The 57,671-nt window shown below is 70.8% G+C and carries 52 protein-coding genes and 1 tRNA gene (1 of these 53 running past the window's edge); 26 read left to right on the forward strand and 27 right to left on the reverse strand.

The genetic code is table 11. The annotated features are described in order from the left end of the window. Window positions 1-81: 81 nt before the first annotated feature. The 3 genes from BL254_RS25795 to BL254_RS06765 form a co-directional block, all read right to left on the reverse strand. Entirely contained in the window at window positions 82-651 is a 570-nt protein-coding gene (locus BL254_RS25795) for a hypothetical protein (RefSeq protein ID WP_175648311.1), read from the reverse strand. 213 nt (window positions 652-864) lie between these two features. Further along, on the reverse strand, window positions 865-1,392 hold the full coding sequence (locus BL254_RS06760; RefSeq protein ID WP_076842833.1) for a flavoprotein: 528 nt from the start codon (window positions 1,390-1,392) through the stop codon (window positions 865-867). Further along, a complete protein-coding gene (locus BL254_RS06765; RefSeq protein WP_076842834.1) occupies window positions 1,392-2,765 on the reverse strand; it encodes a hypothetical protein in 1,374 nt (457 codons plus the stop codon). Before BL254_RS06765 ends, BL254_RS06760 begins: the two co-directional genes overlap by 1 nt. 308 nt (window positions 2,766-3,073) lie before the next feature. Here BL254_RS06765 and BL254_RS06770 point away from each other — a divergent pair, with 308 nt between their 5' ends. From BL254_RS06770 to BL254_RS06785, 4 genes are all read left to right on the forward strand, one after another. After that, window positions 3,074-3,283, forward strand: a complete 210-nt coding sequence (locus BL254_RS06770) for a hypothetical protein (RefSeq protein ID WP_047221450.1) — start codon at window positions 3,074-3,076, stop codon at window positions 3,281-3,283. Further along, window positions 3,280-3,963, forward strand: a complete 684-nt coding sequence (locus tag BL254_RS06775; protein ID WP_052914229.1) for a hypothetical protein — start codon at window positions 3,280-3,282, stop codon at window positions 3,961-3,963. The genes BL254_RS06770 and BL254_RS06775 overlap by 4 nt, the downstream gene beginning before the upstream one ends. A gap of 244 nt (window positions 3,964-4,207) precedes the next feature. Then, window positions 4,208-5,851, forward strand: a complete 1,644-nt coding sequence (locus BL254_RS06780) for a replication initiator (RefSeq protein ID WP_076842915.1) — start codon at window positions 4,208-4,210, stop codon at window positions 5,849-5,851. A 31-nt stretch (window positions 5,852-5,882) separates the two neighbouring features. Then, entirely contained in the window at window positions 5,883-6,077 is a 195-nt protein-coding gene (locus BL254_RS06785) for a helix-turn-helix domain-containing protein (protein WP_047221449.1), read from the forward strand. Window positions 6,078-6,083: 6 nt separating this feature from the next. Here BL254_RS06785 and BL254_RS06790 read toward each other — a convergent pair whose 3' ends face one another. Then, entirely contained in the window at window positions 6,084-6,263 is a 180-nt protein-coding gene (locus tag BL254_RS06790; protein ID WP_047221503.1) for an AlpA family transcriptional regulator, read from the reverse strand. A gap of 164 nt (window positions 6,264-6,427) precedes the next feature. On the opposite strand from BL254_RS06790, the gene BL254_RS06795 reads away from it, so the two are divergent. The 3 genes from BL254_RS06795 (at window position 6,428) to BL254_RS06805 (ending at window position 8,508) form a co-directional block, all read left to right on the forward strand. After that, a complete protein-coding gene (locus tag BL254_RS06795) occupies window positions 6,428-6,712 on the forward strand; it encodes a hypothetical protein (protein ID WP_047221448.1) in 285 nt (94 codons plus the stop codon). A 267-nt stretch (window positions 6,713-6,979) separates the two neighbouring features. Then, window positions 6,980-7,189, forward strand: coding sequence for a hypothetical protein (locus BL254_RS06800; RefSeq protein WP_047221502.1), 210 nt, complete (start codon window positions 6,980-6,982; stop codon window positions 7,187-7,189). Then, window positions 7,189-8,508 carry a site-specific integrase gene (locus BL254_RS06805; RefSeq protein ID WP_047221447.1) on the forward strand — a complete coding sequence of 440 codons (1,320 nt, stop codon included), beginning with the start codon at window positions 7,189-7,191 and terminating at the stop codon, window positions 8,506-8,508. The genes BL254_RS06800 and BL254_RS06805 overlap by 1 nt, the downstream gene beginning before the upstream one ends. 145 nt (window positions 8,509-8,653) lie before the next feature. Here the strand turns inward: BL254_RS06805 and BL254_RS06810 are convergent. Both BL254_RS06810 and BL254_RS06815 read right to left on the reverse strand, forming a co-directional pair. Then, window positions 8,654-8,727: transfer RNA gene (locus tag BL254_RS06810), tRNA-Ile, on the reverse strand. A 254-nt stretch (window positions 8,728-8,981) separates the two neighbouring features. After that, on the reverse strand, window positions 8,982-10,112 hold the full coding sequence (locus BL254_RS06815; protein ID WP_076842835.1) for an ADP-ribosylglycohydrolase family protein: 1,131 nt from the start codon (window positions 10,110-10,112) through the stop codon (window positions 8,982-8,984). Window positions 10,113-10,276: 164 nt separating this feature from the next. Here BL254_RS06815 and BL254_RS06820 point away from each other — a divergent pair, with 164 nt between their 5' ends. Beyond that, complete coding sequence (locus tag BL254_RS06820) at window positions 10,277-10,732, forward strand: helix-turn-helix domain-containing protein (RefSeq protein ID WP_175648316.1); 456 nt, start codon at window positions 10,277-10,279, stop codon at window positions 10,730-10,732. Between the two features lie 10 nt (window positions 10,733-10,742). Then, window positions 10,743-11,216: a VOC family protein gene (locus BL254_RS06825; RefSeq protein WP_076842836.1), complete on the forward strand. Its 474-nt coding sequence runs from the start codon at window positions 10,743-10,745 to the stop codon at window positions 11,214-11,216. Here BL254_RS06825 and BL254_RS06830 read toward each other — a convergent pair. The 5 genes from BL254_RS06830 to BL254_RS06850 form a co-directional block, all read right to left on the reverse strand. Next, on the reverse strand, window positions 11,164-12,618 hold the full coding sequence (locus BL254_RS06830) for an adenylosuccinate synthetase (RefSeq protein WP_047221443.1): 1,455 nt from the start codon (window positions 12,616-12,618) through the stop codon (window positions 11,164-11,166). The genes BL254_RS06825 and BL254_RS06830 overlap by 53 nt on opposite strands. Before the next feature lie 35 nt (window positions 12,619-12,653). Beyond that, window positions 12,654-13,646: a hypothetical protein gene (locus BL254_RS06835; RefSeq protein WP_047221442.1), complete on the reverse strand. Its 993-nt coding sequence runs from the start codon at window positions 13,644-13,646 to the stop codon at window positions 12,654-12,656. Between the two features lie 65 nt (window positions 13,647-13,711). After that, a complete protein-coding gene (locus tag BL254_RS06840; protein WP_076842837.1) occupies window positions 13,712-14,923 on the reverse strand; it encodes a serine/threonine-protein kinase in 1,212 nt (403 codons plus the stop codon). After that, complete coding sequence (locus BL254_RS06845; RefSeq protein ID WP_076842916.1) at window positions 14,920-15,834, reverse strand: NUDIX domain-containing protein; 915 nt, start codon at window positions 15,832-15,834, stop codon at window positions 14,920-14,922. Before BL254_RS06845 ends, BL254_RS06840 begins: the two co-directional genes overlap by 4 nt. A 426-nt stretch (window positions 15,835-16,260) precedes the next feature. Beyond that, window positions 16,261-17,187 carry an oxidoreductase gene (locus BL254_RS06850; protein WP_076842838.1) on the reverse strand — a complete coding sequence of 309 codons (927 nt, stop codon included), beginning with the start codon at window positions 17,185-17,187 and terminating at the stop codon, window positions 16,261-16,263. Window positions 17,188-17,848: 661 nt separating this feature from the next. On the opposite strand from BL254_RS06850, the gene BL254_RS06855 reads away from it, so the two are divergent. From BL254_RS06855 to BL254_RS06865, 3 genes are all read left to right on the forward strand, one after another. Next, on the forward strand, window positions 17,849-18,451 hold the full coding sequence (locus tag BL254_RS06855; RefSeq protein WP_052914227.1) for a PaaI family thioesterase: 603 nt from the start codon (window positions 17,849-17,851) through the stop codon (window positions 18,449-18,451). A gap of 112 nt (window positions 18,452-18,563) precedes the next feature. Further along, window positions 18,564-18,920: a helix-turn-helix transcriptional regulator gene (locus tag BL254_RS06860; RefSeq protein WP_235433241.1), complete on the forward strand. Its 357-nt coding sequence runs from the start codon at window positions 18,564-18,566 to the stop codon at window positions 18,918-18,920. 7 nt (window positions 18,921-18,927) lie between these two features. Continuing rightward, the gene (locus BL254_RS06865; RefSeq protein WP_076842839.1) at window positions 18,928-20,151 is read left to right on the forward strand and encodes a malic enzyme-like protein; all 1,224 of its coding nucleotides are present in this window, start codon (window positions 18,928-18,930) and stop codon (window positions 20,149-20,151) included. 19 nt (window positions 20,152-20,170) lie between these two features. On the opposite strand, the gene BL254_RS06870 is transcribed toward BL254_RS06865, so the two are convergent. From BL254_RS06870 to BL254_RS06880, 3 genes are all read right to left on the reverse strand, one after another. Continuing rightward, window positions 20,171-21,673: an MFS transporter gene (locus BL254_RS06870; RefSeq protein ID WP_076842840.1), complete on the reverse strand. Its 1,503-nt coding sequence runs from the start codon at window positions 21,671-21,673 to the stop codon at window positions 20,171-20,173. 160 nt (window positions 21,674-21,833) lie between these two features. Further along, window positions 21,834-22,322 (reverse strand): MarR family winged helix-turn-helix transcriptional regulator, encoded by a 489-nt coding sequence (locus BL254_RS06875; RefSeq protein WP_047221438.1) that lies wholly within the window; start codon window positions 22,320-22,322, stop codon window positions 21,834-21,836. Window positions 22,323-22,386: 64 nt separating this feature from the next. Further along, complete coding sequence (locus tag BL254_RS06880; RefSeq protein ID WP_076842841.1) at window positions 22,387-23,562, reverse strand: substrate-binding domain-containing protein; 1,176 nt, start codon at window positions 23,560-23,562, stop codon at window positions 22,387-22,389. Between the two features lie 246 nt (window positions 23,563-23,808). Between BL254_RS06880 and pstS the strand changes: the two genes are divergently transcribed. Further along, the gene (gene pstS, locus BL254_RS06885; RefSeq protein ID WP_175648312.1) at window positions 23,809-24,999 is read left to right on the forward strand and encodes a phosphate ABC transporter substrate-binding protein PstS; all 1,191 of its coding nucleotides are present in this window, start codon (window positions 23,809-23,811) and stop codon (window positions 24,997-24,999) included. Window positions 25,000-25,014: 15 nt separating this feature from the next. Here the strand turns inward: pstS and BL254_RS06890 are convergent, their stop codons facing one another. Both BL254_RS06890 and BL254_RS06895 read right to left on the reverse strand, forming a co-directional pair. Next, window positions 25,015-25,227: a hypothetical protein gene (locus BL254_RS06890; protein ID WP_371390134.1), complete on the reverse strand. Its 213-nt coding sequence runs from the start codon at window positions 25,225-25,227 to the stop codon at window positions 25,015-25,017. Between the two features lie 102 nt (window positions 25,228-25,329). Further along, window positions 25,330-27,816: a SpoIIE family protein phosphatase gene (locus tag BL254_RS06895; RefSeq protein WP_076842842.1), complete on the reverse strand. Its 2,487-nt coding sequence runs from the start codon at window positions 27,814-27,816 to the stop codon at window positions 25,330-25,332. 162 nt (window positions 27,817-27,978) lie between these two features. Between BL254_RS06895 and hrpA the strand changes: the two genes are divergently transcribed. The 8 genes from hrpA to BL254_RS27610 all read left to right on the forward strand — a co-directional run bounded on the left by hrpA (window position 27,979) and on the right by BL254_RS27610 (window position 37,746). Beyond that, window positions 27,979-32,052, forward strand: a complete 4,074-nt coding sequence (hrpA, locus tag BL254_RS06900; protein WP_076842843.1) for an ATP-dependent RNA helicase HrpA — start codon at window positions 27,979-27,981, stop codon at window positions 32,050-32,052. A gap of 93 nt (window positions 32,053-32,145) precedes the next feature. Further along, entirely contained in the window at window positions 32,146-33,192 is a 1,047-nt protein-coding gene (locus tag BL254_RS06905; protein WP_076842844.1) for an aldo/keto reductase, read from the forward strand. A gap of 196 nt (window positions 33,193-33,388) precedes the next feature. Beyond that, window positions 33,389-33,904, forward strand: coding sequence for a Uma2 family endonuclease (locus tag BL254_RS06910; RefSeq protein ID WP_076842845.1), 516 nt, complete (start codon window positions 33,389-33,391; stop codon window positions 33,902-33,904). A 144-nt stretch (window positions 33,905-34,048) separates the two neighbouring features. Continuing rightward, complete coding sequence (locus BL254_RS06915; protein ID WP_047221432.1) at window positions 34,049-34,996, forward strand: SPFH domain-containing protein; 948 nt, start codon at window positions 34,049-34,051, stop codon at window positions 34,994-34,996. Between the two features lie 7 nt (window positions 34,997-35,003). Further along, on the forward strand, window positions 35,004-35,312 hold the full coding sequence (locus tag BL254_RS06920; RefSeq protein ID WP_235433239.1) for a hypothetical protein: 309 nt from the start codon (window positions 35,004-35,006) through the stop codon (window positions 35,310-35,312). Then, a complete protein-coding gene (locus BL254_RS06925; RefSeq protein ID WP_047221431.1) occupies window positions 35,309-35,962 on the forward strand; it encodes a GPP34 family phosphoprotein in 654 nt (217 codons plus the stop codon). The genes BL254_RS06920 and BL254_RS06925 overlap by 4 nt, the downstream gene beginning before the upstream one ends. 194 nt (window positions 35,963-36,156) lie before the next feature. Further along, window positions 36,157-36,750 (forward strand): metallophosphoesterase family protein, encoded by a 594-nt coding sequence (locus BL254_RS06930; protein ID WP_076842846.1) that lies wholly within the window; start codon window positions 36,157-36,159, stop codon window positions 36,748-36,750. Window positions 36,751-37,332: 582 nt separating this feature from the next. Further along, on the forward strand, window positions 37,333-37,746 hold the full coding sequence (locus tag BL254_RS27610) for a hypothetical protein (RefSeq protein ID WP_052914224.1): 414 nt from the start codon (window positions 37,333-37,335) through the stop codon (window positions 37,744-37,746). Window position 37,747: 1 nt separating this feature from the next. Here the strand turns inward: BL254_RS27610 and BL254_RS06940 are convergent, their stop codons facing one another. The 4 genes from BL254_RS06940 to BL254_RS06955 all read right to left on the reverse strand — a co-directional run bounded on the left by BL254_RS06940 (window position 37,748) and on the right by BL254_RS06955 (window position 41,054). Next, window positions 37,748-38,404, reverse strand: a complete 657-nt coding sequence (locus BL254_RS06940; RefSeq protein WP_047221429.1) for a TIGR03085 family metal-binding protein — start codon at window positions 38,402-38,404, stop codon at window positions 37,748-37,750. 84 nt (window positions 38,405-38,488) lie between these two features. Further along, complete coding sequence (locus BL254_RS06945; RefSeq protein ID WP_047221428.1) at window positions 38,489-39,190, reverse strand: VIT1/CCC1 transporter family protein; 702 nt, start codon at window positions 39,188-39,190, stop codon at window positions 38,489-38,491. A gap of 89 nt (window positions 39,191-39,279) precedes the next feature. Beyond that, window positions 39,280-39,750, reverse strand: a complete 471-nt coding sequence (locus BL254_RS06950) for a VOC family protein (protein ID WP_013874716.1) — start codon at window positions 39,748-39,750, stop codon at window positions 39,280-39,282. A 194-nt stretch (window positions 39,751-39,944) separates the two neighbouring features. Then, window positions 39,945-41,054, reverse strand: coding sequence for an amidohydrolase family protein (locus BL254_RS06955; protein WP_076842918.1), 1,110 nt, complete (start codon window positions 41,052-41,054; stop codon window positions 39,945-39,947). A 103-nt stretch (window positions 41,055-41,157) separates the two neighbouring features. On the opposite strand from BL254_RS06955, the gene BL254_RS06960 reads away from it, so the two are divergent. After that, on the forward strand, window positions 41,158-41,946 hold the full coding sequence (locus BL254_RS06960; RefSeq protein WP_047221494.1) for a sulfite exporter TauE/SafE family protein: 789 nt from the start codon (window positions 41,158-41,160) through the stop codon (window positions 41,944-41,946). A 15-nt stretch (window positions 41,947-41,961) separates the two neighbouring features. On the opposite strand, the gene BL254_RS06965 is transcribed toward BL254_RS06960, so the two are convergent. Continuing rightward, window positions 41,962-42,741, reverse strand: a complete 780-nt coding sequence (locus tag BL254_RS06965; RefSeq protein WP_047221427.1) for an SDR family NAD(P)-dependent oxidoreductase — start codon at window positions 42,739-42,741, stop codon at window positions 41,962-41,964. A 74-nt stretch (window positions 42,742-42,815) separates the two neighbouring features. On the opposite strand from BL254_RS06965, the gene BL254_RS06970 reads away from it, so the two are divergent. Next, a complete protein-coding gene (locus BL254_RS06970) occupies window positions 42,816-43,253 on the forward strand; it encodes a J domain-containing protein (RefSeq protein ID WP_047221426.1) in 438 nt (145 codons plus the stop codon). Window positions 43,254-43,277: 24 nt separating this feature from the next. On the opposite strand, the gene BL254_RS06975 is transcribed toward BL254_RS06970, so the two are convergent. The 6 genes from BL254_RS06975 to BL254_RS07000 form a co-directional block, all read right to left on the reverse strand. Continuing rightward, complete coding sequence (locus BL254_RS06975) at window positions 43,278-44,267, reverse strand: ketopantoate reductase family protein (protein ID WP_076842847.1); 990 nt, start codon at window positions 44,265-44,267, stop codon at window positions 43,278-43,280. 185 nt (window positions 44,268-44,452) lie between these two features. Next, the gene (locus tag BL254_RS06980) at window positions 44,453-46,999 is read right to left on the reverse strand and encodes a bifunctional SulP family inorganic anion transporter/carbonic anhydrase (protein ID WP_305775647.1); all 2,547 of its coding nucleotides are present in this window, start codon (window positions 46,997-46,999) and stop codon (window positions 44,453-44,455) included. A gap of 363 nt (window positions 47,000-47,362) precedes the next feature. Continuing rightward, window positions 47,363-48,325: a 3,4-dioxygenase subunit beta gene (locus BL254_RS06985; RefSeq protein WP_254857873.1), complete on the reverse strand. Its 963-nt coding sequence runs from the start codon at window positions 48,323-48,325 to the stop codon at window positions 47,363-47,365. 260 nt (window positions 48,326-48,585) lie between these two features. Continuing rightward, window positions 48,586-51,270: an alanine--tRNA ligase gene (gene alaS / locus BL254_RS06990; RefSeq protein WP_076842849.1), complete on the reverse strand. Its 2,685-nt coding sequence runs from the start codon at window positions 51,268-51,270 to the stop codon at window positions 48,586-48,588. A 172-nt stretch (window positions 51,271-51,442) separates the two neighbouring features. Continuing rightward, complete coding sequence (locus BL254_RS06995; protein ID WP_076842850.1) at window positions 51,443-52,372, reverse strand: hypothetical protein; 930 nt, start codon at window positions 52,370-52,372, stop codon at window positions 51,443-51,445. 140 nt (window positions 52,373-52,512) lie between these two features. Beyond that, window positions 52,513-54,312, reverse strand: a complete 1,800-nt coding sequence (locus tag BL254_RS07000) for a polysaccharide biosynthesis tyrosine autokinase (protein ID WP_076842851.1) — start codon at window positions 54,310-54,312, stop codon at window positions 52,513-52,515. A gap of 118 nt (window positions 54,313-54,430) precedes the next feature. Between BL254_RS07000 and BL254_RS07005 the strand changes: the two genes are divergently transcribed. The 3 genes from BL254_RS07005 to BL254_RS07015 form a co-directional block, all read left to right on the forward strand. Beyond that, window positions 54,431-56,368, forward strand: coding sequence for a nucleoside-diphosphate sugar epimerase/dehydratase (locus tag BL254_RS07005; RefSeq protein ID WP_076842852.1), 1,938 nt, complete (start codon window positions 54,431-54,433; stop codon window positions 56,366-56,368). A gap of 85 nt (window positions 56,369-56,453) precedes the next feature. After that, window positions 56,454-57,209: a tyrosine-protein phosphatase gene (locus BL254_RS07010; protein WP_047221420.1), complete on the forward strand. Its 756-nt coding sequence runs from the start codon at window positions 56,454-56,456 to the stop codon at window positions 57,207-57,209. Window positions 57,210-57,228: 19 nt separating this feature from the next. Then, on the forward strand, window positions 57,229-57,671 hold the 5' portion of the coding sequence (locus tag BL254_RS07015) for a lytic transglycosylase domain-containing protein (RefSeq protein ID WP_086055199.1). It continues 241 nt past the right edge of the window; only the first 443 of its 684 coding nucleotides appear in the window; the start codon lies at window positions 57,229-57,231; its stop codon lies beyond the right edge, outside the window.

Raw genomic sequence — 57,671 nt, forward strand, 5'->3', positions numbered from 1 at the left:
ACGCACCGCCCGAGTGCATACGCCAAAAACCGCACTGAAACGATCAAGCAGATATTGATCTTGTCGGCGCCCGTTCTTATCTTAGCGGCATTGTGACCAGTAGAGGTGCTTCTTTACGATCTCCCGCACATCATCGATCGCCGGTGAGCCATCGACAACCCTCATGCGCGACACGAAGTTCCGTCGATGTGAAGAACTCAATGAAAGAAATTTAGACCTGGTAGATTCGGTGCCTTTGGCGCTGGATTTACGCGCGACATGTTCCAGGATGTTCAATGCGGCATCGATATCCAACGACTGCTCTCGAAGTGCGAAGACGGCGCTGCCGGGCTGAGTCTCCTGCGTTGTGACGAGCAGGAGGGCAGGACCGTCTGCATCCGCAGGATGGGATTCATCCATCCAAACCTGCAGTGTCCGCCAGAGATCATCCGCGTAGTCAGTTAGATGTTTTACTGCTGTCTGATGGTGTTTGATCTGCAATAGCTCCGTTGGCGATCCARCATCCTCCCACGCCACGTCGTCATACAATTCCAACGTGATAGAAGCGTCTGGTCGACTGGATCCCAGACGTAGCAACTCCTGGAGTGCCCACCATGTCTGGTGCTGGTAGCCCACCGCACTGGGGGCAGCGCTGTGCGATGCTGCGTTCACGACACATAGTCTGGCGCTTTGGAACGATCTTGTCGAGGGTCTGGCCACGTCGATATTGGCGAGGCGATCACCACTGATGAGAGCGGTGACGTGCGCTTGGCTCTAGGTCAGAGCAGGCGGTGTCGGAAGGCGCGAGACGCCGGCCACGCGACGCGCCGGCGAGCACGGCGCGCCAGCGCCGCGCGCAGCCGTCGCGCGGCGCGGTCCTTGATCCTAAACAGGTAGATTCGGCAAAGCAGCGAAGACCGGTACCCAGAGGAAAACGTCGGTCCTCTCCACCGGGCGGATGATGTTGGTCGGCAGAACAGTCACGCCGTACTCGTCGAGAAGCCGGATGCTGTGGTCGAACGCCGGATGCGCGGTCAGGGTCTCCTTGGCATAGGGGGCGACGACGACCGGCAGACGAAGCCCGATCGCCTCGTTGAGCACGCCCAAGGCGGCGTTGTCGCTGATCCCGGCCGCCCACTTGTTGACGGTGTTGAACGTGGCGGGCACGACCGCGACGGCATCAGCCGGTGCTGCTCGCGGCTCGTCCGGACGCCGGGGCCTGGCCAGCACCGGGTTCCCGCTCACCCGGGTCAGGGCATCGACGTCGAGCCAATCAGCGGCGGCCGGGGTGAGGATGACCCGCACCRACCATCCCAGGTTCTGGGCCTGGCGGACGAAGCCGTCGATCTGACGGGCGGGCGGTGCCGCGCACACCACCGTGTAGAGCACCGGCGAGCAGGCCTCGGTCGGCATCAGGCGGCGATACCAGCCCGGTCAGCCACCCCGCGCAGGACCGGGAACGTCGACCCGCAGGCCCGCCGCAGCATCGTGCCCACCACATCCCGGGCCTGGGCGTGGAACCGCAGGACCTGTGGCGCGAGACGTTCGATCTCCAACACGTGCACGGTGGCCGTGGCATCGTCCCGCAGCCGGGCGTGTGCGTCCGCGACGTCGACGTGGRCCTGTGCGCGTCGGCCCACCAACGACGACGGGAGCGCACTCGTGTCGATCCGGTTGCCGATCTCGACGGCGCCGGTCGGTGCGTCRCACGCCAGTGACACCCCCAGGGCGTGCAGCGCCACGTTCGTCGGCCCGAACCCGGACCACAACCGGTTACCGTCCCCGCCCAGCCGCTTCGCGTCCTCGGCCGCATAGGCGAGTCTCCGCCTGGCCTCGGCCCGGTCCCCTTGGTGTGCGGCGGTCATCGCCGCGAGCAGGAACAGCGCGCCCCGCGCGGACAGGACATCCGGGCTGTGGCCGTCACCCGTGCGGGTGAGCGTTTCGGCGGCTTGCAGGCTGATGCGTTCCGCGTCCTGCCATCGTCCGGTCTCGTGGAACACGCAGGCGATCTGCCGGTGGGCGGTGGCGGCGAGAGCGGGCGCGTGCGCGGTCAGGGCGGACTGTGCGGCCCGGTCCGCGCAGACCCAGGCAAGATCATGATCCTTTAGTTTGCTCGCGAGTTTCGCCGCCGCCAGGTAGGTGATCGACCGGGCGGTGTGCAGGTCTTCGGCGCGGGCGAACGCCGGAACGTCGACGGTCAGACCGTCGAGGTCGGTCACGGCACCGGGAAGCAGTGCCGCTGCCGCGTCGTACTCGGCTGCCTGGTAGCGGCGATGGGCCTCCCGGGCCRCACACGCCAGCTCCGTGACGCCCGTCGGAGTCGGCTCGTAGGCATGCCGCCATCCCGCCGGCGTGGTCACCGCGGCCCGCAGCCGATTGAGGATTTCCGGGTGTTCAGCGGAGGCGGTGGCAGCCCCGGCTGTCGTGCCGGGCACGGGTAGGGCTGCGGTGGCGCTGACGACCGCTGCCGCGCGGAGGAACTGTTGCCGGTCGACGTCCGTGCCTCCGTTCGCATTCCGTGCCGGGCGGTGGAAGCCGAGGTCCCGGTCGGTCTCAACCCGCAGGATCGCCCGCAACGCCTCCCGGTAACACCGCTGCGGCCAGCGGATGACCCCGCGTTCCAGCTTGCCGATGTAGTTCCCGTCCACCTCGGTGATACGACCATCCCGGTGGAACGTCCACCGGTTCACCCGCTCGGCCAGCTCCTGCCGCGACAGCGGCTCCCCCGGAATTTCGGCAGAACCGGTGCGCAGCCGGGCGGCGCGCAACTGCTCGTTCGGTGACACCGCAGACCGTCTCACAGCGTAAGCGTACAAGTGCGGACACGACCTGACGGGTCTTCGTACAGCGCGGGCGTGCGGACTTCCGATCCTCCCCCCGGTATCCCCCGAGTATCCCTCCGGGATCTCCCACGGTGAACGTCCCGACGGGGAGGCGAACGCGATGGACTTTCGGCAGCGGTTCCGGCCGGGCTGACAGCGGTCCCCCGGCGCGGTGCCGCACCTCGCTGGTTCCGGGCGGGTGCCTTCCCGGGCCACACACGGCCCGCCCGGAACCAGCCCTTCTTCTTCCCCGACCCGCGGAGGCGATACACGTGCACGACGAACAGGCGCTGTACGGGCTGGTCAGGTTCGACGGTGCGCACCAGCGGCAGGTCACGGGCATCGTGCTGGTCTTCGAAAGCGCCGCCGCGGCCGACCAGTTCGCCCGCACAGCGGGCATCGACGACTACGCGGTCGGCCCCGTGGAATTCCTCGCGACCACCACACCGGCCACCGTCCACCAGGCCGGAGCCAACCGGTGACCGCACAGAACCTCCCCCGGACCGCGGCGGCGCTGCGCGCCTACGCCCTCGCCGTCCTCGCCCGCGACGCCGCCTACGACCGCCACCCCCACGGCGACCCCGTCCTGCTCACCACCGACATGCGCCGCGGCCTGCACGCCGCCCTCACCACCACTCCCCCACCCCTGCACACCTCCGGACCAGCCACCACCCCCGGGGAACAGACCGCCTTCCACGCCGGTGTCCGGACCGCCCTGGACGCCGTCCACACCGCCATCGCCACCGCGCTCAGCCCCGACCAGCTCCGCAACCGCCAGCGCGTCCGCACCCGGCAGGCCTCCACCTCCCGGCCGGCCCGGACTTGYACCCCCACCCCACGGACCACCCCACCCGCCCTCGACCTACCCGGCGACGACACCCCGACCCCGCTGGGACTCGGCCCGCTCCTCGTCCTCGACGGCGACGGGACACTGCTCAGCCCCTTCGACCCGGACGCCTGGAACGCCTGCCACGCCTGGGCACACGCCCAGACCAGCCAGCCCGGCATCCGCCTGCCCGTCCAGATCGACGACCCCCGCAACCGCCAAACCTGGCAGATCACCCCCACCCGCTGCACCCACACCCTCTGGCTCCCCGACGATCACCCCAGCACCACCTACCCCTGCCCGCTGCTGCCCGACGCCCGGCCGGCGGACGGCTGAAGCACCCCGCCACCAGCCGCCGGCCGGTGGGGACGGTGTTTCGGCAACCACCCCCACCCACCGCAGGACAACCCGCAAACAATTCTGCGAAGATTCTTTTCCGTGAATGCTGGTAAGCAGTGGACACCAGCGGACGACTACGGACACCAACGGACGTCCATGGACATCATCACGACGATTCCGATGATCCGTACACGGGTATAGGAACGGGCATTCTGGACCGGTGACAGACGTTGTGCGGACGATGAACACCACCCGGGCGGAACGCATGCGTTTTCCGCTGGCCCGTCACGTCGTCGAAGCCGTTGCGGCGGAGAATGGAGTGTGCATTCGCCCGCTGGCGATACGCCGGGTTGATACCCACACCGAGGAAACAGCCGTGCTTCCCATGCCGTGCGGAGCCACCCTGGCATCGAAATGCCCGCCGTGCGCGGAACGGGCGCGGAAATTGCGGATGGCGCAGTGCAAGGCCGGCTGGCATCTCGACGATGAACCGTTGCCCGACCCGGACCCGCCTGGCGACGAGGCGAAAACCCTCGTCCAGCTACGGGCGGATCTCGAAGCCGTCCGCACCGACGCCGCCACCGGCCACGACGTGGATCAGGTCACCGAGGTGGACGATCTGATCTCACAGGTGGACGCGGCGTTGAACGATCTCGGCGTGCGCGGCAAGACCGCACCAGACACCCGGGACCGGCCCCGGCGGACCCGGTCGACCCGGCGGCGCCAGGACGCCCCCGACCTGCCCCGGCTGCCGGTCGACCGGCGCACAGTCGGGCGGACGTTCACCGCACCTGACGGGACGGTGTGGCGGCCGTCGATGTTCCTCACCCTTACCTGCGACTCCTACGGAAGGGTGACCTCCGACGGCACCCCAGTGGACCCGGACGGCTACGACTACCGGCGGGCGGCCCGCGACGCGATCCACTTCCCCAAGCTGCTCGACCGGTTCTGGCAGAACCTCCGCCGGGCGGTGGGCTACGACGTGCAGTATTTTGCCTGCCTGGAGCCGCAACGGCGTCTCGCCCCGCACCTGCACGCGGCCATGCGCGGCACGATCCCGCGGCTCCTGCTTCGCCAAGTGGCGGCGGCGACCTACCACCAGGTGTGGTGGCCCCCGTCCGACCGGCCGGTCTACAGCATCGATCGGCTGCCTGTCTGGGATGAGCAGGCCGGCGGCTACCACGACCCGGACTCGGGGGCTGCGCTACCGAGCTGGGATGAGGCGCTGGACGCGATCGGTGACGATGCCGAACCCGCGCACGTGGTCCGGTTCGGGGTGCAGGTCCGCGCGGACGGGGTGACCGCGAACAACGCCAACACCGGCCGGTTGATCGGCTACCTGACGAAGTATCTGACCAAGTCGTTGGACGCCTGCCACGCGGTGGACACCGACGCGCAGCGGGCGCATGTGGACCGGCTCGCCGACGCGCTGCGCTACGAACCGTGCTCGCCGGGCTGCGCGAACTGGCTGCTCTACGGGGTGCAGCCGAAGAATTCGCGGGCCGGGCTGGTGCCCGGACTTTGCAAGGGCAAGGTCCACCGGCGGGAAACCCTCGGCTTCGGCGGCCGGCGCGTGCTGGTCAGTCGGAAGTGGTCCGGCAAGACCCTCGCCGACCACAAAGAAGATCGGAAAACCTGGGTCCGGCAACAGCTCGCCGTGCTCGGCCACAGCGGCGACAGCGACCCCGTGGGCGGCTCGTCCGACCGTGTGGTCTGGCAGCTTCTCCGCCCCGGTGATCCGGCCACCCCGCGCCGGGAACACCTGCTGCTGCGCGCGGTCGCCGACCGGCACCGCTGGCGCGCCGAACTCGACGCGGCAAGGGCGACCCGCGGACATCCCGGCGCGGTTTCGGTAATCGATCCGAGCATGCCCGGTGCGGCCTGAGCCCTGCCCCGACGATCATCGGAGAGCGACCGTGCACAAGCTTCTTCTCACGACCACGGAAGCGGCCGAACTGCTCGGCGTCAGCCGCACCACCGTCTACGAACTCCTCAACACCGAACAGATCGAATCCGTCCGCATCGGGCGGGCACGGCGCATACCGCGGACGGCGCTCGTCACCTATGTCGATCGGCTCCGCGGGCTCTCCGGCGGGGAGGTAGCAGCGTGATCGCGGTCAGGTCCGGCCATCAGACGGCCGGCGTTCGGCAATCCAGGCTTCCACATCTTCGGTGTTCCAGATGTGACCGGCGGCCAGTGTGGCGGTCGGCTTCGGGAAAGTCGGGTCTTCCTTCAACAACTGGTTCACCCGCGTGCGGCCCACCCCGAGCCGTTTCGCGATCTCCGCCGCGCCCATGAGGTGATCCGACATAACCCGACACTACTGGACGACCGTCCAGAAGGCGCGTACCGTCGCCATCGACTGGACGACCGTCCAGTCCGTCAGGCGGTCCCGGTGGGTGCGCCAACACCGCACCGAGACCTTGATCCCGACCCTTCATACCAAGGGAGCGAGACCCGATGCCCATCATTCCGCCTGCCTACGGCCCGTGGCGCACCCCGTCCAGCCAACCGCCGTTCGTGACCGTTCAGCGGTCCCACTCCGGTGACTACGCGGTCACCGTCCGGCCGGGCGCCGACCCGGTCGACGTGAGCTCGGCGCTCGGCGCGGTACCGGTGGACACCGTGTTCACCGAAGCCTTCGGCGACATCGACATCACCCTGATCTTCCGGATCATCCCCGGCACACCGGCGCTGCTGCCAACGGGAATCGGGAACCCGCCAGTCATCCCGGCGATGCGCTGACCCGCGCGGTTCTTTCCTCCATTTCTTTCCCGATCCTCTGGTAGGCGCCTTTCCTGCCGGGGAGCCGGCCGGGTCCAGGGTCGGCGAAGCCGATCACGCAGTGACGCGTCAGCGCCCTGGACGCGGCCGGTTCCCCGGCAGACCCTCCCGCGCTCCAGAGGAGCGGGCCACCCGCGCCACACGACATGAGCACACGGCGTTTTCCGGCGCTTCTCCCGCCTCCTTTTCCTCTCCGTTTCGTTTTCCGGCAAGGAGTGATCTTTCGTGCTGCCTGAACCCGACGACGGACCGCGGACGGTGTCCGTGATCGCAGCTCTGCATGAGCATCTCGACCGCGCCAACCGTGGTCAGGGCCGCTGGTTCGAGGACTCGACCGGGCACGAGGTGTTCGCCTGCGACATGGGCGACAGCCGGTACGGCTGCCCCTGGTGCGACCGGATCGCCTGGCCGGACGGCAACCCGTTGGACGGTGCCTGATGGCGAAGAAACGGCGCCGGGGCAACGGCGAAGGCGCGATCTACAAGGGTTCTGACGGTCGTTGGCGTGCCACGGTGGATCTCGGCTGGGTAGGCGGGAAACGGCAACGCAAGTACCTGTCGGGCCGTACCCGCGCCGAGGTCGCGGACAGACTCCGCACCCTCCACCGCCAGCAGGAAGACGGCGTGAAAATCGTCATCGGTGACAAGCCGCTCACCGTTGAACAATGGCTGACGCACTGGGTCGACCACATAGCCCCGGGACGGGTCCGGCCGTCCACTCTCGCGACCTACCGCGGATACGTGCGGAACCGGATCACTCCGGTTCTCGGACGGCACCGCCTCGACCGGCTCGAACCCGAACACGTGGAGGCATGGCGAAACGGGCTCCTCGACGCTGGCCTGGCGGCGGCGACCGTGTTGCAGTGCTTCCGGATCTTAAGCCGGGCGCTCAAGGTCGCCGTCCAGCGGGGCAAGGTCACCCGCAACGTCTGCACCCTCGTCGACGCGCCGTCCGTCGACCGGGACGAGGTGCAGCCGTTGACCGCCGGGCAGGCGCGGCAGGTCCTCACCCTCGCGGTCACCCGGCCGAACGGGGCGCGCTGGTCGGTGGCGCTGGCACTCGGGCTGCGTCAGGGCGAAGCGCTCGGCCTGCCGTGGGACGCGGTCGACCTGGACGCCGGGACGTTGACCGTCCGACAGGCGCTGCAGCGCCGGCCCTGGCAACACGGCTGCGCGGACGACCCGTGCAAGCGGAAGCGGGGCGGGAACTGCCCGAAACGGCACGGCGGCGGGTTCGTCATCGTCCGGCCGAAAAGCCGCGCCGGCCGACGCACGATCACCCTTCCCTCTCCCCTGGTCACGGCGCTGCGCGCGCACCGGGAGCATCAGGACGCCGAACGGGACACCGCCGGGGATCTCTGGAAGAACGAACACGGGCTGGTGTTCACCCGGCCGGACGGGCACCCGATCGACCCGGCGGCGGACTGGCGGGAATGGAAAGCCCTTGCCAAGGATGCCGGCGTGGCTGCCGCACGCCTGCACGACGCCCGTCACACCGCGGCGAGCCTCCTGCTCGCCCAGGGCGTGCCCGCCCGGGTCGCCATGGAAATCCTCGGCCACTCACAGATCGGCCTGACGCTCGGGACCTACAGCCACGTAGCGCCCGAACTGCGCACCGACGCGGCGACACGAATGGGCGAGGCGCTGTGGGGCTCCGACAACACACCGACTGCCGGCGAACCCGGGAACAGCGACTCAGCGAACGGCGAGCAGGCGGACGACCGGGAGGCCGACGAAGGAGACCAGACACCGACATGACACTTTGGCTGCCAACGTGGCTGCCAGGACAGATCAGAGTTGCCGGGCGAAGCCCGGCACCGGGGGTCCGGGGGTCGCCCCCGGGCAGACATAACGGCTGGTGGCGAAGCTGATCGCAGATCAGCGAGCAGCCGAAGGGAGCGCGTGGGGCGGGTGGGACTCGAACCCACGACCGACGGATTATGAGTCCGCTGCTCTGACCGACTGAGCTACCGCCCCCTGATCGTCCCACCTTCCGGGCCAAGCTGTCCCGTCTACTGTCCCATCTAGTGGAACACGCTTGCCCTGGGTGGTGGGACGTGCTGACCGGCCGAGCATATCGCCGCCGTGCAACCAGAGGAGATCGTCGCGTCCGGACGAGGCCGTCGGTCTCTGGTAGTAGCTCGGAGGAGTCCGACGACTACGGAAGAGACAGGCAGCGTAGGCCGGAGCGGGCCGGTCGATGCCGTATCGAGGTCACCGGACGGGTCTGGTCAGGTGCCCGGGTAGCGGTCGAACCAGGCCGGGGTCGCCTCTCCCCAGCTGTCGGAGATCTCGGGGGCGCCGGACATCTCCAGGACGAAATCGTCGGCGATCTGGCGGACGAGGGTGTGGCCTTCGAGTTCGGCGAGCCGGTCCGTGGGCAGGGCGCCCTCGCCGAGCATGGTGCCGACGATGTTCCCGCAGATCGCGCCGGTGGAGTCGCTGTCCCCGGAGTGGTTCACCGCGGCGAGCAGCGCCGCCCACGGATCCGCCGGCGCCGCCGCGGCGCAGTGGACGGCGATGGCCAGCGCTTCTTCTGCCACCCAGCCGGCGCCGAGGAACTCCACTCGCTCCGGGGTCGGCGCGCCGTCGGCTGCCACTGCCAGCGCGGTGCGCAGAGCGGCGGCGACCTCACCGCCGTCCCGTTCGGACGCGAGCCGGCCGAGAGCCGACTCCACCGCCGCGACAAGGGTGTGGCCATCGGCCACCACATTGATGATCCAGGCGAACGCCGCCGCCGCGAGATAGCCGGAGGGATGGCCGTGGGTGAGTACGGCGCATTCGGCGGCGAGCGTCCACGCGGCTTCCGGGCTCGTCGGCAGCAGCCCGAACGGCGCCGAACGCATGACCGCGCCGCACCCTTTGCTGGTCGGGTTCGCGGGACGCGCGGGTGTCCCCATCCGCGGCATCCGCAGCCCGGACAGGCACGCGTTGCCGGGGGCGCGCCGCGCGTACAGCAGCGGCTGACCGGCCAGCCAGCCGTCACTGTCCGTATCGGATGGCGGCCCGGGGTGCTCCTGGGTCGCCAGCCAACGCTGGTATGCCCGCCACAGCACCGTCGGGCGATGGCAGATCCCCTTGGACCGGCCGCGGACCGACGCCCGGATGAGCCCTTCGKCGGTGAACAGCGTCATCTGCGTGTCGTCGGTGATCGGCGCGTCTACGCCGTAGGCCGCCGTCAGGCCGCGCACCCCGGCCGGCCCGTGGACGCGCCGGATCTCGTCCAACGACAGGAACTCGACACCGGCTCCGAGGGCGTCCCCCAGCGCCCCGCCGAGCAGGCAGCCACGTACCCGGTCCCGACAGGAAATCCCGGAATTCTGCCCCAGGGCCACTGTGCGCTCCTTCGCTCGGTCGCTCATTTCTGACATGCTCCTCGTATTCGTCGACATGGTTTTTCCGCAATATTTGTCCGTGACGCATGAATCACCGCGGGTGGCCGGCGGGCAGACAGCGGGCGGACGGCGGTAGAGTGCTGGCGTGCGGCGGCCTGTGAATGGTGGAAGCCGGTGAACGGCGGCGGCCGGTGAACCGGGCGGTCGAGGAGAACAACCGTCGGCTGCTGCGGGCCCGTGACGCCATGGACCGCGACTACGCGAAACCGCTCGACATCCCCACGCTGGCGCGGATCGCGTTCGTCTCACCGGCGCATTTCATCCGGGCTTTCCGCGGCACCTTCGGCGAGACACCGCACCGCTACCTGCAGCGGCGTCGGGTCGAGCGGGCGATGGCGCTGCTGCGGGAGACCGACCGCAGCGTGACCGACATCTGCTTCGACGTCGGCTTCACCAGCCTCGGCACCTTCAGCCGGACGTTCCACACCGTCGTCGGCGAGTCACCGTCCTCGTACCGGCGGCGGACGAGGACGGCGCCGGCCCCACCACCGGTACCGACCTGCTTCGGGATGGCGTGGCTGCGACCGAGCAGCCTCGGAGAACGACCGAGCAGTTTCGGAGAAGCGGACCGGGGCGGACCTCCGTAGCGTTGCCGGCATGTTCAACGCCATCACACACTCGTCCRTCTACGTCCTCGACCAGGACCAAGCGGTGGACTTCTACGTCGGCAAGCTCGGGCTGGAGATCACCGCCGATGTGGATCTCGGTTTCATGCGCTGGCTGACGGTCAGCGTCCCCGGCCACCCCGAGCGCGAGATCCTGCTGGAGAAGCCCGGCCCGCCGGCCATGAGCGAGCAGACCGCCGCMCAGGTGCGCGACCTGGTGACCAAGGGCGCGATGGGCCTCGGCTTCATCCTGCGCACCGACGACTGCCGCAGGACCTACGAGGAGCTCAGGGCCCGCGGCGTCGAGTTCACCCAGGAGCCGACCGAGCAGCCCTACGGCATCGACTGCGGGCTGCGCGACCCCTTCGGCAACCACATCCGCATCGGGCAGCCGGCCGCCCAACCCAGCGAGATCACCGACGAGGTACGCGAGCGCTGGCTGGCGGAGACGCCGGCGGACCGCTGACACCGGATGTGACGCCAAGGGAGATCTTGCCGCGGTTACGCGGCCCATGAGAGATCTCGCCGCGGTTACGCGGCCCGTAGGAGATCTTGTCGCGGCTGCGCGGCCCGTAGGAGAGCAGGGTCACCGGGGCGCCGAGCGCCTCCCCTACCAGCCCGGGCCAGGTGGCGGCGCCCGGGACGGGTTCGAGGACGGGCCGCGCCCGCGCCAGCCGGCTGGTCAGCCGCGCCTGGCCCACCAGGTCGCCGGGCGGCCGCGGTGCCAGCCGGGTGACCGGCACACCGTCGATCTCGTAGGCGCGGCAGATAGCGGGACGCCGCCGGGCTGCCATGTCAAGACGGGCGGCCCGGTCGAGCCGGGCGGCCACGTCGAGGTGGGTCAGCGCGACCGCGTCCACCCCGCCGGCGACGTCGACGGCGTACCGGTGCGCCACCGCGTCGAAGTGGCCCACCCGGAAGGCGCCCTGCCAGGGGCCGGTGCCGTTGTGGACGTCGGGCTGCGCGGCGGTCAGCTCCGCGTCCTCGGTGACCAGGGGGCCGGCGCCGTGCCGGGTGGTGTAGGCGCGCACCACCCCCAGCCGCAACGCCTCCCCCGCCATCCCCGCGTCCGCGAGCAGCTTGTCGGCGTTCGCGGGGGTGGTCGTCGACCAGGTGGTGTAGGGATGAAAACCGTGCCACTCGTCGAGGAGCACACCCTGGGCACCCTCGAACACCACCGGCCCGCCGCGCAGCAGCCGGCCGACGTACCCGTCGTCCACGAGCTCGACGGCGTCGGCGAAGGCGCGGAAGGCCGCCACGCAGTCGTCGACCGCGGGCGCGGCCACGGCCGGGAGGCCCAGCTCGTCGGCCAGCCGGTCACGCAACGTCGTCAGGACGCGGCGTAGCCGGGCGGGGGCGAGGCAGTCCCCGGCCCGGGGGCTGTCCTCGGGATGGGCCAGGGCGTAGGCGGCGGTCTCGCCTATGCCCATGCCGCACGAGCCGTGCCGGGCCGGCACCCGCGCCCGCTCGCGGGCCCGGTTCGCCGCCACGTGGTACGGGGTGGTGAGCAGGGCGTCCCGGTGGACGGTCAGCCGGGCGAGCGGGCCGGGCACCCCGACCGCCTCGAGATGATCGGCCTCGGCGGCCAGCGCGAGTGGGTCGACGAGCATGTGGCGGGACAGGTGGGTGGCGGTGCCCGCGGTGAACGCCCCCGAGCCGATCTGCGCGAAGGTGTGGTGCCGGCCGTCGTCGGTGACCACGTTGTGGGCTGCCTGGGCGCCGCCGTTGAAACGGATCACCGCGTGTACCGGCCGGCCCCGCGCGGCCGCCCGCGCGCACAGATGGTCGACGACTGTTCCCTTGCCCGCGTCACCGAACCCGAGATCGACGACGATGACATGGCGCTGTGGGGCGTGACGGTGCGGCACGGCGACGTTTCTCCCTCCAGCTCGCGGTGGGCGCCCTACAGCCGGGTGATCCCCTTCGGGCCGTCGTCGAGGCCTGGCAGGCCGTCGGAGACGACCACCGCCCCGCGGTCCCGCGCGTATGCGGTGAGCGCCTTGCCGACAGCGTCGACAGGTGCGTCGCCGCCGGTCTCGCGCAGGTGCCCCAGGCCCTCGTCCAGGTCGATGGCGTCCTCGGCCAGGCCGATGGTGAGCGCGATCGTCTCGCACACGGCGTCAAGGTCGTCCAGTTCGATGACGTTCTGCCCCAGCAGGGCGCGCCAGGCGGTGAGCACCTCGGTGTCCCCGGCGTGCGAGGCTCCCTGCGGGAGGATGTAGTACACCTCGTAACTGCGCTGCGCCTCGGCGACGATGTGCTCGACCGGAATGTCCTCGGCCAGTTTGTCGCCGATGACCGCGGCGACCTCCCGGCGCTTGACCCGCCGGTAGGGCATCTCGTCACCGATGAGGAAGAGATAGCCGCGCTTGCCACGCCTGTCGTAGCAGTCGATCGAGGTGTGGCGGGCCATGAAGTACAGGGCCAGTTCGTAGGATTCGGTTTTCTGCCCGCCGCCACCGCTTTCGATGAAGATGTTGCCGAGATGGTCGTCCATCCGGTTGTCGGACTCGAACTGGCCGATCTGCAGGGGCACCCGGTCGCAGGTGGCGTCGCCGACCGCGCCGAAGAGGATCTGCGGGTCGTCGACGTATCCCTTGCGGATGAGCAGGCCGAGCAGGTCGGGCAGCTTGCTCTGCAGGGTGCGCGGCACCTTCCCCATCGAGCCGGTCACGTCGAACAGGACGCCGATGGCCAGCGAGGTCGGGTGCTCGTCGCTGTCGCGGCTCTCGCGCGTCCCGACGCCGTGCGGGTCGAGGCCGGGGTGGGCTTTCCAGCTGTCGCGTGGGCTGCTGTGACGGACGCTGTCGCTGTAGTGGAAAGCGCTGCGGCCACTGCTCTTCCGGTAGCTCGCGGCCGCGGCGTAGACGTCGGTGGACCAGGCTCCGCTGCCCATGGGATTCCTCCGGTTCGTGTTCGAGTGCGGATTCGAGACTGTTGCTGGGCCTGTGACCGGCGATTTCAGGGAGGCCCGTCGGTGTCGTGGGGTGCGGCCGGGACATGCAGCGGCCGGAAGCGGCGCGGGCCGTAGAGCCGTTCCAGCAGTTCGTCGAACTCGCCGAGCAGACGCCAGGCGTCGCGCGGCCGGCGGGACATGGCGGGCAGGGTGCACCCGCGGGCGAACCGCAGGATCGGGCGGGGGACGTCGTCACGCAGCAGGTACGTCATGCACTTCGTCGCCAGGTGGATGTCGGTGGCCGCGCTCGGTGGCTGCCGGGCCGCGACCTCCGGCGGGTACATGTCGGCGAAGCGGTCCACCATCGCCGGCACATGCCCACCCGCGCCACCGGCACCACCCGGGCCGTCCGGGGCGGTGATGACCGAGTAGCACCAGTCGACGAGGACCAGGCCGTGGTCGTCGGGGTGGATGAGCACGTGGTCGGGCACGACGGCGCCGTGTACGACCCCGGCCTGGTGGGCGTACCCGAGAGCGACGAGCAGCCGCCGCCACATCCACGCGACGTCGCAGGCGTCGAGCCCGTCCGGACACACGGCACGCAGTTCGGCCAGCGAGCGGAAGCCGTGGGCGCGCTCGATGACGTTCACCCGGCGTAACTCGCCGCCGACGCTGTCGCGGTGTCGGAAGGTCTCGACGAGACGGGGGACGTAGGCGGCGAACCGCTTCTCCCCCCTGCCGGCCAGCTGTCGCAGCGCCGCGGCCTCGCGTTCCATCAGGTCGTTGTCGGTGGCCGACCGCGGGATCTTCAACAGCGCGCCGGCCACCGCGCCATCGCCGCCCCCGGTACCGCCAACACCGCCAGCCGTGTACGTGACCTCGCTCAGGGTGGCGATGTCACCGCGGGTATACACCCCACCGACCGTGTAGACGTACTTGCTGGTGATGACGACAGCCTGGCCGCTCGCCGCCCCGCCGGCGATCTCCCGCTGGTACCGCTCCCACAGGCGGCCCAGACGGGTGAAGGCGGCCTGGGCGTCCAGCCGCCGGTCGGCCGGGACCGCGTCGGGATGGACCATGCGGGCCAGCCGCCGGTAGGCGCGGCGGGCGGCGCGTAAGTCCGCCCCCGAGGCGTCCCCGCCCCGCCCGAACAGCGCTGACGGGCCGCTGGCACGCAGGATGAGCCGCACGGCTTCGTCGATCGTGGTCGGGATGGGCGGCGGCAGCGAGTCTGGCGCGCCCGACGGCCGGGACGAACCCGTGAAGTCCGCTGTCATGCGTCCCGCTCCCGGGTGGGGCGCAGCAGCGCGGGGTGCAGCAGGCCGGCGGTGCCGGCGCGGTAGAGCCGGGCGCGGCGTCCACCCCGGGCACCACCACGGGCGGTGGTGTCACCGGTGTCCTCGACGAGACCGGGCACGGACAGCACCTTCCGGTGGAAGTTCCCGGGATGCAGGGGCTGCCCCCACACGGCCTCGTAGACCTCTCGCAGTTCGGTGATGGTGAACCGCTCACCGGCGAACGCGGTCGCCAACGGCGTGTACTCGAGTTTGGCGCGGGCCCGCTCAAGGCCGTCGGCGAGGATGCGGGTGTGGTCGAACGCCAGTCCGGGCGGGTCGATCACGGCGACCGCGTCGACCGGGACCCAGGCGGCCGCGCGGGCGTCCCCACCCGCGGTGGGATCGGGCAGGTCCGGCGCGAAGGCCAGGTAGGCGACGGAGACGACGCGCATGCGCGGGTCACGCCCGGGCGTGCCGTAGGTGCCGAGCTGCTCGAGGTGAACCCGTCCCAGGTCATGCGAGACGGGGACGGTGRCGGTGGCGGTGGCATCCGACGCGGCGAGCCCGGTCTCCTCCGCCAGTTCGCGGACGGCGGCCTGCGGCAGGTCCTCCTCGTGCCGGGTGCCGTCCGCGGCGGTGTGGGCACGGACGAAACCGCCGGGCAGGGACCAACGGCCCGCGTACGGCATCTCCCCGCGACGCACCAGCAGGACGTGCAGAGCGTGCCGGCCCAGCGGCCCATCGGCTCCCAGCACACCCGACCTGTCACGAATCGTGAAAGCGACCACGTCGACGGTGACCGCGATCGGGTCGTAGGCCCGCGGATCGTACGAGGCAAGCTGGCTCCGCTCCGCCGCCGGGACCTCCCGCTCCGCCCGCACCGACGGGCCCGTGGACTCCACCACCCCCATCGACCGCTCCTCTCCGGACGCCGGCATCCCGACACAAGTTTTTCTCATCTAGAGAATTTCTCGGTTCGAGGAGAACGTACTGGACGCCGGCACGGGGCGCAAGAGGGCAAACCAGGGAAGGGTGAGCATCYGGGACGCGGGCCGCCGATCATCCGCGGACGAGCGGTACCGGCGAGCAGGCCGGAGACGAGCGGCTGGTCGTCCACGGGCGGGTACCTGCCGGGCCGGGGAGGCCGGGCGGGCCGGGCGGCAGCGTCCCGGGCCAGGCCACGGCGTCGGCTCTGATCCGCGGCATCCCCGTCAGGGCCGGCGAGAACCGGGAAAGCCAGACCGGAGGCAGCGCGAGAAATTACTGCCGCGCTGCCTCCGGCCGACCGGCGAAGCTGTTCTGTGCGGAAACGGTGTTAACGATGTCCCGTTTGGAGATCAGGTGGCGGAAGCGAGCTGGAAACGGACTCCGGTGAGTTCTTCGGAGAGACTCCAGAGGCGTTCCGCGGTGGCATGGTCCAGGGCGCCTTTGACGGGCTGGACGACCGTGGGAGAGCCCTTGGCCGCGCCACGTACCGCGGGGCCGATGAACCGACCGCTTTTGGCGTCCGGATGGGTGGCCGCGTACAACTGGCTCAACGCTCCGGTCTCGGCGTCCGTGGCGAGGAATCTGTTGGTGAGTTTCAGTATCCGATTGAGCAGGCCGGTCGGCCCGGTGGACTGCAGGTTCGTGGCCGCATAGCCCGGGTGGGACAGGAGGCTTCGTACCGACGCCCTGCCCACCCGCAGCCGGCGGTCCAGTTCCAGGCCGAAGAGAATGTTGGCGAATTTCGACTGGGCATAGAACTTGAACGGTATRTACCGGCGCCCGCCGTCGAGGTTGTCCCAGTGGATGGAGCCGTGTCGGTGCAGGGCGGAACTGACTGTCACGACACGCCCGTCCCCGCTGGCCGTCAGGGTGTCCAGGAGCAGCCCGGTGAGCGCGAAGTGCCCGAGGTGGTTGACACCGAACTGCAGCTCGAAGCCCTGCGCGGTGAGTGACCGCGGCGGCATCATGATCCCCGCGTTGTTGACCAGTACGTCGACGCGCGTCCCGTCCGCGATGACGCCCTYGGCAAAGGCGCTGACCGAATCCAGGTCCGAAAGGTCGAGACGGCGTACCTCCAGACGCGCCTCCGGCTGCTCCGCGCGCAGTTTCTCCACCGCCTGGGCGCCCCTGGCCTCGTYGCGCACGGCCAGGATGACATGTGCGCCGCGGCGGGCCAGCTCACGGGTGGTCACGTAACCGAGCCCGCTGTTGGCTCCGGTCACGATGAAGGTCCGGCCGCTCTGGTCGGGAATGTCGTCGGCGGTCCAACGGTCCATGACTATTCCACGCTCCGGTGTTCTCGTTTAATGATCTATCTGTACTTGTACCGGCTGCCGAGAAGCCGGGCACTGCCAACCCAACAACAGTTCGCTCCCAGCGGCAACCAAACGCACCAGGGAAATCGATGTTGTATTGCGGCCCACATTCAGGACCCGACAATCGACGAAGAAGCGGGTTCGCCGGCGGCGGAAGCCGACCCGTCGCGGCCGACCGTGGAGGCGCTGATGAAGATCGAAAATTCGGCGCGTCCGACGGGAGCAGGTACGGGATCAAGAACGCGTAGAGACTACTCCTGGTGATCGGGCGGCGGCCGCGAGACGCCACCCGGACAACAATCCGGCACCAGCCATCCCATACGGCCTGCGCGGGGCGGCTCCGCCCCCGCGGCTCGCGGACGAGGATGCTCGCGTCTTCGAGCACGGGCAGTGACGTGCCGGCAGGCGGCTCTCCTCCGGTCTCTTCCGGACGACGCGGGGGTGAATTCCCCGTCAATTCCGTGAAAGAACCCGGCGAACCGTGGCCGGCCGCCACCGGTGCCCGCCCCACCGCCCATCCGGGCCCGCCTTCGGCCGATAGTGCCGCGCGATTCCTGGTAACCTGCTCACCGGCGTCAACCAGAAAAGGCGACCAGGGCGACGGGAACGGGGAGATTTCAGGATGCCAACCGCCGACACCGCCGGTGACGTACCCGTCGATATCGATATCCCCCGCCCGCCGGGGGAGTTTCCGGCCGACGAGCATCCCGGTGAGGCGGTCGAGGTCCCCTGGTCGGCGGTGGCGGACTACCGCTGTTTCGGCTGCTCGCCACACAACGAGCGGGGCCTGCAGCTACGGCTGCGGACCCATCCGGAGGGGATACAGGCCCGCTTCCGTTTCGGGCGGGCCCACGAGTCGTACCCGGGGGTCGTGCACGGCGGCCTGACCGGGGTGGTGTGCGACGAGGTCATGGGCAACCTGATCGTGCTGCGGACCGGCCTGACGGCGTTCACCACCACCATGAAGGTGCGCTACATCCTGCCGTTGCTCGTCGGGACGACCTATGACTGCGTGGCCCGGATCCGCACCGAGGACGAGGGCAGGCCCGCTCGCCGGCTCGTCCACGCCAGCGCCGAAGTCCTCAGCCTGAACGGCGACGCGATGGCCACGGCCACGGCCAGCTACCAACTGGTCAGCATCCAGGCGGCGCGCCGGCACCTCGCCCTCGACGACGCCGACACCGAGCGGCTGCGCGCCGTCATGTCCGAGCACCAGAACGGGTAGTCACCACGGCCGGTGAATCCGGCGCGGGTGAAGGCGTCCGGCAGTACACTTGCAAAGTTCTTCAATTTCAGCAACGGATGCTGGCGCGGTGGACGGGCTTGAAGGGAGTCCGGTGGGGGTACAGGTTCCGCTCTACCAGGCGAAAGCAGAGTTCTTTCGCATGCTGGGGCATCCGGTACGGATCCGGGTGCTCGAGCTGCTGGCGGACGGGCCGACTCCGGTGCGTCAACTGCTGGCGGCCATCGAGGTGGAGCCGTCGAACCTCTCCCAGCAACTGGCGGTGCTGCGCAGATCCGGGATCGTGACCGCGACCCGGGACGGCTCGACGGTGGTGTACGCGCTGGCCGGCGGTGACGTGGCCGAGCTGATGCGGGCCGCGCGGCGGATCCTCACCGAGATGCTGACCGGGCGTGAGGAACTGCTGGCAGAGCTACGCGAGGCCGAGGCGAGCTCCGCCCTACCACAATGATCACAACATGCTGACCCCCAGCCTGCCCGGGGCCAATCCGGCGTACAGCATCCAGATCCGTGTGCCCGCCCGGGCGCTGACCCTGGTCCAGGGGATCATCGCCGACGCGCCGGGGGCCGTCACCTGCCAGGCGGACGAAGCGGGCAGCGGCGAGATACACCACATCACCCTGGACGCCGACAGCACGGCCACCCTGACCTGGCTGGGCAGCGTCCTGCGGCACCGCCTGGGCACCGACCTGCTACACAGCGAGGACCTCGTCTTCCTCRCCGCGTCCACCGGCAAGCTCGCCCAGCGGGTCTGCGCGGTCACCGCCACCGGCCACGACGTCGCGCTGCTGGACGCCGACGCGGACCGCCGCGTGATCACCCACCTGGCCGCACACCCCCTGCACACCGACCGCTACACCGGACGGTCGCGCCGGGTCKCCCTGGTGACCGACGCCAGCGCCGTGCTCGACTTCGAGCCGCTACGGGCCGAGACCGCCCTGCCCGCGGTGGAGTCCCAGGCGGTCCACCTGCACCGGGCCACCGGTCTCGACATCTTCCCGCTGCCCATCGCCGCCCACGGCCCGGACGACCTCGCCGCGGCCGTGCGCATGCTCGCCCCCGGCTTCGCCGCCACCATCCTGGTCCACACCCACATCCAGCATGTGCACGCCGCCCGCGCCGCGCTCGACACCGTCCCCCATCTGTTGTTGGACAGCGTCAACGACGGCCTCGCCGTCGCCGCCACCGCCGCGGCCGTCAACGCGCTGCGGCTGCGTTCCATCGACCCGCGCCGGGCCCGGGTCGTCCTGGTGGATCCGGGCCGCGGCGGGGATCTGTCCGGCCTGCTGATCGCCGCCGGTATCGGTGACCTCACCTTCTACGACCCGGTGCCCTACGGCACCGCCCCGCTGCACCAGCTCGCCGACGGCATCGACCTGATCATCGACCTGATCGGGCTGATGGCCCCGCCGCCGGGCGTCCCGCTGCTGCGGACCCGCCCCGAGACCCCGCCGCCGCTCGCCGCCGCCACGACCGCTCCCCGCCCGCTGCACGCCCTTCCCGGCCTGCTCACCGCGGCGATCACCACCCAGCGCCGGATCACCCCGGCGGCCCGCCTGGCCGCGGTGGAGGCGCTGGCCGCGCACGCCCGGGCCGGGGAACTGCTGCCGCCGCTGGACCATCCAGGCCTCACCTCGGCCGTGGCCGCCGCCGCCGCCCGCGCCCTGACCGGGGCTGCATGAGTGCCCGAGCGGTATGCGACTACTCGGCGGCGGTCGCGCCCTCGAAGTAGGTGATGTCCGTGGCCAGGGGCTCATCGGCGGGCGCGGGTTCGTATGTTGCCCCGGCCTCTGGGCGCAGGACGCTGGCCGCGATGAGGACGGCGACGGCCACGAAAATGGCACCGACGCCGAACGCGAGGTGGTAGCCGCCKGTCAGCGCCGCGGCGGTGCTCTCCCCGGCCCCGGTCAGATGGTCGGTGYGCGACGCCGACAGCGTGGCCAGGATCGCCAGGCCGAGCGCACCGCCAGCCTGCAGTGTCGTGTTGACCAGGCCGGAGACGAGCCCGGAGTCGGCGGGCGTGGCGGCGGACATGGCCAGTGTCGTCAGCGCCGGGAAGGACAGTCCCGCGCCGACACCGAGCAGCAGCATCGCCGGCAGGACGTCCGTGACATAGCTGCCGTCCACAGGTGCGCGGGTTACCAGGGCGAGCCCGGCCGCGCTGAGAACCAGGCCCGGCACCAGCACGGCACGCTCGCCGAAACGGGCGTTCAGCTGCGTGGAGAAACCGAGGGAGAGCAGCCCGATTCCCAACGAGACCGGCAGGAACGCCAGACCCGTCCGTACCGCGTCGTAGCCGAGCACCCGCTGCAGGTACAGCGCGCCGAGAAAGAACATCCCGAACATGCCGGCCACCATCAGGATCTGGATGRGGTTGGCCCCGACGACGTTGCGCGACCGGAAGACACGCAACGGCAGGAGCGGGTTGCGCGCGTTCGCCTGGCGCACGACGAACCCGGCGAGCAGGGCAGCCGCGACGGCGCCGAAACCGAGCGTGTGCGTGGAGGCCCAGCCATGATCGGCCGCCGCGACAATCGTGTACACACCGAGCATCAGCGCCGAGGTGACGAGAAACGCGCCCGCGATGTCGGCTCCCGCGCGCAGCCCGATCCCGCGCTCGGCCTTGAGCAGGCGCGCGGCCAGCACGGCGGTCACGATCCCGAGGGGGACGTTGACGAAGAAGATCCAGTGCCAGCTGATGGCCTGGGTGAGGACACCGCCGGCGAGCAGGCCGATCGAGGCGCCGGCGGATGCGACGAAGCTGTAGACGCCGATTGCCCTGGCCTGCTCCCGTGGCTGCGGGAACATCGTAACGATCATGCCCAGGATCACGGCGGAGGCCATGGCCCCGCCGACGCCCTGGACGAACCGTGCGAGGATCAGCATCTCCTGGCTGCCGGACATGCCGCACAGCAGGGACGCCGCGGTGAACACGCCCAGGCCGGTCATGAAGACGCGCTTGCGGCCGATCAGGTCGCCGAGTCGGCCGGCGAGGAGCAACAGGCCGGCGAAGGCGATCAAATAAGYGTTGACCACCCAGGCCAGGCCTGACTGGGAGAAATCGAGGTCGTTCTGGATGGCGGGCAACGCCACGTTCACGATCGTCCCATCCAAAATGATCATCAGCATCCCGACGCAGAGGACGACGAGCGCCGGCCAGCGGGAGTCGCCGGCCCGGGTGGCCGATGCGACAGGCTCGGTCATATGGTCGCCTCCTGGCGGCTCGGGGGTTCGGGATGGCTCGGGAAGCAGAACCAGAGGCGGCGCGGAAGAAGCATGATCGCGCCGCCGGAGGCCGGCTGGGCTCGCGAGCACCAGATGCGACCGTATCAGATAGTTTTGTTCGGGAAGATTTCTTCCGGAACTAATGGAGCCGGGGCGCGCGCCGCCGTACCGGCCGCTCGCACTGCACCGGCGTGGACAGCCGGCCCTGGACGAGCCGCACCAGCCCGTCGACAAAGGCGTCGCGCTCACGGGCCGGGAGTGCCGCGAGCACGTCGCCGCAGATGCGCGTCACGATCTCGTGGGCCTGGGCGGCCGTTCGCTTGCCCTCCTCGGTGACCCAGACGATCCGGGCCCGCCGGTCCGTGCTCGACGGCCGTCGCTGCACGAGYCCCGCCTTCTCGAGCTCGTCGATCGTCACCACCATCGTGGTCTTGTCGAGGGCGCACAGCTCGGCAACCTGGCCCTGGGTCAGGTCGCACGACATCGCGCTGGACAGGACGCAGTGACCGCGCGGTGAGATGCCGAGCTCGGTGAGGCCGGCCGTCAGCTCCGTGGTCAGCGCGTGGCTTGCCTGCGACAGGAGGAAGGCGAGGTCCGCGACAGACGCTGCCCGCGCGCTGGTGGCCATGGAACAAGCGTAGCAATATACATCCAGAACAAGATCTTTCTTATCGGTACGGCCGCCTCCGGTCTCACCGAACGGGTGCCGGCAGGGAGTTCCAGACCTGGGTGAGCCGGCTGAGGGTGGCGGCGCCCGTTGCCGGCAGGAGGTCGCTGACGCCGTCCGCCCGCAGCCCGTTGGCGGGGACGAACGGGGCGCCCTCGGCTCCCAGGCCCGAGCGGAACGCCTGACTGACCAGCCACGTCTGCGAGTCCGGCTCACGCAGGAAACGCAGGAAACCCGCGGCGGCCGCACGCCACCCCGCCGCCGTACCCGCCGGATACAGCGGCAGGTACGGATAGTCGGACACGGGTGTTCCGTCCGCGGGGTAGACGGCGGTCAGCGGGACGGCCGGCCCGCCCTGGTTGTGCCGCCAGACCTCCTGCTCGCTCATGACGAACATCGGCCCGGCGCCCGCCCGCGCCGCCCCGCCGACCCGTGAGCGCAGCTTCCGCAGGACGCTCACCACCGATGGCTGGTCCACCGCGACGGCGGGCAGATAGTCCTCCTGGCCGAGGCCGCGGGCGGCGCCCGTCCAGGCGACAAGCGCCTGGAGCGCGGAGGCGGACCGGGCCGGATCGGGCATCTCCACGCGCACCGGGCCCCACCCCGGCTGCCCGAGGGCGGCCCAGCCCTGGTCCGCGCTCAGCACGCGCAGCACGTCGGCCCAGGTGGGTGGGTGCTCCGCCCAGTGCAGGGCGTCGACCATGGGGGCAGGCAGCGCGAGGACCAGCGGCGAATAGGCCAGCGGCGGCCCGGTAGGCGCGGCGCTACCACCGGCTTCGCCGTCCGGCCGAACGGTCGCCGACCCGCTGCTGCCGAGCAGGCGTGACCACAGCGAACTGTCGGGAATCCACACGTCCGGACGGTCCCCGTACCGTGCGGTGTCCCACCCACCGGCCAGGGCCTCGACCACGGCCGCGGGCTCCTGTGCCTGGACCCGGATGGCCGTGCACTCCCGGCCCGGGCCGTCTGTGTAGCGGGCGGCCAGGGTGGAGACGGCGTCGGCGATGTCGGTGGCCGCGACCACGAGCAGCTGATCCGCCGGGCACGTCGCGCCGACCGGTGTCTGTCGCAGGTTGCCCACCAGCAGAGCGCCCAGAGCCGCCAGCGCGGTGAGCAGCGGGACGGCCAGTATCCGATACGAAAGCCGACCAGCCCACTGATGGGCGTGCKGACGAGCGTGGCGGGCCCGGTCGGGATGCATCCCGTGAGTACGGTGAACGGATCGGACGCGGTGGGATGATGTGCGCCGCATGCCGCGAACAATAACGACATCGCCGACCGGCCCCGCGCCGGCCGCCTGTGTCCCACCACCCTTCGTCCGCGTTCACTTCCAATTCGCCGGCCGTCCACACGGAGCACGATGTCACGTTTCCGGGCCACTGCGACCATCCGCATTCGCGTATTCCAGATACACGAGAATGCAGGTCGGGGGGCGGACGTGTTCACAATGCGGTGCACGCGGCCACGACGGGTGGCGCACGGCCGGTCCTCACCCGGGCCGCGGCTGACACCCGGGCGGCTGGTGCCACGGGTGGTAGCCGTCCGGCTGCTCGTCACCGTGTTCTGCCTGGCTCTGGCGGCCTGTACGGCGCAGAGACCGGACCGTGCCGCCGGGACAAGCCCGGATCCGCAGTGTGCCGCAGGTAAGCTGACCGGCGCGGGCGCCACCTTCCAGCAGAACCTGCAGGCCCGGTGGATCAGTGACTTCACCATCCGCTGCCATGACGCCCATGTGACGTACGAGTCCATCGGATCGGGCGCGGGTATTCAACGCTTCATCGACGGCAGCGTGGACTTCGCCGGTTCCGACGCCATTCTGACAGGACAGGAACAACAGGCCGCCAACAAACGCTGTACCCCACCGGACGGAGCCGGATCGGCCCCGACCGGGCAGGCTTTACACATTCCCGCCGTCGGCGGCGCCCTCGTGTTCATCTACAACCTGCCGGGTGTGTACTCCCTGCGGCTGTCGCCGGCGACGGCCGCGGGAATCTTCCAGGGCGGGATAACCACCTGGAACGACCCGCGGATAGCGGCGGACAACCCTGGCGGCGCCCTGCCCGCCCTACCGGTGCGTCCCGTGCACCGCGAGGACTCCTCCGGATCGACCGATGTCTTCTCCCGGTACCTCAGCGCGGCGGCGGGAGCGTCCTGGCGCCTTGGGATCGGCAAGGAGCTGCCCTGGCCGGGCGGTTCCGCTGCCGCCACAGGCTCGGCCGCGGTGACGGCCAGCGTCATACACAACCCGGGCAGTATCACCTACGTGGAACTGTCCTTCGCCGCTGAGCAGGGGCTGCCGACGGCGGCGCTGCGGACCACGTCCGGCACATATGTCACGGCCAACGGCACCAGCGTCGCCGCGGCGCTGAGCGCGGCCGGCGCGGCAGCGGGACAGTCCGACCGCGGAGACCTGCGGCTCCCGATCGACTACACACCGGACGACCCGCTCGCCTACCCGGCATCCGCGGTCACGTACACGATCGTCTGCGCGCGGGGGAACGGCAACGCCGAGCTCCTGCGCAGCTACCTCGCCTACACCCTCGCCCAGGGGCAGCTGAGCACCCGGACGATCGGCTACGCTCCCCTGCCCGACCCGGCCGTCTCCGTGGCCCGCCGGCTCGTGGCGAGCCTCGGCTGATCATGATCCAACAAGTCACCTCCGCCCGGGGCGCCGCGCCCACCGGTCGGGGTCGGCGCCGCCGAGCCAGCGGTCGATGTCGGAGCGCCACCAGACCCGGGTACCACCCCAGGTCGCGGTACGGTTCACCACCGCGGCCGGGGCGGGCGCGCGCGGATCGGTCCGAAGCCGATGGTCGACGGCCTGACGGGTCACGCCCAGCGCGGCAGCGATGTCGGACGAACCCACGAGCTGCGGTGAATCGCACACGGAAACGGACGATAACCGCCGGACGGCCCGTGCGACAGAGCCCGGGAGGGGAAGCCAGGACCACGGCCGGCCTACGGAGTGTCAAACCGGGGCGTCCCAGAAGCCGCCCCAGCTCGGCAGAGCCGTGTCGAACGAGCGCAGCGGCTGCTCGGCCCAGATGGTCTTGCCCCTGGGCGTGTACCTGGCACCCCACCGCTGGGTAAACTGCGCCACCAGGAACAGCCCCCGACCGCCCTCGTCGGTGGTGCGGGAGTGCCGCAGGCGCGGCGAGGTGCTGCTGCCGTCGGACACCTCACAGATCAGCGTGCGGTCACGGATGAGGCGCAGCCGGATCGGTTCGGTGGCATACCGGATCGCGTTAGTGACCAGCTCGCTGACGACGAGCTCGGTGGTGAGCACCTCCTCGCCGCACCCCCACGCGACCAGCTGCCGGGCCGCGTGGGCGCGGGCGAGCGCCACCACGGCCGGATCCAGGGGCAGATCCCAGGAGGCGACCCGTTCCGCCCGCAGGGCGTGGGTACGCGCGAGCAGGAAGGCGACGTCGTCCTCGGGGCGGTCGGGCAGCAGCTCCTTGATCACCCTGTCCCGGATCTCCTCCAACGGGCGGTCCGCCCGGTTCAGCGCCGCACGCAGCTGCCCGAGCCCGGCGTCGACGTCGTTGTCCCGGTCCTCGACCAGCCCGTCGGTGTACAGGGCCAGCAGGCTGCCCTCGACCAGCTCCAGTTCGGTGGACTCGAACGGCAGACCGCCAAGGCCCAGCGGCGGGCCCACCGGCAGGTCGAGGAAGTCCACCGTCCCGCCGGGACTGACGAGCGCGGGCGGGGGGTGGCCGGCCCGCGCCAGCGTGCAGCGCCGGCTGACCGGGTCGTACACCGCGAAGATGCAGGTGGCCCCCAGCACCGCGGTGCTGGCGCTGCCCGCGGCGTTCTCCTCCTCGTCGGCGAGCCGGATGACCAGGTCGTCCAGGTGCGCCAGCAGCTCGTCGGGCGGGAGATCGAGGCCGGCCAGGGTGTGCACGGCGGTGCGCAGCCGTCCCATGGTCGCCGCCGCGTGCAGCCCGTGGCCCACGACGTCCCCGACGACCAGGCCCACCCGGGCACTCGACAACGGGATCACGTCGAACCAGTCCCCGCCCACGCCCGCGCTCTCGTCCGCGGGCCGGTAGTGCGACGCCACCTCCACGGCGGTCTGCCCGGRCAGGCTGTGCGGCAGCAGGCTGCGCTGCAGGGTCAGGGCCGCGGCGTGCTCCCGGGTGTACCGGCGGGCGTTGTCGACCCACACCGCGGCCCGGGAGGCGAACTCCTGCGCGATCAGCAGGTCGTCCTCGTCGAACGGATCCGGGCGCACCCGCCGGACGAACGTGGCCACCCCCATGATGACGCCACGGGTCCGGATCGGAACCACTATCAGCGACCGGAGGCCGAACCGGCGGATCTTCGCCCACCGGGGCCGGTCCCGCGCGATCCACGGATTCGTCGCGACGTCCAGCACCGGTTCCAGCACGGGCCGGCCGTCGGTCAGGCAGCGGGCGGCGGGAAACGACGGCTGGACGACGTCCCCGGTCCGCGCGACCGACTCCGGGCACCCGGGGAGCACCGAGCGCTGYCCCGCCCGCCGGATCCGGGACGTGCCGGTGACGGGCTGCGCCGGTTCCTCACCCCGCAGGACCGACTCCAGCAGGTCGACGACGACGAAGTCGGCCAGCCGCGGCACCGCCACGTCCGCCAGGTCCTGGGTGATACGCATGACGTCGAGGCTGCTGCCGATACGCGCGCTGGCGTCGTTGAGCAGAGCCAGCCGCTGCTGCGCCCGCCAGCGGTCGGTGACGTCGACGACGATGTAGCACACCCCCAGGACCCGCCCGGCCGAGTCGTCCAGCCGGAAGAAGGAGGTGGAGTAGGCGTGCTCCCGGTGGGGGTCGGCGACCGTCCGGCCGCGGTACTCGAAATTCATGATCGGCACTCCGGTCCGGAGCACCTCGCGCATCCGTTCCTCGATCTGCTCGGCGGGCAGGCCCGGCATCAGCTCACTCAGTCGCCGGCCGAGGCGGGCATTGCGCGACACGCCGCCGGAACGCGCCAGCGCGTCGTTCAGCCACCTGTACCGCAGCTCCTCGTCCAGCAGGGCCATGCCGATCGGCGACTGGGCGAGCATGCCGCCCAGCATCAGCTGGTCCACCATCCACCAGGGCATCTGCGCGTCGTCGGAGGCGAGCACGAGCCAGCTCGCGCCGTCGTCCGGGCCGAGCATCGGACAGACCCGCGCGTAGAGGTTCATGCGGTGACCGTCCGCGTGCACGGTGGGCAGCCGCCCGCCCCAGCCGCCGTCGGCCCGGCACCGCTCGGCCTCGGCACGTACCGCCGTGCCGTCCACCGACCGGTGCAACAGCGCGGTGGCCGGACGGCCGAGCACGTCCGCGGCGGCACGGCCGACCATCCGCTCGGCGGCCCGGCTCCACCGGACCACCGTGCCCAGCCGGTCGAGGACCACGCTGGCCACCGGCAGCGGCCCGAACGGATCGCCGCGGACAGTGACATCCGTCGCCCCGGGTGTCTCGGATACGTCCATCGCCGGACGTCCTACCCAGGCCGCCCCGCCTTATCTGCTCCCGCTGTGCGGGATAGTAGGTCATGACACCGGGAATGCCGGGGGGCGGCGGACGGCCGGCCTTCCGGCCGATGCTCGCGCCCCCTTGCCCACTCTCCGTACTCTGTTGGACGCTGCCTTCTGATGCCTCCGCTCGCTGAGCTGGTCGAACGCCTGCCCGATCTGATGGTTCGTGACCAGCGCCGCCTGCAACGCCGCGTCGACGGCGCGCGCAGGATACGCAACCCCCAGGCCCGCGCGGCGGTGACCGCCGAGATCGCCGCCGACGTCGAGGTGGCCACACTTCGCGTGCAACGGCGGCTGGCGGCCGTGCCGCCGATCACCTATCCTCCGGACCTGCCGGTCAGCCAGCGCAGGGACGACATCCGCGCCGCGATCCGCGACCACCAGGTGGTGATCCTCGCCGGTGAGACCGGTTCCGGCAAGACGACGCAGCTGCCGAAGATCTGCCTGGAACTCGGCCGGGGAGTACGCGGGCTGATCGGTCACACCCAGCCACGGCGCCTGGCCGCCCGCGCGGTCGCCGAACGCGTCGCCGAGGAGCTCGACGGCCCGGACGCCCGGCCGGGCGCAACCGTCGGCTACAAGGTGCGGTTCACCGACGAGGTCGGCGACAACAGCCTGATCAAACTGATGACGGACGGCATCCTGCTGGCCGAGATCCAGACCGACCCGCTGCTGTGCCAGTACGACACGCTGATCATCGACGAGGCCCACGAGCGCAGCCTCAACATCGACTTCATCCTGGGCTACCTGCGGCAGCTCCTGCCGCGCCGGCCCGACCTGAAGGTCGTCATCACCTCGGCGACGATCGACCCGCAGCGTTTCGCCCGCCACTTCGGGGACGCGCCGGTGATCGAGGTCACCGGCCGCACCTTCCCGGTGGAGGTCCGCTACCGGCCGCTGGTCGTGCCGGCCGGCGCCGCCACTGACGCCGACGCCGGTGGCGGGACCGACAACGGGAGCGGCGACGGCCCGGGTGCGATGATCGAACGCGATCTGCCGGAAGCGATCACCTCCGCCGTGGACGAGCTGTGCGCGGCCGGGCCCGGCGACATCCTGCTCTTCCTCAGCGGCGAGCGGGAGATCCGGGACACCGCCGACGTCCTGGCGAAGAGGCAGCTGCCGAACACCGAGATCGTGCCGTTGTACGCGCGGCTGTCAGCCGCCGAACAGCACCGGGTGTTCCAGCCCCACACCGGACGCCGGATCGTGCTCGCCACCAACGTCGCGGAGACGTCGCTGACCGTCCCGGGCATCAGGTACGTCGTCGACCCGGGCCTGGCCCGTGTCTCCCGCTACAGCAACCGGACGAAGGTGCAGCGGCTGCCGATCGAGGCGATCTCGCAGGCGTCCGCGAACCAGCGCAAGGGGCGGTGCGGGCGGGTCGCCGACGGGATCTGCATCCGGCTGTACTCCGATGACGACTTCGACGCGCGCCCGCGGTTCACCGACCCGGAGATCCTGCGTACCAACCTCGCCTCGGTCATCCTGCAGATGACCGCGCTGGGGCTGGGCGACATGGCGGACTTTCCCTTCATCGACCCGCCCGACTCGCGCAGCATCTCCGACGGTGTGCTCCTGCTACGGGAGCTCGGCGCCGTCGAGACGGCGAGCGCACCGGAACAATCGGGAAAGCCGGCGGCGCCGGGCCGGGCCGGTGCGCGGATGCGGCTGACCCCGCTGGGGCGCAAACTGGCGCAGATTCCCCTCGACCCCCGGCTGGCCCGCATGGTGCTGGCGGCCGGCGACAACGGGTGCGTCCGCGAGGTCATGGTCATCGCGTCCGCGCTGTCCATCCAGGATCCGCGGGAGCGTCCCGTCGACGCGCAGCAGGCCGCCGCGGAGAAACACGGCCGCTTCACCGACCAGCAGTCCGACTTCCTCGCCTACCTCAACATGTGGGAGTACCTGCGGGAACAGCAGGAGCAGCTGTCGGGAAACCAGTTCCGCAGGCTGTGCCGGGCCGACTTCCTGAACTACCTGCGGGTACGGGAGTGGCAGGACGTCCACAGCCAGCTGCGCCAGATCGTGAAAAGCCTCGGAATACCCGTCGGCAGCACCCCGGCCGACCCGCGGAACATCCACCTGGCGCTGCTCGCCGGCCTGCTGWCCCACATCGGTGTCAGGGACGCCGACAAGCAGGAGTACCAGGGGGCGCGGGGCTCCCGGTTCGCGGTCTTCCCGGGATCGGCGCTGTTCCGGAAGCCGCCGCGCTGGCTGGTGGCCGCCGAGCTCGTCGAGACGTCCCGGCTGTGGGCGCGGACCGTCGCGCGCATCGAACCGGAATGGGCCGAGGCACTCGCGCCGCACCTGGTGAAACGCACCTACAGCGAACCGCACTGGGAGAAGAAACAGGCCGCCGTGGTCGCCTTCGAGAAGGTGACCCTGTACGGGCTGCCGCTGGTGACCTCCCGCCGGGTGAACTATTCCGCGGTCGATCCCGCCCTGTGCCGGGACCTGTTCATCCGTCACGCCCTGGTGGAGGGCGACTGGCAGACGCACCACGCGTTCTTCCACGACAACCGCAGGCTGCTCGACGACGTCGAGGAGCTTGAGCACCGGGCGCGCCGGCGCGACATCGTCGTCGACGACGACACCCTGTTCGACTTCTACGACCAGCGGATCCCCGCCGACGTCGTCTCCGGCCGCCATTTCGACAGCTGGTGGAAGAAAACCCGCCGCTCCCAGCCGGACCTGCTGGCGTTCTCCGCGTCCATGCTCGTCAGGGCCGGCGCGGACGGCGTCGACGAACGCGACTACCCCGACGCCTGGCGGCACGGGGAGCTCACGCTGGCGCTGTCCTACCAGTTCGCACCCGGCACGGACGCCGACGGGGTGACCGTGCACATCCCGCTGCCGCTGCTCAACCAGGTGAGCGCCGACGGTTTCGACTGGCAGGTGCCGGGCCTGCGGGCGGAGCTGGTGACCGCGCTGATCCGCTCGCTGCCCAAGCAGATCCGGCGCAGCTTCGTGCCGGCGCCGGACTACGCCGCGCGGGTGCTGGCGGCGGTGACCCCGGCGGACGGGCCGCTGCTCGCCGTGCTGGAACGCGAACTCGACCGTCTCACCGGTGTGGCGGTGCCGCGGGAGTCCTGGCAGCTCGACCGGGTACCCGACCATCTCAAGATCACATTCCGGGTGGTGGACGAGGAGCAGCGCACCCTCGCCGAAGGCAGGGACCTGGCCGCGCTCGTCGACCAGCTGGCGCCGACGATGCGCGCGGCGGTCTGCGCCGTGGCCGACGGCGTCGAGCGCGACGGCCTGCGGACCTGGGACTTCGACGCGCTCCCGCAGCTCGTGGAACGGCAGCATCCCGGCCCCGGCCGGCCGGCGCGGGCATACCCCGCGCTGCTGGACCAGGGGCGCAGCGTGGCGATCCGCGTGTTCGCCACCGAGGCCGAGGCACGCCAGGCCATGTGGCTGGGCACGCGGCGCCTGCTGCTGCTGAACATGCCGTCCCCGATCAAACAGATCAACGCGCGGCTGAGCAACACCGCCAAGCTGACGCTGAGCCATCATCCGTACCGCGGCGTCGTCGAGCTGCTCGACGACTGCGTCGCCTGCGCCGCCGACAAGCTGATCGCGGCCGGCGGCGGGCCCGGGTGGGACGCCGACGGGTTCGCCAAACTGCGGGGCATCGTCCAGACCGACCTGGACGAGACCGCGTTCGACGTGGTGACGAAGGTGGAGCGCATCCTCGCCACGGCGCACACCGTCTCCGGGCAGCTGGCCGACTGGCAGGCACGCGTGCAACCACAGCCGCYGCCGGGACGGTCGCGGGAGCCCGCCCGGCGGGCGGGGGCGAGCGCCGGCCTCGCCGCGCTGGCACCGGCGCTGGACGACATCCGCTCCCAGCTCTCGGGGCTGGTCTATCCGGGTTTCGTCAGCGCCACCGGCTGGCAGCGGCTGCCCGACATCGCCCGCTACCTGGCCGCGATCGAACGGCGGCTGGAGAAACTCCCGTCCGACCCGGACCGCGACCGGCAGCGCATGCTGCAGGTCGAGCAGGTGACGCTGGAGCACCAGCGGCTGCTCGACCGGACACCGCCGGACGGCCCGCACGGCGAGGAACTCCAGCGGATCCGCTGGATGATCGAGGAACTGCGCGTCGGCCTGTTCGCCCAGACCCTGCGCACCGCCTACCCGATATCAGCCGAACGCATCTTCCGCGCCCTGGACCAGCTACCCCTCTGAGCAGGAATTACCGTCCCTTCCGATCGGTTGGGTGCAGATGCGGTGGGGGCTGTGTCGCAACGGAGAGTCGATCTCACGAGGAGAGTGGGGCACGTGTCGCTTCGCCCTTTCGGACGCACCGGAGTCCAGGTCAGTCCGCTGACACTCGGGGCCATGATGTTCGGCGCCTGGGGCAATCCCGACCATGACGAGAGCATCGCGATCATTCACCGCGCGCTCGACTCGGGCATCAACGTCATCGACACCGCGGACGTCTACTCGCAGGGCGAGTCCGAGGAGATCGTCGGCAGGGCCCTCGCCGGTGGCCGGCGGGACGAGGTGGTCCTCGCGACGAAGTTCCACGGGGTGATGAGCGACCGGCCCAACCACCGCGGCAACTCCCGGCGGTGGATCGCCCTCGAGGTCGAGAACAGCCTGCGCCGGCTGCGGACCGACTGGATCGACCTCTACCAGGTCCACCGCCCCGAGCCGGGCACCGACTTCGACGAGACCCTCGGCGCTCTCAGCGACCTCGTCCACCAGGGCAAGATCCGCTACATCGGGACGTCGACCTTCGAGCCGTCGGGCATCGTCGAGGGGCAGTGGATCGCCGAGCGCCGCGGGCGTGAGCGCGTCGTGTCCGAGCAGCCGCCCTACTCGATCCTGGCCCGGGGCATCGAGYGGGAGGTCCTGCCGGTAGCGCAACGCTACGGCCTGGCGGTGATCCCGTGGAGCCCGCTGGCCGGCGGGTGGCTGTCCGGCCGCTACCGCAAGGGCGCCGAAACTCCGGTGTCGCACCGCAGCACCCGCGTCCCGGGCCGGTTCGACCTGAGCCGGCCGGCGAACGTCGCCAAGCTCGAGGCGGTCGAGCAGCTGACCCTGCTGGCCCAGGAGGCCGGGCTGTCCCTGATCCACCTGGCCCTCGCCTTCGTCCTGGAGCATCCCGCCGTCACCTCGGCGATCATCGGCCCGCGGACCCTCGAACAGCTCGAGTCCCAGCTCGACGCCGCCAAGGTGACGCTCACGCCGGACGTGCTGGACCGTATCGACGAGATCGTCCCGCCGGGTACGACGATCAACCCCGAGGACGCCGGCTACCAGCCGCCGTCCCTGACCAACCCCGCCGCACGCCGCCGCGGCAACGGCAACGCGGCCCACTGACCGACCACTGGAATCCACCCCGTACCTCTCCGGGGCGCCACATGCGCTGGCATGTTGGCATATGTCGTAGCACATGCGGCGCCCCGGAAGACCCTGATGGATCGCGGTATGGCGTCGATCTATCATTGATCAGGAACACAAGGTCGCAGGGAAACAACCCGAGCTGGGACAGCCCGACCTGGGAGATGATTTCGACGTGCGCACTGTGATCCTCGGCGAACGCCCGCATGTTCTCGACGAGTTCATCGCCCGACGCCAGGCACTCGGGCAGGACACCTTCGACGAAGTGTGGGACGGGGAATATCACGTGGCACCGGGACCATCCGCGGAACACGGCCGCGTCGACTACGAGCTGAACGCTCTGCTGCTCCCTCGCGCGCGCGCAGCCGGGCTGGTGGGCACGGGCCCGTTCAATCTTGGCCGCCACGACAACTACCGGGTCCCCGACGGTGGTCTGCACCGCGGGCGGCCCAGCGGGGCGTTTCTGCCCACCGCCGCCGTGGCCGTCGAGGTCGTCTCTCCGGACGACGAGACCTACGCGAAGATCGATTTTTATGCCGCGCACAGGGTGGACGAGCTGATCGTCGCCGACCCCCTGCACCGGACCGTGCGGATCTGGCAGCTCGTCGACGGCAAGTACGACGAGACCGGGCAGAGCGACCTGCTCCAGGTCAGCGCCGCGGAGCTCATCGACGGCATCGACTGGCCCTGAGCCGGCGCCACCCTCCCCCACCTCTCGCTGTTCTTCGTTCAGCCCTCTTGCGGTCATCTCTCCGTCAAAAAGTGATATCACTATGATAGTGTTCTGCCCGTCGATGGCAGCGGCGGTGACTACGGCGCACGAGGGGGATCGGCCATGAGCACTGACGGCTCCGAAACGGTCACGCGGGAACCCGCGACGCAGGTCCAGGAGCGGTCCATGAACGGGAGGTCCGGCTGGGCCGGGCTCGGCCTGAGCCTGGCGGTGGTGTTAGTGCTCGGGCCCGGCGGCATCGCGGGCGGGGTGCTGCTGGTGACGGCGTTCACCGGCCCCGGCCTCGCCGGGGGCGTGGTGCTGATCGTGATCAGTGGTCTGCTCGTCCTCGGCGGCCTGGTGACGCTGTTCGGCCTGACCGCCGTCGCGCCCGGCCAGGCGCGCGTGGTGTCCCTGTTCGGCCGCTACACCGGGACGATCCGCACGACCGGCCTGCGCTGGGTGAACCCGTTTTCGAGACGACGCAAGATCTCGACCAGGATCCGCAACCACGAGACCGCCACGGTCAAGGTCAACGACGCGGACGGCAACCCGATCGAGATCGCTGCCGTGGTGGTCTGGCAGGTGCGGGACACCGCACGGGCCGTCTACGAGGTGGACAGCTTCGTCGAGTTCGTCGGCACCCAGGCCGAGACCGCGGTGCGGCACATCGCCACCAGCTACCCGTACGACAACCACGGCGACGCCGTCCTCTCGTTGCGGGACAACGCCGCCGAGATCACGGGCAGGCTCTCCGAGGAGATCACCGCGAGGGTGGCGCCCGCCGGGGTGGGGATCATCGAGTCGCGTATCACCCGTCTGGCCTACGCTCCCGAGATCGCCCATGCCATGCTGCGCCGCCAGCAGGCCGGCGCCGTGGTGGCCGCCCGCCAGCGGATCGTCGAAGGGGCGGTCGGTATGGTCGAACTCGCTCTCGCCCGGCTCGAGGCACAGGACGTCGTGACGCTGGACGACGAACGCAAGGCGACCATGATCAGCAACCTGCTGGTCGTCCTGTGCAGCGAGCAGTCCACGCAGCCGGTGGTGAACACCGGCTCGCTCTACCACTGACAGACAGGTGACGGAGCGGAAGAAGGTCCTGCTGCGGCTGGATCCCGCCGTGCACGACGCGCTCGCCCGCTGGGCCTCCGCCGAACTGCGCAGCACCAACGCGCAGATCGAGTTCCTGCTGCGCCGGGCGCTGTCGGAGGCCGGACGGCTACCCGGGAACGTCGAGCGTATGCCGCGCCGTGGACGCCCTCCAAAGCCCGACCCGACTCCGGACACCCCGACTCCGGACGGCCCGGATGCCGACGCCCGCACCGGGACCCGGGATGTTCACGACGCGGTCGACAAAGAGCATGGCGAAGGAAGGACGCAGCGGTGAAACTCCCCGAATCTCTCCCGGCGCGGCTCTACCTGGTTTCCTGCGATCCCGACAGGGAGCGGTTGACCGGCCGCCCGTACCTCGGCTACCTGCTGCGCGCCGCAGCGCTCACCGACYTGTTTCTCGCCGGCCGTCTTGTCGATGTGAGGGGCAGGGCACAGGTGATTCCGCCATCGGCGGCAACAGGCCGTGTCCGGGATGTGGATCCGCTGCTGGAAGGCATCCTCAGGAAGATCGAAAGGTCGTCACGGCCACGTTCGTGGAAATACTGGATCCGGCGGGAGGCCCGCCCAACCGTACGCGCCGTGCGGGACCAGCTGGAAACGGCCGGTTGGATTCGTGTGGAGCCCCGCCGGATACTCCTCCTGTTCCCCGCGGACACAATCACCGTGCGGGATCCGCGCGTCGTCAGGGAACTGCGCGGCAACGCCGGCCGGGTGGCGCGCGGCGGTGTCCCGCTGGCGCGTGTCGACCCGTATGACGCCGCCGTTGTCGCGCTTGCCGCCGCCGCCCGGCTGAAGACCGTGCTCACCCGGGCACAACGGCGTGAGCACCGGGCGCGGATCGCCCAGCTGACCGAGCTGTGCGGCCCACCGCCAATTGCGCTGCGCAAAGTAATCGCCGCCGACCAGGCATCGGCCGCGTCCTGAAATCCCGGACCGCTGCCGCCGCTGGCAGCCGGTGGCCGACAGCCGTCCCGCGTTGCCGGACGGCCCATGGCCGCGCCGGCCGGCGTTCGCTATAATTGATCTGTTTGCCATGACTGATCGATACCCGGAGAAACGCCGGTCCCAGAAACAAGGAAATGATTCCGACAACATGAACAGTACAGGAGAGGAAAGCTGTGACGACGTGGTACACGGCTGATCTCCACTTCGGCCACACGAACATTCTGGTCTATGCCTCCCGTCCCTGGCCCGACGTCGAGACGATGAACGCCGGCCTGGTGCGGCGGTGGAATGCCGTCGTGGCACCCGAGGACACGGTGTGGGTACTCGGGGACGTCTCCCTGACACCGACGAAACTCGGCCCGGTCGCCGAGCTGAACGGCCGCAAGATCCTCGTCGCGGGAAATCACGATGCCTGCTGGTCCGGGCACCGCCGGCACACCGGTCAGGTCCAGCGTTACATCGACGCGGGTTTCGCCCAGGTCCACGCCGGCGGAGTCGTGCGGGATCACCGCATCGGCGACCGTCTCGTCACACTGGCGCACTTTCCGTACCACGGCGACCACACGGAGCAGGACCGCTATGCCGACCGCCGCCCCGAGAACGACGGCCGGCCGTTGCTGTGCGGGCACRTGCACGACGCCTGGCAGATCCACGACCGGCAGATCAACGTAGGCGTGGACGTCTGGGACTGGACCCCCGTCCCAGCGGAGAACATCGTGCGTCTGCTCGACCAGCTCGACACCGCGACCCAGCCCGCACTCCGGTAGCGGCATTCCGGGATTGCACAGTCAGCAGTGGGGGCGGGGCTGACAGGCTGGTGGCCGCTCGCCCGAGGTCATCGCCCACGAGATCGGCGAGGGCCTCCAGGCCGCCCTCGCCGAGTTCGCTGCGAGCACCGGGCTGACGCAGGTCGGCCCCGGGCGGTGTCCAGGGGCCGCGTTCGTTCGGCGGCTGTGTTCCGCGGAACACGCTGCCGGGGCCGTGCGGCTTCCATGGGCTCCGAATGATCAAGACGGACCGCGTCTTCGACCGCGACTTCGAGTGGCGTCATCTGGCGGCCTTCGTCTCGCGCTCCGGCACACGGCCGCGCCTGGGCGTGGTCAGCGGGCGGAGTCGCTGCGCCTCTTCGCCACGGCTCTGGCCGAGCACGCACATGTGCCTGTGCCCCAGCGGTTCGCGAACTGGGACGAAGCGATCGTCCATCTGTTCTCGGTGGCCGGTGGCTGGCCCGGACCAGTCGTGATCAACGAATTCCCGTATCTGAGCACAGTGTCCCCCGAGCTCCCGTCGATTCTTCAGCGGGAGATCGACCGGGCGGTCTCCGGTGGCAACAGCATCGCGCTCCTGTTGTGCGGCTCGGCCATGTCGGTGATGGGAAATTCGAGCAGATCTGCCGTGAGTTCGCGATCGCGACACCGACCGACACCTTCGGGGGCCTGCCGGCGGAGGTCGGAGCCGGTGTCATCACGGACCCGGCGAGCAGAACGCGGATGGAGGTCAACGTCGTTGTGCTCGCGCCGGCCGATCCGGGTGAGCCGCGCCGGGTGCTTTCCCTGGGTGAGGCGAAATGGGGCGAGATCATGGGAATCCGGCAGGTCGAGCGGCTGCGCCGGGCCCGCGACCTGCTGGCCGCCAGAGGATTCAACACCCGGGACACGGTGATCGCCTGTTACAGCGACGCCGGTTTCGATCCCGAACTACACGACACGACCGACCGTCTGCTGACCGTCGGCCTTGAGGATCTCTACGCGGACGGGGACTGACCTACAGCCCGGAGGGGGCGGCCCGGAAGTCGGCGATGGCCGCCTCGTCGCCGCGGATGTCGACGGCGGCCTGCTCCCGGCGGTTGAAGGCGTAGAGCAGCAGTTCGGGGGCCGCGCCGGCGAGGACGACCTGCCGCCCACCGGAGCGCAGCACCAGCCGGCCCCCCCCGTCGGTACACTCCGCCACGACGCCGACCGGGGACCTGCGGAAACCAATCTTGCCGACCACCTTCAGCGCCTTCCACAGCCTGTCCCGCTCGGCGGTGTCGAGATCCCGCTGCTTCCAGTCCGGCTGCGCCCGCCGGACGTCCTCGTTGTGGACGAAGTACTCGACATGGTTGAGCAGCTCGTCCACCAGCGAGAGGTGGGCTGGATGCCACACCGGCGCGCCCTTGCGGACCAGAGCGACAAGATCCTCGTAGGAGTGCGACTCCCTGGTGGCCCGTTCGACGCGCTCAGTGACCTTGTGCAGTTGYGGTATCGCGAGCCCGGGCAACGTCTGCGGCTTGCGGTCCCGGGCGACCAGGTGGGCGGCCAGGTCGCGGGTGGTCCAACCGGTGCACAGCGTCGGCTGGTCGGGGCCGAGCTCCAGCAGGAGGTCACTGAGTTCCCGCCGCTCCTGCTGCGCGTACCGTTCCTGCGGTGTCAATCGCACCATAGCCAGCACTCTAGCCGCCAGCGCTCCGGTCACGCATCAACACGACCGCGCCAGGTAATCGCCGGATGATCATCAGGTACGGGCTCAGCCGACGGCGGTGCCGACAAGAGCGCCAACCGCGGCTGTCACGGCCATGGCGGCCGATCCGCCGAGAACGACACGGATCGCCGCCCGCGTCCGCCGCGCGCCACCGAGCGCGGCGCCGATGGCGCCGAGCAGCGCCAGCCCAACCTCAGTAATCACGATCAGTAACACGGTTCTGGCCGTGTCTGAGCCGGCGAGCAACGCCACCAGCGGAAGCGCCGCGCCCAGGGCGAAACTCAGCGCCGAGGCCGCGGCGGCCTGCCCCGGACGGGCGGCGCTCTGCGGCGACTGGCCGAGCTCGTCGCGGGCGTGCGCGGCAAGCGGGTCGGTGCGGCTGAACTCCACAGCCACCTCCCGGGCGAGCCGGGGGCTCAGCCCGCGCTGGATGTAGATACCGGTCAGCTCCTCCAACTCCGCGTCGGGATCGCTCGCGAGCTCCGCGGCCTCGACGGAGAGATCCTCGCGTTCGGCGTCCTTCTGGGAGCTCACCGAGACGAACTCCCCGGCGGCCATCGACGCCGCCCCGGCAACCAGCCCGGCCAGACCCGCGGTCAGCACGGCCGTCCGGGACGCCGACGACACGGCCACCCCGAGCATCAGGCTCGCCGTCGATACCAGCCCGTCGTCCGCGCCGAGTACCGCGGCGCGCAGCCAGCCCAGCCGTCCACCGTGATGCCTCTCCTCGTGCCCTGATCTCGCCACGAGTCCTGAACGCTACCGGCCCGGCTGGCTGCCGGGCCCAGCCGGCTGCCGACTCGACTGCTGGCTGTCAGTTCATCGACACCGTCGGCTCATCTGACACCGTTGCTGTGCGCGCGCTCGGCGGGGCCCCACAGCTCGCGGATGGTCTGGAACACCTTCTGGTTGTGGCTGAACTCGATCACGTTCCCGTCCGGGTCGGTCACCGCGCAGACGTAGCCGACCGGGTCGGGCAGGTCCTGCGGCTCCCAGTGCAGACAGCCCGCGGCCCTCGCCCGATCGGCGATCGCGTCTATCTCAGCACGTTGCGTAACCTCGATCCCGATGTGCGCGAACGGAGTCATCGTCGGCTGCCGGTGCCCACGCTCGGCGTTGAACTCGGCCAGGACCAGCACGAACGGATCCTGCCACTGCCGATCGTTGGACAGCCACGCGCTGCGGCCAGCGGCATCCTGACGGGTCGCGACCACCACGAGCGGGGTCATCGTCGTGTAGAAGTCGATCGAGGCGTCGATGTCGCTGGACGGGAGGGCCACGTGTGTCCACCGGGGGCGTGTGAGCATCGGAGAACTCCTTGTTTTCCCATCTGGTCGGCTCGCCGTTTCCCGGCGGCCGGCCCGGCGTTTCCCGCCCAGTCGGCCGACGTGGTTGCGCGCCGGACTTCTTCTTCCCGATGTTGTGCCCGAGAACACGGCTTTGCCCACGTCGGGAACCCGACCGCGGAAACGTACTTCCACCAACCGCCCGAACGCCGGTGTTATGCGCCCCTGCCCGCCACCACCCGACCACGCACGACAACCAGCAACGGCTCGGCGAGTACCCGGACGTCCACCCGCGGATCCTCGGAACAGACGACGAAATCCGCCGGTGCCCCTTCGGCCAGCCCGGCGAAACCAAGCCAGGCACGCGCGGCCCAGGTCGCCGCCGACAGAGCCGCCACCGCAGGCAGTCCGGCCCGTACCAGTTCGGCGACCTCGTCCGCGACAAGGCCGTGCGGCAGCGACCCGCCGGCATCCGTGCCGACGTAGATCGGGATGYCCGCCTCGTGGGCCTGGCGGACGGTGTCGTAGCGGCGGGCGTGCAACGCCCGCATGTGCGCGCTGTAGGCGGGGAACTTCTCCGCCGCCCCGGCGGCGATGCCCTCGAAGGTGGCGATGTTGACCAGGGTCGGCACGATGGCGACGCCATGCTCGGCGAAGAGGGGAATCGTCTCGACGGTCAGCCCGCTCGCGTGCTCGACACAGTCGATCCCGGCCTCGACCAGGTCGGTGAGGGAGTCCTCGGCGAAGCAGTGCGCGGTGACCCGGGCGCCGGCGGCATGGGCCGCCGCGATCGCGGCCTGGGCGGCATCCCGGGGCCAGCAGGCGGCGAGGTCCCCGGTGGCCCGGTCGATCCAGTCACCGACGATCTTCACCCAGCCGTCGCCCCGGCGGGCCTGCTCGGTGACGGTGGCGGCCAGCTCGGCCGGCTCGATCTCCACGGCGTAGTTACGGATGTAGCGTTTCGTCCGGGCGATGTGACGGCCGGCCCGGACCAGCCTGGGCAGGTCCTCGCGGTCGTCCACCCAGCGGGTGTCCGCGGGCGAGCCCGCGTCCCGGATCAGCAGCGTGCCCGCGTCCCGGTCGGCGCGGATCTGCCGCTCGGCGGTGTCCCGGTCGACCGCTCCGTGGGCGTCCAGCCCCACATGGCAGTGCGCGTCCACCAGGCCGGGCAGCACCCAGCCCGACACCGTGCGCGCGTCGGCGGCGCGGGCGCCGGTCGGAGGCGTGAACGTGATCCTCCCGTCCACAACCCACAGCCCGTCCCGGACCTCCTCGGGGCCGACCAGCACCGGGCCTGTGATCCTCAATGTCTCGGAAGCAGCCACCCCACCTGTGTAGCCGAAGAGCACCCGTCCGGACGAGAAGAGCACATGTCCGGACGAGGAGAACGGCGGCCTGCCGCGGGTATGCCGTGAGAGCGTGCGTGCCATGGGAGTCCTGGACACCGTGGGCGTCGCGGCCGCCGGCCTGCTGGCCGGAGCGGTGAACGCGGTGGCCGGCGGCGGGACCCTGATCGCCTTCCCGGCGCTGCTCGCCACCGGGATGCCCGCGCTCACCGCGAACGTCACCTGCTCGGTCGGGCTGGTCACCGGATACGCCGGTGGCGCGTTCGGCTACCGCCGGGAGCTGACCGGGCAGGCCGCCCGGCTGCGGGCGCTGGCCGGCCCGGCGCTGTTCGGCGGACTGGGCGGGGCGGTCGTGCTGCTGGCCGCCCCGGCGGACTCCTTCCGGGTGGTCGTTCCCTACCTGGTGCTGGTGGCCTGCCTGCTGCTCGCCGCCCAGCCGCGACTGGCCGCCATCGTGGCCCGGCGACGGGCCAGCGGGCAGGCAGTGGCCCGGCGACGGGCTGGTTGTGGGGTGGCTGTGACCTGGCCGACCCGGGCCGGGGTGTTCGTGGCCGGGGCCTACGGCTGCTATTTCGGCGCGGGCCTCGGCGTGCTGCTGCTCGGCGTCCTGGGCATCCTCATGCCGGACGACCTCCAGCGCACGAACGCGTCCAAGACCCTGCTGTCGTTCGGCGTCAACGCGGTGGGCATCGCCGTGTTCGTGGTGAGTGCGCGGGTTGCCTGGGGATTCGCCGTGGTCCTGCTGCTGGCCTCCGGCGCCGGTGGGGTGCTCGGCGCACGGGCCGCCCGGCTGCTGCCGGCCACCGCGCTGCGCACGACCGTGATCGCTCTCGGGGTGGTCGTCGCCGTCATCCTCATCGCCACCGGCTGACGGCCGGGCCGGATCTCACACCACCGGGGACAGGCCACCGTCGACGTTGAGCGCGGTCCCGGTCACGTAGGAGCTGCGCGGCGAGAGCAGGAAGGTCACGACGTCGGCGAACTCCGCCGCCCGGCCGACACGGCCCAGCGGTATCCGCGCGTCGCGCGCCATCCGTTCGTACAACGTCCGGACGGGGGTGTCGGTGGTGGCGGCCCGCCGTTCCCACTGGCCGCTTTCGACCAGGCCGACCAGCACCGCGTTGACCCGGATCCCGTACGGGCCCCATTCGCTGGCGAGCGCCTTGGTCAGCGCCAGCCCGGCGGCCCGGGACACCGAGGACGGCAGCGACGCCGCCGGCGGTGCCTTCGCCGCCGTCGCGAGCACGTTGACCACCGCCGCGGCGTCCGAGGCGCGCAGATGGCCGAGCACCAGACGGGACAGCCGGATCGCCGCGAACAGCTTCAGCTGCAGGTCGTCCTGCCACTGCTGGTCGGTGACGGAGGCCAGTTCCCCGCCCGCGGACCGGCCGGCGTTGTTGACGATCGCGTCCACCCGGCCCCACCGGCTGTGGGCCGCGGTGACGAAACGGTCCAGCGCGTCGACGTCGGTGACGTCCGCCGGTACGGCGAGGACGTCCCCGCCGGCGGCGCGCAGCTCGTCCACGGTGAGCTTTAGCCGGGCCTCGTCACGGGCACAGATCGCCACCCGCGCCCGCTCGGCGACGAGGGCACGCGCGACGGCCGCCCCCAGCCCGTCGGAGCCCCCGGTGACGAGAACGACCCGCCCGGCGAGCTGCAGATCCATGTGACCTCCGGGACCGGACGGGCTGGGCTGAACGGGTGCTGGCTGAATGTGGCCGGCGGGGTATGGGATGACTCGTGGCTGTGGTCTCACTCTACGACGTCCTCGGGGTGCCGCCGGCTGCCTCCCAGGAGCAGATCGTGGCCGCCTACCGGCGGGCGGCGCGGCGCACCCATCCGGACGCCGGTGGCAGCGAGCAGGCCTTCGAGCGGGTCAGCAGGGCGTACGAGGTGCTGGGCGATCCCGAACGGCGGCGTGACTACGACCGGCGCACGCACGCCCACCCCGTGCCCGGCCAGGCGGCCGGTGACGCACCGGGGCGGGCTGGACGGACGGAGTGGGCGCAACAAGGGGTTCGCCGTCGGTATCTGGCGATGATGGCCGTCTGCGTCACGCTGTTCGTACTCGCGGGCGGTGTGATCCGGCTGGTGTCGGTGCCCGCGGCGCTGGCGATGATGCTCGTCGCCGCACTCATCCCCCCGGTTGCCACCCTCATCGCCAACCGGTCCCGATGAGCGGTTACAGCAGAGAGCTCACGGTCACAGGCTGGGTGCGAGTTCCACCATGCGTTCCACGTCGGCGCGGTAGGACAGCAGACAGGGTATGGGGACGTCAAGCCGCTCACCCGTGCGGACGAGATCATCATAGATTTCGTAGAGGTCCACCGGGCCATACCGGCCGTGATTCACCGACATACGCTGGAGCAGCTCACCACGGAGCATGAGCCGGACCGCCGGGGTGACGGTGGACGGCGGCAGCAGGAACGGCCGCGCATCCTGCGCGGTACGCACGTCGGCCCCGCGCACCGCGCAGATCTGCATGGCYTCGCGGCCGGCGTGCAACGCGTCATAAACCGCCCGGTTGCTTCGGGTGAAAGGCTCGAAGCCGCGGGCGCGGGCGGCACCGCATATCCATGCGGCGGTGCTCGCGAAATGCACCCACAGCCAGTGTTCCATGTTGGGGTGGATTTCCGGCCGGAAACCGGCCTCGGCGAACAGTGCCACGAGACGGCCCAGGTTCTGCTCGGCGGTGTCGGTCGTCGGGCCGTACAGCGCGTGCCCGGACACGCTCGACCCGAGCATGATCCCGCCCTCGAGCGCACCGTCGAGGATGTTGTCGATGATGCCGCCGCCACCGCGTGGCGCGCCCAGCACGTACTGGTCCTTGCCCAGGTGGGCGTCTATGAGGTCAAGTCCGCACCAGTTGTTGTTCAGGAACAACACAGTGGCGGAACCGAGGTTGCGCGCCAGTTCCGGCAGGACATCCGGGGTCTGGGTGTGCCGGACGGCGAGCACGACCAGGTCGACGCCGTCCGTGGGACGCAACTCGGTGACAGCATGGGGGCGGAACCGCTCGACGACCTCTCGGCGGYGCCTGCCCCGTACGTCGAGAATCCGCAGGCCGATACCGTCGGACCAGTGGGCCAGCTGTTCTGGGCGGACCAGCACACTTACGTCATGCCCGGCCCGTGACAGCGCCCAGGCGTGCAGCGTTCCTATCGCTCCGCTGCCGAACACCACAATACGCATACCATCCAGTATCGATTACGGGCCGGGACGTTCGTCAGAGTCGACGGCCCGCACGAAACCGGTACAAGGGCCCGGTCGGCCGGCGGCCTTCCCGCGAAAGAAGGCCCGCCGAGCGACCGCGGCCTTCCCGCGGAAGGCCGTATGTCTTACCTCGATGTCACCGCGCTTTACCTCGATTTCACCGTTCAGGCCGGGGTGCCACGGCGGCGACGGCCGCGATGGCCGTCGAGGAGCGTTTTCCCGGGCCCTCTGGTGTGCGGCGCCGACGGCGGATGCGCCGTGGACGGGCCGGTCGTCGGGCCGGTCGAGGCTGTCGAGGCTGTCGAGGCTGTCGAGGCCGGCGTGTCCCAGCGGCGGGACGCCCGGCGGCGGTGCGGCGCGACCGTGGTCAGCACCTCCGAGGGGTCGACGAAATAGCCCGACTCCTCGTCGAGTACCCAGGTGTACGCGACGGAGATGTCGAAGTAGAGGCCGACAAGCTGCAGCCCGCCCTGCTCCAGCGCCCCCCGGACGGCGGGATGGGCACGCAGGTGCTCCAACTGCTGGACGACGTTCGCCCGGCCCAGCTGCTCCAGCGGGGACARCCCCTCCGTACCCGGCAGCGGCAGGCGCGCCAACGCCCCGCGGGCGTGGGTCAGCCACCCCGCCAGCGCGGAGTCCGGATCGTTGTCGAGGTCGCCCGAGAGCAGCGCCTGCATCGCGCCGCACCCGGAATGCCCGCACACCACGATCGAGGGAACCTTCAGGACGGTGACGGCGTAGTCCAGCGCGGCCGTTACGGACAGGTCGCTGCCCGGCGCGATGTGGGCGCCGCGCTCGGACGCGCCGGGCGGGACGAGGTTACCGACGTTACGGATGGTGAAGAGATCACCGGGGCCGCTGCTGGTGATGATGTTCGGAACCACCCGGGAGTCGGCACACGTCAGGAACAACGCGCTGGGGCGCTGCGCCTCGGCGAGCCCGCCGAGGGTGCCACGCAGCAGCGGGGCGGCCCGGCGGTGGAACTCGGCCACGCCGACGAGCATCGTGCTGACGGGATGCGCGTGACCGGCCGCGGGCCCGCGACCGGTCACACCTGTTCCGATTGACTGCCGAGAATCGGCCGTCGAGGAGTCGTCGGTCTGGTGATCGCTCTGGATGTCGGCGTCCCGCGGRCCGGCCTCCTGGGAGTCAGTGTGCGCGGCGGCCAGCTCCTGYCACTGCGACCAGGGTGCGAACCAGCGGGGCAGGTGCGGGACGACGGTGCGGCGCCGACCCGCCGGAGCGTCCTGGGCGGGCCGGAACCAGGCGTGGCCGATCTCGTCGACCGTCACGCTCCCCCCGGCCCGCTCGTGGTCGGTGCACCAGGTGTGCAGATGCTCGAATGCCGCGTGGTCGAGGTAGTCCACCACGAGCTCGATCAGCACGGGCGTGCCCCGGGGGATCCGGCCGAGGATCCGGGACAGCCGGGGCAGGGAGACGAAACTCAGGGTCCCCTCGACCTCCACCTGCCACAGCTCACCGGAGCGGACCAGGTGGATGCTGGACCACAGCACCCGGCGCAGGATCAGGCCGAGCGCGGTGACCAGACCGAGCGCGACGCCCTGCAGCAGGTCGAGAGCGACGACACCGACCAGTGTGACGACGTACACGGGCAGCTCGCCGTGCCGACGCACATGGCGCAGATGGGAGATGTCGACCAGCCGGATCCCCACGACCACCAGCAGCCCGGCCAGGGCGGCCAGGGGAATCCACTCGATCACCCCGCCGAGGAACACGGCGAACAGCAGCACCCACACACCGTGCAGGACCGCTGATGCCCGCGTCCTCGCCCCGGCGGCGACGTTGGTGGAACTACGGACGATGACACCGGTGACCGGCAGGCCGCCGGCGAGGCCGGAGAGGATGTTGGCCGATCCCTGGCCGAACAGCTCACGGTTGAGGCTGACCGGGCGCTGCCCGGGACGGCGCGCGCCGGGGAGCTTCTCCACCGCGACCGCCGACAGCAGGGATTCGACGCTCGCGACGACGGCGACGGTGAGGACACCGACTACGATCCCGCCCCAGGCGCCATCCGGGAACCCCGGCAGCGACAGCGAGCTGAGGATCGAGCCGGGTAGATCGACCCGGGGCAGGTCGAGGTGGAACGCGGCGGCGGCGGCGGTCCCGAYGGTGACCGCGGCCAGCGGCGCGGGAATCGCCCGCACCTGCCTGGGCAGCACCTTGGCCAGCCGGGGCCACAGCAGGATGATCGCCATCGTCACGATACCGATCAGCGTCGCGGCGTTGTGGTTGTCGATGATCTGCCCGGGCAGCGTCGCGATGTTGTCCAGGGCATGGCTTTCCGGTTTACCGCCGAGCACGACGTGCAACTGCCCGAAGACGATGGTCAGCCCGATACCGCCGAGCATCCCGTGCACGATCGCGGGCGAGACGGCGACCGCCGCGCGGGCGACGCGGCTGACCGCGAACAGGATCTGCACCACGCCCGCGGCGGCGGTTATCGCGCAGGTGACCTGCCATCCGTAGCTGGACACCAGGCCCGCGACGATGACCGTCAGCCCTGCCGCGGGGCCGCTGACCTGCAACGGCGCGCCGCCGAGCACGCCGGCGACGACGCCGCCGACCACGGCGGCGATCAGTCCGGCGGCGACCGGCGCGCCCGAGGCGACCGCGATGCCCAGCGACAGCGGTATCGCGACCAGGAACACCACCAGCGACGCCTGCAGGTCGGGCCGGAAGGTACCGGGCACGAGCGGGCGCCGACGGGATCGGCCGCGGCCGGTGCCTTCCGGCGCGGCGGGCGGCGAATGGCTGTGCTGTGACGAGGATGATGCTGATGGTGATGACGGGACGTGTGGGACGGCCACGCGACGCTCCTCAGGGTCGGGTCAGCACCGGACAGAGCTGTCGCGATGGAGCGGCTCCGAAGGGGTCGCCAAAGACAGCCATACCCACGTCGAAGCCGGCCCGTGGGCGATGTCCGCCCGCATCCGACCGCCAGTCCGAGTCCTGTCAGTGATGGCCCTGCCACTGGCAGGGCCATCACTTGCAGTAACTAGTTGATGCATTCTGAAGAACGAAGGAGGGTCGCTCCGAGTTTCCGGCTGTGACGTTCACCTCAAAAGGTGTAAAACAGCCACCCCTCGGGCCTTGATCCAACTGTGCAGGCCCCAGGACCGCGGGCCCGGACGGGAGCCGCCCGGCACGGGCCCGCCGCCGCCCGCCGGAGTGGCGGCGTCGACCCCGACGACGAGGGAGACGGTGTAACCGTTGGTAACGTCACCGGTGACGGTGCCGAGCTGGCGCGCGCCCCCGTCGTCGCCGAAGACGTTGTCGCCGTCCAGGCTGACCCTCGAGATGTTCCGGGCCGAGGCCGCGTAGTCCTGCCGGGCGTAGACCGTGGCGCAGACGTCCTCGGGAAGGGCGACCTGCGAGGTGGTGATGGCGTTCGCGACGTCGGCGATGCTGGCCTCGTCGGGATAGACCTCGAAGTGGATGTGTGGCCGGCGGCCGGCGTAGCAGGCCGRGAAGATGCTGGTGAAGCGCACGCGCCCCGCGGAGTCGGCGATCTGGACGCCGCGCAGGTAGTTCTGGTCGGTGGCCCCTGCGGAATAGAGCGAGTAACGGCCCTCACGATCACAGTGCCAGACGTAGACGGCCGCGCCTGTGAAGGGGCTGCCACCTTTCGCCAGGTCCTGGATGACCAGTTCGAGCGTCATGGGGACACCCTCGGCGGTACCGCTGGCCCCGCCGAAGCTCGACCGGATGTCGCCGCGCACGATACCGCTGTCGTCCAGCACGTTCGGGCCGTTGGAGCCGTCACCCGGGTAGGGGCCGGCGGTCTCGTCCGGGATCTCACCCGACGCGGCGGCCACCGCCGCGGACGACGACGACGCGGACGACGACGATGACGACGAACCGCTGCCGCACGCCGCGAGGCCGGCCGCGGTGACGCCGAGGCCGAACAGCCGCAGCATCTGCCGGCGGCCCAGCAGGATCCCGATGTCGAAACCGAGGCCCTGGTCGACGATGTCCTCGTCCGGCCTGGCCACGGGCCGGCCCTCGTATGTCGCCATTCGTCGGCGTTGCTGTCCGTTCGGCATCACATKMTCCGATCATGGCTGTCCGTCTGGTCTGTCTGCCTCCTGYGGGTTCCACTGTGGACACGAACCAGAAGAACTGGCTGTGCCTGGACGAAGAACTGGCTGTGCCTGAGCTGAGCTGTGCCTGAGCCGAGCTGTCCATGCCCGGGCTGAGAATGCGCTGCGGAGCTGGCTGCGATACCTCGGAAGGGACCCCGCCGGGCGACCGTCGGCAGGTGCGTCAGCCGGGTGTGTCAGCCGTTGACGACCGCCTGCCGCTGGGCCACCGCCTGCCGGACGCCGGCCAGCGCGTCCGCGATGGTGTCCGGGTTGCTGCCGCCGCCCTGGGCGAGGTCGTCCTTGCCGCCGCCACCACCGCCGAGGATCTTCGCGGCGCCGCGGACGAGCTCCCCGGCCCGGATCCCGCGTTCCCGCGCCGGGGCGTTGGTGGCCGCCACGATGACCGGCCGTCCGCTGGCCACGGCCGCGACCGCGACGACGGCCGGGCGGTCCGCCGGCACCCGGCCACGGATGTCGATGGCGAGCTTGCGCAGGTCGTCCGCTGAGGTGCCGTCCGCGGCCCGGTGGGTGACCAGCGCGGTCCCGCCGACGTCCTCGGCCGCCCGGGCGAGGTCGCCCGCGATGGCCAGCACCTGCGCGGCCCGCAGCTTCTCCAGTTCCTTCTCGGCCTCCCGCAGCCGGCCGAGCACCTGGGACAGCCGCTCGGGCACGTCCGCCCGCGGGGCCTTGAGCACATCGGTGATCTGCGAGACGAGCACGGCCTCCCGGGCCAGGTAGCGGTAGGCGTCCAGGCCGACGAGGGCCTCCACCCGCCGCACCCCCGCCCCGACCGAGGCCTCCCCCAGCAGCTTGACCAGGCCGAGCTGGCCGGAGCGGCGGACGTGTGTGCCACCGCAGAGCTCGCGGGAGTAGTCCCCGATGGAGACGACCCGGACCCGGTCGCCGTACTTCTCGCCGAACATGGCGATCGCGCCGGTCCGGCGTGCCTGGTCGATGTCCATGACCTCGGCGCGGACGTCGAGGTCCTCGGTCAGCACCTGGTTGATGGTCTCCTCCACGTCGGCGAGCACCGAGGGCGGTACCGCCGCGGCGGCGGAGAAGTCGAAGCGGAACCGGCCGGGGGAGTTCTCCGAGCCGGCCTGCGCGGCGGTCGGGCCGAGCGCGTCCCGCAGGGCCTGGTGGGTGAGGTGGGTGGCGCTGTGGGAGCGCGAGATCGCCGCCCGCCGGGCCGGGTCGATCTCCGCCTGGACGTCCGCGCCGAGGGTGACTCCCCCCGTGCGCACCCGGCCACGGTGGACGATCAGCTCGGGCAGCGGCTTCTGCACGTCGAGGATCTCGATCTCGGTGCCGTCGGCGAGCCGGATGACGCCGGCGTCGGCGAGCTGCCCACCGCCTTCGGCGTAGAACGGCGTCCGGTCGAGCACGATCTCGACGTCGTCACCCTGCGCGGCATCCCGGGCCGCCGCGCCGCCGACCAGCAGCCCCCGCACGCGCGCCTCCTCGGCGCCGCTGCCGTATCCGGTGAACACCGACGGGCCGGCCGCCGCCAGCACGTCCCGGTACGCCGAGGTGTCGACGTGGCCGGTCTTCTTCGCGCGGGCGTCGGCCTTGGCGCGCTGCCGCTGCTCGGTCATGAGCCGGCGGAAGCCCTCCTCGTCGACGGTCAGGCCCGTCTCGGCCGCCATCTCCAGGGTGAGGTCGACTGGGAAGCCGTAGGTGTCGTGCAGCTGGAACACCCGCTCGCCGGGGATGACGCTCCCGCCGGCCTTCTTCGTCTCGCTCGCGGCCAGGTCGAAGATGGACGTGCCGGTGCGCAGCGTCTGGAGGAAGGCCGCCTCCTCGGCGGTGGCGACCGAGTCGATCCGGACGCGGTCGGTGACAAGCTCCGGATACTGCGGGCCCATCGCCTCGATGGTGGCGTCGACCATCTCGTGCATGGTCGCGTCATGGGCGCCGAGCAGGCGCATGTTGCGGATCGCGCGGCGCATCATCCGGCGCAGCACGTAGCCGCGCCCCTCGTTGCCGGGCAGCACCCCGTCACCGATGAGCATCACCGAGGTGCGCACGTGGTCGGCGACCACCCGCAGGGACACGTCCGAACGGTGCTCGGCGCCGTAGCGGGCGCCGGTCAGTGCGGACGCCCGGTCGAGGATCACCCGTGAGGTGTCGATCTCGTAGAGGTTGTCGACGCCCTGCAGGATGGTCGCGAGCCGCTCGAGTCCGAGGCCGGTGTCGATGTTCCTTGAGGGCAGGTCACCGAGGATCGGGTAGTCCTTCTTCGAGGATCCCTCACCGCGGACGTACTGCATGAAGACGAGGTTCCAGATCTCCAGGTACCGCTCGCCGTTGACGGCGGGGCCGCCTTCGGCGCCGAACTCCGGCCCGCGGTCGTAGTTGATCTCCGAGCAGGGCCCGCACGGGCCCGGCACGCCCATCGACCAGAAGTTGTCCTCCATGCCGAGCCGCTGGATGCGGTCGGTGGGCACGCCGACCTTGGAGTGCCAGATGTCGGCCGCCTCGTCGTCGTCGAGGTACACCGTCACCCACAGCCGGTCCTCGGCCAGACCGTAGCCGCCATCGGCCACCGGGGCGGTCAGCAGCTCCCAGGCCAGCGGGATCACGGTCTCCTTGAAGTAGTCCCCGAAGGAGAAGTTCCCGCACATCTGGAAGAAGGAGCCGTGCCGGGTGGTACGGCCGACCTCCTCGATGTCGGTGGTCCGCACACATTTCTGGACGCTGGCGGCGCGGCTGTACGGCGGGGCGACCTCACCGAGGAAGTACGGCTTGAACGGGACCATCCCGGCGTTGACGAGCAACAGGGTGGGGTCGTCCGCGATGAGGGATGCCGACGGGRCGACCGTGTGGCCCCGGTCGGCAAAATAGCGCAGCCAGCGGCTCGCGATCTCAGCGGACTTCATTCCGACCTTCCTGCCCGGCGAACGACGCGCCATCGACGTTCCATCGGCGCGCGATGCGGATGCCGGGCGTGCCCGGCCAAACGCCGATGGCCCATCGTAGCCAGTCGAGCGGACAGGACACGATCGTCGGGCCGCCCGGCACACCGCGTGCGCCGGGCGGCCCCGCCCCGCTTCAGAGCTCGTCAGGCGTCGCCCCCGGACGGCGGCGACGGGCCGCGACCCGCAGGATCACACCGCCGCCGACAAGCGCCGCGGCGATCGCCGCCATCGCGCCGGTCTCCGCGCCGGTGAAGGGCAGCCCACCGGTGCTGGGATACTCCTGGCCGGCCGGGCGGACCGGCTCCTGGCCGACGACCGCCGGGCCATCGCCCCCGGGCACGGGGGGCAGCACCACCGGGACGCCCACGCCACCGCCACCAGGCGCGGGCTCTTCCGTGTCGTCGCCACCGCTGTCACCACCGCCACCACCGATACCACCGATACCACCGATACCGAAAGCGACGCCGACACTACCGGCACCGCCGTCGGGGCTGCCCCAGCCGCCGACGGCCACCCCGACCCGCGGGTCACCGCCGTTCCCACCAGCGGATGGAGCCCCGCCGGCGGAAGGAGCGGCGGACGGGTCGGTCACGGTCACGGTCGCGGTCACCGTGCGCTGCGGCAGCCCGTCGAGCGCCGTTCCGCCGACCTCGGCCACGGCGTCTGGCAGCCCCGCCGGCAGCCCCTCCGGTAGCCCGAGGCCGGGATCAGCCGCGGATGGACCGGTGCCGGTGATGACGTAGTCGCCGGGTGCGGTGAAGGCCGGCGGCCGCAGGCTGAAGCTGCCCTGGTCGTCGACTGTTGCCGTACCGACCGTGTTGTTGTTGACCCGTATGGTGATGGTGCCGCCCGGGGCGAAACCACCGCCGCCGAAGAGCACCGACTCGCCAACTGACACCGATCGCGCGCTGACCGTGGCGGCACCGAGCGGGCCGGGGCGATCAGGATGATCGGGATGGTCGACGGACGGGCCGGCGTGTGTGGCGGCCGCCGGATCCACCGCCGTACCCAGTGCCAGTCCGCCCCCCACGAGCAGCGCGACTGCGAATGTGCGAAACCTCATGGAAGCACTCCCCCTGCCCGGATTCCGGACAAGCTTGTTGACGCATGAATACGAAGAGTATATGTACCATTGCTCTCCGTGTCCACAACATTGGGCGTCCAGTCGGTTTCGCCCGGTGGGCGACGTCCTGGCCCGTCCTGTCACTGGCCGCGCTTACGCCGGTGGGAGCCGGCCGGCCGCGCGTTGAGCGTCAACGGTGTCGTCGCGTCGTCTGCCCGACTGTCGGTCAGCCTGTCGGTCAACCTGCCGGTCAGGGTGTCGGCCAGGCTGTCGTCGGTCAGGTCCGCCGGGCGTTCGGTGGTCAGCTCGGTGCCGGCTGCGACCGCGGTCGTGCCACCGGCCCGACGGTGCTGGTCTCGGTGCTGGTCTCGAAGCTGGTCACGGTCGCCGCGCGCGTTCGCCGTGGCGCTGTCGCGGCCACCGACGGGATGGTCGTACGGTTGATGCTGTGCCGCGATCCTCAGTTCGGTCTGCGGACGATCGGTCCTTGGGCGGCCACCCCCCGGACGATCGGAGCGGGCCGCGGCCGGGATGAGCACCGGATGATCCGCGAAGGCCCGGGGCGGGTCGGCCGGGGCGTAACCGCCGTAGGCGTGATAGCCGTCGTAGGCGGCGTCCGGCCCCTTGACCGGGACCATGGCGAGAACGGCGCCCAGGATGCGGGCGTCGACCAGCCGCAGCGCGTCCGCGGCCCTGGCCACCTGCTCGCGCCGGGTCCGGCTGGCCCGCACGATCAGCACGGTGCCGTCGGCCTGGGCGGCGAGCACGGCCGCGTCGGTCACCGGGAGCAGCGGTGGCGCGTCGATCAGGACGAAGTCGAAACGGGCGGACAGCTCGCCGAGCAGGTCACTCATCCCCCGGGATCCGAGCAGTTCGCTGGGATTCGGCGGCAGCGGTCCGCTGGGCAGCACGTGCAGCCGGCCGTCGACGTCGCCCCAGGGCAGCAGCACGTCGTCGAGGCCGGCGGTGCCGATCAGCACGGAGGTCAGGCCGGCCGCCGTCTCTATCCCGAGATAGTCGCCAAAGGACGGCCTGCGCAGGTCGCCCTCGACCAGCGCCACCCGGGCGCCGGTCTGCGCGAGGGTGACGGCCAGGCGGCAGATCGTCGTCGTCTTGCCCTCGTCGGGCATCGAGCTGGAGACCAGGATGGTGCGTGGCGGGGCGTCCACGTCGACGAAGCGCAGGTTGGTCCGCAGCTGCCGGAACGCCTCGGCGTTCGCCGAGTGCCCGCCCTCCGGCACGATCAGGGGGGACTGGGCGCCGGTCGCGTCGAAGGCGATCGTGCCCAGGGTCGCCAGCCCGCTCGCCGCGGTGACGTCGGCGGCCGTGGTGACCCTGGTGTCGAACCGGTGCCGGACCACCGCCGCGGCGACGCTGGCGAGCAGGCCGGCCAGCACGCCGAACGCGACAGCCCGCACGGGCTGCGGCGATATCGGCCTGGTCGGCGTCTTCGCCTTCTCCCACACGCTCACCCGGACCAGCGGCGCCTTGTCCGGGGACGGGCTCTCGATCTGCGCGATGGCCTGGGAGAAGACCTCACCGACCGTGTCGGCGATCAGCTGGGCGCGGTGGGGGTCGGTGTCGGTGACCACGGCACGCAGCAGGACGGTCTCGGGGACGGTCTGCGCCTGGATACGGCCGCGCAGCCGCTGCGGGCTCTCGTCGAGGTGCAGCTTGTCGACGACGGCCGCGGCGACCCGGTCGCTGGCCACCAGATCGGCGTAGGACTTGACCCGCTGCTGGGACAGCAGGCCGCCCTGGTAGGCCGCCGCGGCGCTGTCGGTCGTGTCCGACGACGAGACGACCATGGTCGTTACAGCGGCGAAGGTCGGCGTCTGACGCCACGAGACAGCCGCCGCGAACAGGCCACCGAGCAGGACGCAGATCACGATGAGCGGCCAGCCCCGGCGCAGCGCTCTGACGTACTCCCGAAGTTCCACCAGCGGACCAACCCTCCCCCGGAGATGTACTCCGGTAACCATATCAACACTCTGAGCAACCAACATACTCGATGTACATCTGTACAGTCACCATCCGTAGTTATTACTCTATGGAGCCATGCATGAACAGAAGGCTGTTGGCGAATCGGCGCCCGCACCGGTGACATCGGGCGGCCGGCTGCTGYGGGGCGGGCTACGCCGGCACGTCGGACTGCAGATCGGACTCGACGCCGCCTGCCTGGTGACCGGGTTCGGCGCCGCCTACCTCGCCCGCTTCAGCGCGTCCCCGTTGACCAACGGCGAATTCTGGATGATCACAACGGTCGCGGTCTGCCTGCTGTACTTCGTCGGCACGGCTGGACACCTCTATCTGGGCCGCTACCGTTTCGGCGGCTTCGACGAGGTGCTGGCGCTGGTCTGCGCGGTCGCGTCGACGACGGTCGGAGCCGTCGTCGTCGACGTCGCCCTCGGCCGTTCCGAGCGGATGCCGGCCGAGATCCTCCCGCTGGCGGGCGCGGCCGGGCTCGTCCTGATGTTCGGCGTCCGCTACCTGTGGCGGCTGGCCGGGGAGCGCCGCCGCCGACGGCAACGGGCCGGCAGCGAGCCGATCATCGTCTTCGGCGCGGGTGAGGGCGCCGACCGGGTGTTGGCGTCGATGTCGGGCAGCCCGGACAGCCCCTACACGCCGGTGGCCCTGCTCGACGACGATCCGGGCACCTGGAACCTGGCGCTCGGCGGCGTGCGGGTACGCGGTGGGCGCGGGGCCATCGCCACGGTCGCCCGCCAGACCGGCGCCCGCACCCTGCTGGTGGCCATCCCCAGCGCCGACGCCGCGCTGTTACGGGAGATCACCACCCTCGCCGAGGACGCCGGCCTCACCGTCAAGGTGCTCCCCCGCGTCGCGGACCTCATCGACGGGCGGGTCGGCGTCCACGACATCCGTGACCTCGACATCACCGACCTGCTGGGACGCTGCCAGATCCAGACCGACGTCGCCTCYGTGGCCGGCTACGTCACCGGCCGGYGGGTGCTCGTCACCGGGGCCGGCGGCTCGATCGGCTCGCAGCTGTGCCGGCAGYTGTACCCCTACCGCCCCCAGGAACTGGTCATGCTGGACCGGGACGAGTCCGCGCTGCGGGCGGTCCAGATATCCATCCACGGCCGGGCGGCCGCCGACGACGAGACGGTGGTGCTGTGCGACATCCGCGACGTCGAGGCCGTCAACGCCGTGTTCGCCCGGTACCGGCCGCAGGTGGTCTTCCACGCCGCCGCGCTGAAGCACCTGCCCCTGCTGGAACGCTTCCCCGGCGAGTCGGTGAAGACCAACGTGTGGGGGACGATGACCGTCCTGGACGCCGCCGTGTCGGTGGGCGTCGAACGGTTCGTCAACATCTCGACGGACAAGGCCGCGAACCCGACCAGCGTCCTGGGCTACTCCAAGCGGATCACCGAACGGCTGACCGCCGGGGTGTCCGCGCACGCCCGCGACGGGGTCTTCGTCAGCGTGCGGTTCGGCAACGTCCTGGGCAGCCAGGGCTCCGTGCTGCGGGTGTTCGCCAGCCAGCTGGCCGCGGGCGGGCCGCTGACGGTCACACACCCGGACGTCACCCGCTACTTCATGACCGTCGAGGAGGCGGTGGAGCTCGTCGTCCAGGCCGGCGCCCTGGGCGGCAACGGGGACGTCCTCATCCTCGACATGGGCCGGCCGGTACGGATCGCCGACGTCGCCAGCCGGCTGGCCGGCCGCGGCCCACGGCCGGTCGAGGTGGTCTACACCGGGCTCGGCCCCGGGGAGAAGCTGCACGAGGACCTCTTCGACGACAACGAGCGCGACATCCGCCGTCACCATCCCCTGATCTCGTACGTGTCCGCGCCGGCGATCGACCGGCAGCAGGTCCTCGCGCTCGCGCCCTGGGGGGATCCCGGGGCGCTGCGCACGACACTGCGCCAGCTGGCGAGGCCGCACCCGGCCCTGCCACACCCCGCCGAGCCGCATCCGCTGGAAACCCGGCCGCGCGCGGCGGAGACACCGAGCGTGGTCGGCAACGACCGGTGACCGATGCCTGCCGGCGCGCGCCGGCCGGGTGGGCGGATGAGGCGTTCGCCACTCGTGGGGGTATTCCAGTGGTTATGGTCATCGCGTGGATCGCTGGTTCAATCTCGTCGGCGCCGACAACGTCCGGGATCTCGGCGGACTACCGACCAGGGACGGAGCGTCGACCCGGCCGGGGCAACTGCTGCGCGGCGACACCGTCCAGGAGCTGACCAAGGGCGATGTTGTTACGTTACGTAACGACTATGGTCTGCGCACGGTCATCGATCTGCGCGCCGAAGCGGAGATCGCCCGGGAGGGCCGCGGCCCGCTGGCGGCCGAGGCTGTCGCCTACCACAACCTGTCGTTCCTCCCCGGCGAGTTCGTGATGGCCGACGACCCGCGCTACCCCCTCATCGTCGCCGACCGCGCCTCGCAGGACCGGGTCGAGCACTACCTCGACTACCTGCGCGGGGCACCGGACGCGGTCGCCGGTGCCCTGCGGCTGCTCGCGGACCCCGGCCGCCTGCCGGCGCTGTTCCACTGCGCCGCGGGCAAGGACCGCACGGGCGTGCTGGCCGCCGTCGTGCTCGACATCGCCGGGGTCGAACGGGACGCGGTCATCGCCGACTACGTGGCGAGCAACGAGCGGATCGACCGGGTGGACCGCCGGCTGGCCAGGCGTCCCACCTACGACCGGGCCCGCAGCAGCGCCAGGACGGACGGCATGAGCTGCCGGCCGGAGGTCATCAGCCGCTTCCTCACCACGCTCGACGACACCTGGGGCGGCGCGGCCGGGTGGGCCCGGCACGCCGGCGTGCCCGACCACGCGCTCCGCTCGTTGCGGGCCAACCTGACCGACTGAGCAGGGTGGCGGACATCCCATGCGAACTGCTGGCACCAACTGGTGTTACCGGGTCCATACAGCTGACTGGACCACCCAGCACAATGGGGTGGTGGACGCGACACCGCCTCGTCGGCACCGCCGACCCGACCAGCCCTGGCCGGTACACGGTGTCTCCCGGCGGCAGCCGTCCCGCGGCGCCCCACAGATGCTGGTCCTGTTCGTGGCCGCGACCTGCCTGAGCACGGTCCTCACCGGCTGCGGGGAGGGTATTTCCCGATCCGCGTCGAAAGTTCCGCGTGACCTGATCCCCCTCTTCCAGAATGCCGCGGCGGTCTACGGTGTCCTCACCGCGGCCCAGCTCGCGGCCCAGGCCCGGGTGGAGAGCAAGTTCAACCGCGACGCGGTGTCCCGTGCGGGTGCCCGCGGCATGATGCAGTTCCTGCCCGGCACCTGGGAACAGTTCGGTGTCGACGGCAATGC

This window comes from Protofrankia sp. BMG5.30, from assembly GCF_001983005.1.
Classification (GTDB): Bacteria; Actinomycetota; Actinomycetes; order Frankiales; family Frankiaceae; genus Protofrankia; species Protofrankia coriariae.

Bases quoted from the DNA above. Each gene is read 5' to 3' on its own strand.
- BL254_RS06995 (WP_076842850.1), bottom strand. From the start codon at position 52,372: ATGAGGTTTCGCACATTCGCAGTCGCGCTGCTCGTGGGGGGCGGACTG.
- BL254_RS06835 (WP_047221442.1), bottom strand. From the start codon at position 13,646: ATGGGCAGCGGAGCCTGGTCCACCGACGTCTACGCCGCGGCCGCGAGC.
- BL254_RS06790 (WP_047221503.1), bottom strand. From the start codon at position 6,263: ATGGGCGCGGCGGAGATCGCGAAACGGCTCGGGGTGGGCCGCACGCGG.
- BL254_RS06805 (WP_047221447.1), top strand. From the start codon at position 7,189: ATGGCGAAGAAACGGCGCCGGGGCAACGGCGAAGGCGCGATCTACAAG.
- BL254_RS06960 (WP_047221494.1), top strand. From the start codon at position 41,158: ATGGGAGTCCTGGACACCGTGGGCGTCGCGGCCGCCGGCCTGCTGGCC.
- BL254_RS06840 (WP_076842837.1), bottom strand. From the start codon at position 14,923: ATGACAGCGGACTTCACGGGTTCGTCCCGGCCGTCGGGCGCGCCAGAC.
- pstS (WP_175648312.1), top strand. From the start codon at position 23,809: ATGCGGTGCACGCGGCCACGACGGGTGGCGCACGGCCGGTCCTCACCC.
- BL254_RS06795 (WP_047221448.1), top strand. From the start codon at position 6,428: ATGCCCATCATTCCGCCTGCCTACGGCCCGTGGCGCACCCCGTCCAGC.
- BL254_RS06855 (WP_052914227.1), top strand. From the start codon at position 17,849: ATGCCAACCGCCGACACCGCCGGTGACGTACCCGTCGATATCGATATC.
- BL254_RS06915 (WP_047221432.1), top strand. From the start codon at position 34,049: ATGAGCACTGACGGCTCCGAAACGGTCACGCGGGAACCCGCGACGCAG.
- BL254_RS06780 (WP_076842915.1), top strand. From the start codon at position 4,208: ATGAACACCACCCGGGCGGAACGCATGCGTTTTCCGCTGGCCCGTCAC.
- BL254_RS06965 (WP_047221427.1), bottom strand. From the start codon at position 42,741: ATGGATCTGCAGCTCGCCGGGCGGGTCGTTCTCGTCACCGGGGGCTCC.
- BL254_RS06950 (WP_013874716.1), bottom strand. From the start codon at position 39,750: ATGCTCACACGCCCCCGGTGGACACACGTGGCCCTCCCGTCCAGCGAC.